Below are 57,038 nucleotides of genomic sequence, written 5' to 3'. Positions count from 1 at the left end.
TGACCACGGCAACGCCGTCGGCGCTCAGGCCATCGAAGATCGAACCCTTCTCGCGAGCCACTTCGTCGAGATCGCCCATACCTTCGAGGTGGGCGCGCTGGGCGTTGGTGACCATGGCCACCGTGGGGGCACCGATATGCGTCAGGTAGGCGATCTCGCCAGGATGGTTCATGCCCATCTCGATCACGGCGGCACGATGCGAGGCGCTCAAGCCGAGCAGCGTGAGCGGCAGCCCGATATCGTTGTTCAGGTTGCCGCGCGTCGATAGCACGGCAGCGCCGAATGCGGCCTTGAGAATGGAGGCAACCATTTCCTTGGTCGTCGTCTTGCCATTTGAACCGGTAACGGCGATGACCGGCAGCTTGAATTGGGCACGCCATGCAGCAGCCAGGCGTCCCAGCGCCAAACGGGTATCGTCAACAACGACAGCAGAAATACCTTCCGGCACCTTGCCGCCATCCGAAACCAGCAGCGCTGCAGCACCACCGGCAACGGCCTGAGCCAGAAAATCGTGGGCATCGAAACGCTCTCCCGCAAGCGCGATGAACAAGGCGCCCTCGGCGATGGCACGGGTATCCGTCGACACGCCCTTGACGGCAGCATCGCTACCGGTCAGACGCCCCTGTACGGCGTTGGCGACTTGCGAGAGCAGCCAGTTCATGCTGCGTCCTCCTGTTTGCTGCGCCGCAGGGCCAAAGCAGCCTCGGCCTGTTCGATATCGGAGAAAGCCAGACGAACGCCTCCCATGTCCTGATAAGGTTCGTGGCCCTTGCCGGCGAGCAGGACCACATCACCGTTGCCGGCTTCGAGAATCGCCCTACGGATGGCCGCGGCACGGTCGACTTCCATATCGGCGTGCACCATGCCGGCGGCGATGTCGTCGAGAATCGATTGCGGCACCTCGCTGCGCGGGTTATCGCTGGTAACCAGCACACGGTCGGCGAGACGCTCGGCCACCGCCCCCATTTGCGGGCGCTTGCCCTTATCGCGGTCGCCACCGCAACCGAAGACCACGCTCAAGCGACCACCCCGCGCCGTAGCCACGTCGCGCAGCGCCGTCAGGGCGTTATCCAGTGCATCCGGCGTATGCGCATAATCCACTGCCACCAAGGGCTCGCCGTTGCCACCGACACGCTCCATCCGCCCCGGCGGAGCCTTGATTTCGGACAAGCGCAGTGCCACCTCCTCGGCCGTCAAACCGGCATCGAACAGCACGCCGGCAATCGCCAGCAGATTCGATACGTTATAACGCCCGACCAGGGCGGTATCGACCATGGCTCTGCCATTCGGCAATACAAGATTGAAACGCTGGCCAAACGGCGTATCGACCAGCTCCTCGGCCCGCACCACGGCATGGAAATCACGGCGCGGTTCACCAATGCAGTAACCCAGAACCCGCATGGCCGACGTTTCGCGCATCAGGCGCAGGCCGAACGCGTCGTCCAGATTGACGATGGCCGTCCGCAGACGTGGCCAATGGAACAGCTTTGCCTTGGCCGCTGCATAGGCATCCATCGTCCCGTGATAATCAAGGTGATCGCGGGTAATGTTCGTGAATACCGCCACATCGACGCGCGCACCGTTCATGCGCCCCTCCTCGATGCCGATGGAGCTGGCTTCCAACGCGCAAGCCGCCGCCTGCTGCTCACGGAACTCAGCCAGGTAGCGCATCAAGGTGGTCGCCTCTGGCGTCGTGAAACCGGTTTCGGCCATGGCATCGGGGAACCCCGCCCCCAACGTGCCGATGATCGCGCAGGGCTTGGGATAGACGCGAGCCAGGCACTGGCTGATCGTCGTCTTGCCGTTGGTGCCGGTAATGGCGATCAGCGACAAGGCTTCGCTGGGGTGACCGTAGACGGCGTGGGCGAGAGGGCCAGCCAGGGAACGCAAGGCGTCATGAGCCAGATGCGGAACGCGCCATGCCGCATCCCAGGAGAAATCGCCACCCGGCTGCCAGATCACGGCAACCGCGCCCTTCTCCAAAGCATCGGCAATGTATCGGCGGCCGTCGGAGAGATCGCCGGGATAGGCAAGGAACAGGTCGCCCGGACGGACCTGGCGGCTGTCGTCAGCCGCGCCGCTCGGAAATACGCCCAAGGATTCGAAGTGGTCGAGAATTTCGCGCGGCGTGCTCACAGCTTTCCCTTTCCCTGCTCGGCGGTCGCCACCTGGATCGGCGCATCCGGAGGGATACCCATGGTACGCAAGGCGCCGCCCATGATCTGTGAAAATGCGGGACCGGCCACATCGCCGCCGTAGTGTCCGCCGGCGCTCGGCTCGTCGATCATCACGGCGACAACTAGGCGCGGATCGCTGATCGGCGCGATGCCGACAAACGAGGCCACGTATTTCTTGGCATAGACGCCGCCTTCGATCTTGTGGGCGGTGCCCGTCTTTCCGCCGACGCGATAGCCCGGGACGCGCGCCTTGGGCGCCGTACCTTCGGGGCCGGCGGCCATTTCGAGCATGGCCCGCAACTCCTTGACCGTTTGCGGCGAAAAGACACGCACGCCCCGCGGCGGCGCGTCTTCGACCTTGAGGAGCGACAAGGGCATCAATTCGCCGTCGCGGGCAAAAACCGTATAGGCCCGTGCCATCTGGATCAGGCTCACGGCGATACCATGCCCGTAGGACATGGTCGCCTGTTCGATCGGGCGCCAGTTCTTCCAGGGACGCAAACGACCGTTCACCTCGCCCGGGAACCCGAGATTCGGCGCCTGACCGAAACCAACACTATCGAACATGTCCCACATTTCCTTGGGCGAGAAACCCAGCGCGATTTTGGCGGTACCGACGTTCGAAGATTTCTGGATCACCTGGGCGACAGTCAGCGCGCCGTGCGGGTGTGCGTCGGAGATGGTCGCCGGACCGATGGTCATCCTGCCCGGGGCGCAGTTGATGACCGTATCGAATCGAACCTTGCCGCGCTCCAGCGCCAGCGCGGCCGTAAACGGCTTCATCACCGACCCCGGTTCGTAGGTATCGGTGATGGCGCGGTTGCGCAACTGCGCGCCGGAGAGCCTTTCCCGGTTATTCGGGTTGTAGGTTGGCCAATTCACCAAGGCAAGCACTTCACCGTTTCGCGCATCGATGACTACAGCGCCGCCCGCCTTGGCACTGTGCTTCTCCACCGCCTCCTTCAGTTGGCTGTAGGCCAGGTACTGGATTTTCGAGTCGAGTGCCAGACGGACATCCTTGCCATCCTGCGGCGGCTTGGTCGCGCCAACGTCCTCGACGATACTACCCCGGCGGTCACGGATCACCGTGCGGCTGCCGGAGCGACCGAGCAGGCTATTCTGGAAGGCGAGCTCGACCCCCTCCAGACCCTTGTCGTCCACACCCGTGAAACCGACGATATGCGCCGTCATGTCGCCAGTCGGATAGAAGCGGCGGTACTCGCGCTCCTGATGGATGCCCGGAAATTTCTGCGCAGCGATGCGCTCGGCCGTTTCCGGCGATACCTGGCGCTTGATGAAGGTGAAGGTTTTTTCGCTGGCGATCTTGCCATCCAGTTCGCGGACGCCCATATCGAGCAGTGCGGCCAACTGGCGTTTCTGTTCGCCGTTCATGGTCCGCGCATCGCCGGGAATCGCCCAGATCGTTTTCATCGGGGTCGACACGGCCAGCATGTCGCCATTCCGATCGACGATCTTGCCGCGCGAGGCCGAAATCTCGATGTCGCGCAGGTAGCGCGAGTCGCCCTTCTGCTGGAGGAAGTCGTTGTGGATCACCTGCAAATAGAAGCCGCGCATCACCAAAGCCAGGAAGGCGCCCATTAGCAGCAGCCCCACCATACGCGAACGCCAGCCCTGCAGGGCCAATTGCAGGACCGGGCTTTCGGTAAAACGATGACCGCGCTGCGGGCGACGACGCACCACCATCAGCGACCGCCCTTCCTGGCAACCTGAGGCTGCACGACACGCCCCAGTGCGTCCGGCGCCACCATGTGCAGGCGCTCACGGGCGATCTTTTCGATACGCGGATGATTCGCCCAAGTCGACATTTCCAGTTGCAACTGGCCGTATTCGATATCCAGCTGACGCGCCCTCTCCTGCTCCGCCTCCAGGGACTGGAACAACTTGCGCGCACGATGCTGGGAGGTCACCGCACCCAGCGCACAAACAACGACGATCAAGAGGAGGATCATATTGAACCGCAGCATCACAGCTTCTCGGCCACGCGCATCACGGCACTGCGCGCCCGCGGATTGGCTTCGATTTCAGCTACCGACGGCTTGATCGCCTTGCCAACCAGGCGCAGTTTCGGCTTCGGCAACTGATCGGCGCGCAAGGGCAGATTCTTGGGCAGGGAATCCGGCGTCGATTGAGCACGCATGAAGTTCTTGACGATGCGATCTTCGAGCGAGTGGAAGGAAATCACGGCCAGCCGCCCGCCCGGCTTCAGCAAGTCGAGCGCCTGCGGCAGGGCTACTTCCAGCTGGCGGAGCTCCTGGTTGATATGAATCCGTAGAGCTTGAAAGCTGCGCGTCGCCGGGTCCTGCCCTGGTTCACGGGTGCGCACGGCCTCGCGTACGAGGGCCGCGAACTGACCTGTTGTGACAATAGGTTGTTCGACCCGAGCAGCCACAACCTTCTTTGCAATCTGGAAAGCAAACCGTTCTTCGCCATAGTTTCTAATGACCTCCGTTATGTCCCTCACCTCGGCCCGCGCCAGCCACTCGGCCGCCGTCTCACCCTGCGTCGTATCCATACGCATATCGAGCGGCGCGTCGTAGCGGAAGCTGAAGCCGCGTTCCCCGTCGTCGATTTGCGGCGACGACACCCCTACATCAAACAAAATTCCATCGACACCAAAAATCCCTGCCTCCTGCGCGGCCTCGGCCAATTCGCCGAAAGCGCGATGCACCAAACGAAAACGGGAATCACCGATGGCCGCCCCCGCAGCAATCGCTTGCGGATCGCGATCGAGTGCCACCAGGCGCCCTAGCTCATTCAGCACGGAAAGAATGCGACGACTGTGGCCGCCGCGACCGAACGTGGCGTCAACGTAGACGCCGTCAGCCTTGATCGCCAGGGACTCTACCGCCTCATCGAGCAGCACCGTGACGTGGGCGCTGCCCTGCGTCACAGCACCAGATCTCCGAAGCCGGGCGGCATGTCGCCCGACAAGGCCTCCGCCGCCAGGTCGTTCTGCTGCTTCCAGCCGGCCTCGCTCCAGATCTCGAAATGCGACCCCATCCCAACCAGATAAACGGTCTTTTCGAACTGGGCGTAATCGCGCAGCTCCGGTGCAATCAGGATACGACCGGCCGAATCCGGCTCCTCGGTACGCGCATTACCGACCAGCACGCGCTTGATCGATGCGGCACGCGGGTCGAGGCTGGACGCTTTGAGGATTTGGTCACGAATCGGCTGCCAAGCAGGCGATGGATAAAGCAGCAGGCAGCGATGCGGGTGCGCCGTCAGAACGAGCGAGCCTTCGCTGGCGGCAAGCAGGGCTTCGCGATGCCTTGCCGGAATGGCAAGTCGCCCCTTCGCATCCAGACTGAGTGCTGCAGCCCCCTCGAACATCCTTCGTCTCGCTCCCCGTTTACCCACTTTTCAACACGTTTACCCACTTTAAAACAACAAACCACCTCCGTCAATAGAAAAACCTCGGATTTTTTCTTATGCAACAAGGACTTAGAAGTGTTTTGACAATCATTTCCGGAAAAATTTTCCCTTAAAAATCAACACGAGAAAATAGACAGTTAAAGTGACTTATCAGGAGTTGATCGGGATCAAAAAGACACCACCACCCAACATGCCGGCGTGGTAAATAGTGGAGCATGGAGATTCCCCGGACGCAGCGCGTCGAGCCCCCGTCACCGCTCAGAGACTATGAATGGAGACCCTATTGCGGCCGTCGTGCTTGGCCTGGTAAAGCGCCTGGTCTGCACAACGCGTCAGCTCATCTGGCGTCTTACCATGATCCGGATAGGCAGAGACACCGAGCGAAATGGTGAAGGTCAGCTGGAAATTCCCATGTGCGATGGACAACTTCTCGACTGCGGCCCGCCAAGCCTCGGCGCGCATCATCGCTGTTTCGAGCGGCATATTGGGAAGCAGGATGAGGAACTCCTCCCCACCGTAACGGCAAGGCACGTCCTCGGCCCGTATGTCGGCCGACAAGGTGGCGGCAAGTGTGCGCAGAACCTCATCGCCCACCTGATGCCCGTAGGTATCGTTGACCCGCTTGAAATAATCGATGTCGAGCATGACCAGAGACAACGGATTGCCTTCGCGCCGTGCCCGCGACACTTCGCGATCCAGGGTTTCGTCGAGATAGCGGCGGTTATAGAGCCCAGTGAGACTATCGCGAACAGCTAATTCCTGAAGGGCAACCTGCAGTCGGCCAATTTCCTCGATACGAGCATGCAGCTGACGGTTGCTTTCCTTGAGCGCATGCTCGGCAGCTTTGCGCTCACTGATATTGCGAGTGATCCCCAAAATCGTTCTCGCCACGCCATCCGCATCCAGTAAATAGCTCGATACCACCTCGGTAGAGATCTGTGCCCCGTCCTTGCAAACCAGTTCAAATTCGCTCACCACCACGCTGGCTGCCCGATCGCCGGAAGCAATGCGGCGCAAGCGAAGATCGATTTCGCGCGCCAGACGTAACGCGGAATCCGGCGTCAGGTGCACATCGAAAGGCTGTCCAACCAGTTCATCCGGCGTAAAGCCGGTCATTCCACCAACCGACGGGCTGACATAGGTGTAGCAACGGGAGGGAATATCAACCGTCCAGATCACGTCGTGACTGTTTTCCGCCAGCATGCGATAGCGTGCTTCGCTTTCGCGCAACTGCCCAGCAGTTTGCGCCTCCCGTCCGCCAGCCTTGAGAACGCGCGTCAAAAGCAAAGCCAAGGCCAGGAATAGTGCCAAACCAGCCAGGCATCCAAACAACCGGGTACGCCGCCATTCGACCAAATAGTCGTCAATCGCCAAGCCGGCGGTTACATACAATGGATAATCGGCAAGTCGTCGATAACTAAAAATCCGCTCAACACCGTCCATCGCTCCATGAAAGCGCATAAGGCCAGAGCGCCCCCCTGCTTCCACCTGCTTCTGCAAGGGGTTGCCTAACAGGGGCTTGTTGACCTGCTCGAACACGAATGGCCGCCGCAAGAGCACTTCACCATTCTCTACCCGGCGCAGCGACACGACACCTCTCTCTCCAACGGCAACGCTTTCAAACCACGACGAGAGATGGGAGAGATCGAGGAGCGCGACAATCACACCGGCCAGATCACCATTCTCGCGACGAACAGCCACCGACACCCCGAGCACCCAATGTCCGATTAAAGGATCGGTATGCACTTCGGAAAAGAAAAGTCCATTTCCCGCACCCCGGGTAAAAACCTTGAAGTAGTCACGCTGGGAAAAACTCTCTCCCGCCACCGCCCCCCTGGCGTCGTAAATCAGGACGCCACTCGCATCAAGCACACGAAAGCCCGCCACTTCGGAAAACTGTCTGGAGTGGAAGCGCAGGGTTCGGGCGACATCGCCCCGAAAAGCCGGCGCCGTACTCGGCGCATAAATCTCCGCCGGCAATGTTGCGGCCAATTGCTCAAGATCGGACTGAACGCGCTGGAGCACCCCCAACAATCGAGCCTCCAGAACGGAAACCACGCCCTGCATCTCGATCTCGGCCTTGCGCTCGACCTGCTGCCGTCCCTCCTGAAGCAGAAACAGCACCAGAGAAGCCACCCCCAACCACGTGAGGATGCAGAAAAGTACCAGCCGGACACTGGATGAGCGATACGCCCGCAGCAAAAGCTGGGCGGCCGCCTCTTTTTCCATCAGGCACGCCCCTCGAGCCGGCTCGACAAGGCCTTGCCACACGTCATTTTAAATGTGTGGCAAACCCGCATGCTTACTTGACCTGATTCAGCTTCTGCTCGATCCGCGCCAAGGGCACAGCCCCCGGAATACGCTCTCCATCGCCAAAGAACAAGGTTGGCGTACCGGATATGTTCAGCTTGCGGCCAAAATCCTGATTTTTGGTAATCGCCGACGTATCGCAATCCTCGCGCCCGGCCGGTGCTTTGCCGTCAATCATCCAGTCATTCCAAGCCTTGGCCCGATCGGATGAGCACCAGATCTGCCGCGACTTGCGAACCGAATCCTCGGAGAGAATGGGCAGCAGGAAGGTATAGATCGTGACATTGTCGAGCTTCTGCATTTCCTTGGCCAAGCGCTTGCAATAACCGCAATTGGGATCCTCGAATGTCGCAAGAACCCGCTTCCCGTCACCGCGAACCTGCTTGATGGCGCGATCCAGCGGCAGGTCGCCGAAACGAATTGCCGTAAGCTTCCGCATGCGCTCGTCGGTCACGTTCTTCATGCTCTTCGCGTCGACAAGCTGGCCGCCGACCACGATGGCGGAAACCTTTTCGTCGGTGTAGAAGATCGTGCCATCCGCATACACCTCGTAAAGCCCCAGATAGCCCGATTTCGCCACGCTATCCACTTTCGTGCCGAGCTTGGCCTCCATGACTTTCCGGATATCCGCTTCATCGGCCACGGCAAACGAAGCGCAGGCCATGGCCAACGTCAGGGAAAAGACCAATTTCAACATGAAAGCTCCTAAATCCCGCCCAACGCATAGCGCGCCAGCGTATTCTTGATAAACGGAAGGCCATTCGTGAGTGTCAGGCCCAAATTTCGCAAAGACCTCATGCCGGGAGCAGAGGCGCGGAACAAGCGGCGCAGGGTATCCGTGGCGGACTGCATCAAGACCGTCTCTTCGCGCCTGACCCGCTGATAGCGCTGCAAGAAGCGCATCTCGCCAATATCCTGCCATGGTTGCGCAGCCGAAAGCAGGGAGGCCAGCGCGCTCGCATCCTGAAAACCGAGATTTATCCCATGCCCCGAAAGCGGATGAATGCCGTGCGCCGCATCACCAACCAAAGCCAGGCGCGGCGCCACCGTCTGCGGAACCCGCATCAAGCGCAAAGGAAAGGCGGCAGGCAACGTCAACAACTGCAAATCTCCGAGAGTTCGCCCCCCCGCCTCGGCAACGCGCTCGCAGAAGCGATTTGACTCAAGGGAACACAACTCGTCAGCATGGGCATCTGGGGTAGACCAGACAATCGACATTCGGTTTCCCGGCAGCGGCAAATAAGCCAATACGCCATCATCCCTGAACCATTGATAGGCGCAGTTCCGATGCGGTTTCTCTATCGCGAAATTTGCAACCACGCCCTTTTCGCCATACGGCGTATTGACCGCCTGCAGCCCGGCTGACTGCCGCACCCATGAATCGCGACCGTCGGCACCAACCAACAAGGGGGCTGCAAGTAGGGTTCCATCGCTCAGTCTCAATACGGCGGCATCATGGCGAAATTCGATTGCCTCGGAGCGAACCGGGCAGAAAAGCGCAAGATTGCCCTGCCGCTTGGCGCTCTCCCAGAACTCGCAGGCCATCAGCGAAGATTCCAGAATACTACCCAGTTCGGGCACACCGGTTTCGTACGCTGAAAACCCTAGCCTTCCGCCACTGTCGCCGAAAATCTCCATCGTCCGAATAGGTGCAATGCGCGCAGTGTCTAGATGGCGCCAGGCACCTATGCGGCTCAAAAAATCGATATTCGTCGGACTAATCGCGTATATGCGGGCATCCCAGCCCTCCACGCGTGTCGGCCGCTGATTCTCCACCAGCGCAATGCGTAACCGGGTATCACGCAGCGCAAGAGCCAAGCTCGCGCCGGCAAGGCCGCCGCCCACAATGATCAAATCGAACTGCTGCATAACGGCGATTATGCCGGTTCAGGAGAATGAGACAAGCGGATCAGGCTGGATTGCTGCCGCCACCGCCGGATTGCGGTTTATTTTGACGCGGACGACGGTTGTTATTGCTGCGTGGCCGATGCTTTTTTTGCTGCTGACCACCGCCGCCCCCAGCTCCTTGCTTGCCATGCTGTGCGTTGCCACGCCCCTGCGTGCCACCACCATGCTGCTCGCTGCCTGAGATACGGTTACCCGGGGCAAGCTGGATTTCCAGCTCGATGATTTCATCCCACTGCTCATCGGTACGGTCGCGCTCGGGAACCGATAGCAACTCGCGAAGGCGACGCCGTGAATCAATCTGCGGAGTTACCGCAGGCTGGTTCTCGGGAGGATTTTCAGGGATATTTTCAGAATTGGAATCGTTCATTGGAAACTAAAAAGCGGAGCTCACCGATGGTGAACCCCGCATTCGAAAAACGCCGAGATTACTTTTTCTTGGCAGCGGTTTTTTTGGCGGCAACAGAAGCCTTGAAAGCCGTACCAGCCGTGAATTTCGGCACTGTGGTAGCGGGAATCTTGAGCGTGGCGCCGGTTTTCGGGTTCTTGCCGGTGCGCGCTGCGCGCTTTGCGGACTTGAAGGTTCCGAAACCCACGAGCGTAACAGATTCGCCCTTGGATACGGTCTTGACCACTGCGCCGATGATGGCGGACAACGCCTTGTCAGCAGCAGCCTTGGTGATACCAGCTTCTTTTGCAGCAACTTCGACCAGCTCGGATTTATTCATCTAAGTGCCTCCTGTTACCTACTAACGTTTAAGAAAACTGGCCGTCTTGACGGCAGCACGGTAAAAGTAGCACACCTTTTTGAATAAGTGTTGTCCCAGTGCGGGTTTATGGCGGTTTCGACGTGAATTTTTGTAATTTGGACACGTCATATCGCCCCTTCGGAAACAAGAACCCCGGCTTGAGACCGGGGCTCCTTTATGCCTTTGCAGTGAAGCTTACTTTTTCTCGGAAGCCTCCTCAGCCGCCTTCGGCTTTTCGCCGTGCGAAATCTCCAGCGCACCTTCGTTTTGCTTGCCAATATGCTGGTCGATCTGTGGCAACTGGTGAGCAATACCCTTGTGGCAATCGATACAGGTCTTGCCTTCGTCAAATGCTTTCGGGTGCATGCGGGCTGGACGATCGCCCTGCTCCATATAGTCCATATAGGAATAGTTGTGGCAGTTGCGGCACTCGCGGGAATCACTGGCCTTCATGCGATCCCATTCATGCTGCGCCAGCTCATGACGCTTCTTGTTGAACTTCTCCGGTGTGTCGATGGTTCCGAGGATCTTGTGCAGAACTTCGTTGGAAGCCTGGATCTTGCGGATCATCTTCGGCCCCCATTCCTTGGGCACGTGGCAATCCGGGCAAGTCGCACGCACGCCGGTCCGGTTGGTGTAGTGAACGGTGTTCTGATATTCGCGGAACACGTTCTCCTCCATTTCGTGGCAGGAGATGCAGAAAGACTCCTTGTTGGTTGCCTCCAGCGCCCAGTTGAAGCCGCCCCAGAAGACAATGCCGGCGACGAAGATCAGCAGGACCGTCACCAAGCCGATGCGCTTGACCCAGGCGGGCATGTATTTTTCGAGACTCATCATTCCCCCTTCTTGGCGGCTGGTGTATAGGTGTTCTCGACCAGCGGCTTGGCGTCGAACTGCGGCACGTGACACTGCATGCAGAAATAGCGGCGCGGCGAGATGTTCTTCAACTTGTTATCCTCGCGATCGAGGTAGTGCGACTTGGCGACCTTGGTGGCACCGGTTTCCTCAGCGCGTTCCTTTGAGTGGCAGTCCATGCACTTGTTGAAGTTCTGGGTAATGTTATAACCCTTAACGCTGTGCGGGATCAGCGGTGGCTGCTTCTGGAAGTTGCGCTGGATATTGGACTGATCTCGCTCTGGCTTGAACATGTTGACCTTCGAGTTACCCTCGATCGTCACACCGCCAATTTCGTTGACCAATTCCTGCGCACTGGCCATGCCGATGCCGCCCAAGGCGATGCCGGCAGCCAGCGCCAGCGTGGTAATCAATTTCATCTTTTCACCTCCGAGTGGCGACCGGCAGATGCCGCCGGTCGCTGTTCGTTATTGTCGTTGCGGATATCAGGCCTTGGTCACCTTGACCGCGCACTTCTTGTAGTCCGTTTCCTTGGAAATCGGGCAAGTCGCATCCAGCGTCAACTTGTTGACCAGACGACCGGCATCGAAGAACGGGATGAAGACCAAGCCACGCGGCGGTTTGTTGCGACCGCGCGTTTCGACCCGCATTGTCACTTCGCCGCGGCGAGAGGCAATCTTGACCTCCATGCCGCGCTGCAGACCGCGGTCGCGGGCGTCGTCGGGGTGCATGAAGACCACTGCATCGGGGAAGGACTTGTAGAGTTCCGGGACGCGACGGGTCATCGAACCGGTATGCCAGTGCTCCAGCACGCGACCGGTGGACAGCCACAGGTTGTACTCGGCATCCGGCATTTCCGGGGGATCCTGATACGGCAGGGCAAAGATGATCGCCTTACCGTCCTTGTGGCCGTAGAACTTGACGCCCTCGCCCTTCTTGACATACGGGTCGTAACCCTCGCGGAAGCGCCACAGGGTTTCCTTGCCCTCGACGACCGGCCAGCGCAGGCCACGAGCCTTGTGGTAGGTGTCGAACGGCGCCAGATCGTGACCATGGCCGCGACCGAAAGCCGCATATTCCTCGAACAGGCCTTTCTGGACATAGAAGCCGAAGTGCTTCGATTCGTCGTTGTCGAAGCCTGCCTGCGTGTCCTTGGCCGGGAACTTGTTGACCGTCCCGTTGGCGAACAGGGCATCGAACAGGGTCTTGCCCTTGAGCTTGGGCGCCTTGGCGAGCAGTTCGGCCGGCCAGACCTCTTCCATCTTGAAGCGCTTGGCGAATTCCATGACCTGCCACAAATCAGAACGGGCTTCGCCCGGCGCCTTGACCTGCTGGCGCCACATTTGGGTGCGGCGCTCGGCATTGCCGTAGGCACCTTCCTTCTCGACCCACATGGCGGTCGGCAGGATGAGGTCGGCCGCCATCGCCGAGACGGTCGGGTAGGGGTCGGAAACGACGATGAAATTGTCCGGATTGCGCCAACCCGGATACAGCTCCTGGTTGATGTTCGGACCAGCCTGCATGTTGTTGTTGCACTGCTGCCAGTAGAAATTGACCTTGCCGTCCTTCAGCGCACGAGCCATGGCCACGGCGTGCAGGCCGATCTTGTCGGGGATGGTCCCGTCCGGCAGTTGCCAGAGTTCCTCGGTATGCTTGCGGTGCTCCGGGTTGGTAACCACCATGTCGGCCGGCAGACGGTGGGCAAAAGTACCCACTTCGCGCGCCGTGCCGCAGGCGGATGGCTGACCGGTCAACGAGAACGGGCTGTTGCCCGGCTCGGAAATCTTGCCGACCAGCAGGTGCACGTTGTAGATCATGTTATTGACCCAGGTGCCGCGCGTGTGCTGGTTGAAGCCCATGGTCCAGAAGGAGACGCACTTGACCTTCGGGTCGGCATAGAGCTCGGCCATGGCGATCAGGTCCTTGGCCGGCACGCCCGAAATCTTGGCGACCTTGTCGGCCGGATAATCCGCGACATACTTCTTGAAGTCGTCGAAGGTCATGTCGTCGGCCTTGCCCGGATTGCCCTTCGGCTTGCCATCTTCACCCGGATAACCGTTGTTGGTGGCCTTCTTTTCCAGATCGTGGTTCGGGCGCAGACCGAAACCGATGTCGGTTTCGCCCTTCTTGAACTTGACGTGCTTACTGACGAAATCCTGGTTCACCTTGCCGGTCGAGATGATGTGGTGGCAGATGAAGTTGAGAATGGCCAGATCGGTATTCGGCTTGAATACCATCGGAATGTCGGCCAACTCGAAGGAACGATGCTCGAAGGTAGACAGCACGCCAACCTTGACGTTCTTGTTGGAGAGCTTGCGGTCGGTGATGCGCGTCCACAGGATCGGATGCATCTCGGCCATGTTCGAGCCCCACAGGAAGAAGGCGTCGCCATGCTCGATGTCATCGTAGCAGCCCATCGGCTCGTCGATGCCGAAAGTGCGCATGAAGCCCGCAACGGCGGAAGCCATGCAGTGACGGGCATTGGGGTCGAGGTTGTTAGAGCGGAAACCAGCCTTCCACAGCTTGGCGGCGGCATAGCCTTCCCACACGGTCCATTGGCCGGAACCGAACATGGCGATACCGTTCGGCCCCTTGGCCTTGAGTGTCGCCTTGCACTTCTCTTCCATGATGTCGAAGGCCTGCTTCCAGGAGATCGGCTTGAAGTCGCCATTCTTGTCGAACTTGCCCTCCTTCATGCGCAGCATTGGCGTCTTCACGCGGTCGGCGCCGTACATGATCTTGGACAGGAAATAGCCCTTGATACAGTTTAGGCCACGGTTGACCGGTGCATCCGGATCGCCCTGGGTGGCCACCACGCGGCCGTCCTGGGTGCCCACCAATACGCCGCAGCCGGTGCCACAGAAGCGGCATGCTGCCTTGTCCCAGCGGATATCGTCCTTGCCCTGCGCCAGCACCGTTCCCGGAGCGGCCATCCCGGCTGCCGACATGGCCGCCGCGGCCGCGTTGGCCTTGATGAAATCGCGTCGATTGAGTTTCACGCCTGTACCTCCTCGGTTTCTACTGATTCGTCGTCGCTGTACTGATAAACCATGGCCACCGATGCGACGCCGGGAACACCATGCAGGGCTACATATTTATTGGCAGCCGATTCCAGATCGTTGTCTTCGAGCACGACGACCATTTTTCCGTCCGGAGATTCGGCATGAATTTCCAGCCCCGAAAGCGCCAGCAATGCTTTGCGCGCCTCCTCCAAACGGGCTGGTGCGATGTGCAGAATGGCACTGGAAATATTCATGTTGAACAAGCTCCTGAAATGCAAACGGCAGCATCCGCTGCCACGGGGCGTAATCTCTCCGAATAGTAGGGCTATTCACTTGATTTGAGTCAATTCCACCCGGACGACAGATTCAAACTAGTACTAACGCCGAAAAAATACTAGTTCTTTAGAACTAAATTATCCAAAAGACCATTGTGCCCCAGACGATTCTCAACCGCTATCACCAGCATTGAAGCAATCAATTGGATCAATGCAAAAGACTTACCTAAGATTCGTCCTGTCCCAAACGTAACAACGTACCCAACCCAAGCAAGGAGAAACGCAATGTCGCTCATCAACACTCAGGTTCAACCGTTCAAGGCCCAGGCTTTCCACAACGGCAAGTTCATCGAAGTCACCGACGCCAGCCTGAAGGGCAAGTGGTCGGTCATGATCTTCATGCCGGCTGCCTTCACCTTCAACTGCCCGACCGAAATCGAGGATGCCGCCAACAACTACGCCGAATTCCAGAAGGCCGGTGCCGAGGTGTACATCGTCACCACCGACACCCACTTCTCGCACAAGGTCTGGCACGAAACCTCGCCGGCCGTCGGCAAGGCCCAGTTCCCGCTGGTCGGCGACCCGACGCATGCCCTGACCAACGCTTTCGGCGTCCACATCCCGGAAGAAGGCCTGGCCCTGCGCGGCACCTTCGTAATCAATCCGGACGGCGTCATCAAGACCGTTGAAATCCACTCCAACGAAATCGCCCGTGACGTGTCCGAAACGCTGCGCAAGCTGAAGGCCGCCCAATACACCGCCAGCCACCCGAACGAAGTGTGCCCGGCCAAGTGGAAAGAAGGCGAAAAGACCCTGGCTCCGTCGCTGGACCTGGTCGGCAAGATCTAAGCCCCAACCGCCAACAGAGAATCATATAAAAGAGAAACCCGCCGTCATCCCGGCGGCGGGATTTCAGCGCAATGCCTCGCTCAGCGGGCCATTGCAGTGAAATTCAGAAAGGGAGATACCCCATGCTCGACGCCAACATCAAGGCCCAGTTGTCGGCCTACCTCGAAAAGCTGCAACGCCCGATCGAACTCGTCGCCTCCTTCGACGACAGCGCCAAGGCCATGGAAATGCGTGACCTGCTGATCGACATCGCCAACCTCTCCGCCAAGGTCAGCCTGCGCGAAAACGGTAACGCCGCCCGCCGCCCCTCCTTCGCCATCGGCCTGCCGGGCGAGGCGCCGCGCATCCATTTTGCCGGCATCCCGATGGGCCATGAATTCACCTCGCTCGTCCTTGCGCTGCTGCAGACCGGCGGCCATCCGCCCAAGGTCGAGCAGTCGGTCATTGACCAGATCAAGGCCTTGCCTGGCGGCTTCGATTTCGAAACCTACATCTCGCTGTCCTGCCATAACTGCCCGGATGTCGTTCAGGCGCTCAACCTGATGGCCGTGCTCAACCCCGGGATTACCAGCACGATGATCGACGGCGCGATGTTCCAGGACGAAGTAAACGCCCGCCAGATCATGGCCGTGCCGACCACCTACCTGAACGGTGCCGAATTCGGCGCCGGGCGCATGCTGATCGAAGAAATCCTCGCCAAGGTCGACACCGGTGCCGCTGCCCGTGCAGCGGAAGAACTCGGCAAGAAGGATGCCTTCGATGTCCTCGTCGTCGGTGGTGGACCTGCTGGTGCGGCGGCGGCCATCTACGCTGCCCGCAAGGGCATCCGGACTGGCATCGTCGCCGAGCGCTTCGGTGGCCAGGTCATGGACACGCTGGGCATCGAGAATTTCATTTCGGTCAGCCACACCGAAGGTCCCAAGCTGGTCGCCGCGCTGGAACAGCACGTCAAGGACTATGAAGTCGACGTCATGAACCTGCAGCGTGCCGCCAAACTTACCCCGGGCGAACTGATCGAGGTGGAACTGGAAAATGGCGCCACGCTGAAGAGCAAGTCCGTCATCCTCGCCACCGGCGCCCGCTGGCGCGAGATGAACGTACCCGGCGAAAAGGAATACAAGGCCAAGGGCGTCTGCTTCTGCCCGCACTGCGACGGCCCGCTGTTCAAGGGCAAGCGCGTCGCCGTCATCGGCGGCGGGAATTCGGGGGTCGAGGCGGCCATTGATTTGGCCGGCATTGTCGCCCACGTCACGCTGCTCGAATTCGCCGATACCCTGCGTGCCGATGCCGTGTTGCAGAGCAAACTCAACAGCCTGCCCAACGTCACGGTCATCAAGTCGGCCCAAACGACCGAAGTGACCGGCGACGGCCAGAAAGTAAACGGCATCACCTACAAGGACCGCGTCAGCGAGGAAGTCCGGCATATCGAACTGGAAGGCATCTTCGTCCAGATCGGCCTGCTGCCCAACACCGACTGGTTGAAGGGCAGCGTCAAGCTGAGCCGTTTCGGCGAAATCGAGATCGACGCCAAGGGCCACACCTCGGTTCCCGGCGTTTTCGCCGCCGGCGACTGCACGACCGTGCCGTACAAGCAGATCATCATCGCCATGGGCGCCGGCGCAACGGCGTCTCTGTCGGCCTTCGATCACCTGATCCGCAGCTCGGCTCCGGCCTGATTTGCCCATCTCTCAAACCACGGCCAGCGACGGCAATCCGTCCCTGGCCGTTTTTCTTTCAGGAACCGCAAATGGACCTACCTAAGCACCAACTCGCCATGACCGTGCTGATGACCCCGGACATGGCCAATTTCTCCGGCAACGTCCACGGCGGCAGCATCCTCAAGCTGCTCGATCAGGTCGCCTACGCCTGCGCCAGTCGCTACGCCAGCCAGTACGTCGTCACGCTGTCGGTCGACCAGGTCATGTTCCGCCAGCCCATCCACGTCGGCGAACTGGTCACCTTCCTTGCCTCGGTGAACTATACCGGCAACACCTCGATGGAAATTGGCGTCAAGGTACTGGCCGAAAGCATCCGCGATCAAGTCGTCCGTCACGCCAACAGCTGTTTCTTCACCATGGTCGCCGTAGACGACAGGGGCCAAACCACAACAGTCCCGCCGCTGGTCGCCCAAACTCAAGACGAAATCCGTCGCTACAAGGCCGCCCAGATTCGCCGTGAGCTGCGCAAGGAATTCGAAACCCGACGGCATGCTCTTTAGCCACCTCGAAAGGCAGCGACGATTAAACAAAACCAACGACCAAACCGGCCGTGTCGGCAGGTGTGTAGCGGACCCACTGCTTACGTGAGTCTTCGTCAACAAATAAAACCCATGTGCATGAAGTTTTCAAAGCCTAGACAAGCGACCAACTGCTGTTAGGTGTTCAGGGTTCGCCGAGTACCGGGAAAGGGCCATCTTGACCCCAGCGGCTGGGAAGCACGGGTAATGACTGGCACTGCGCCCAATTTTCCGTTTCGAGGGATGGCTGGCAGAATAGCCTCCAACAACCTTGTTTCATCTCGCTCCGTAGGTCGCCGCATCAAGCAGCAACGTACAAACATTCCAACATTCAAAACCTTATTCAACTCATGAAGATTGCCGCCTGGAACGTCAATTCCCTAAAAGTCCGCCTGCCGCATCTGCTCGACTGGCTTGCCACCGCCGCGCCCGATGCGCTGTGCCTGCAGGAATTGAAGCTCGAAGACCACAATTTCCCGAAAGCCGAGATCGAGGCGGCCGGCTACCATGCTGCCTTCTCCGGCCAAAAAACGTACAACGGGGTGGCGTTGTTGGCGCGCACGCCGATTCATGACGTGGTCTGCGGCAATCCGCACTTCCCCGACGAACAGAAACGCCTGATCAGCGGCACCGTCGGCGACACCCGGATCGTCTGTGCCTACATGCCCAACGGACAGGCAGTCGGCAGCGACAAGTACGACTACAAGCTACGCTGGCTCGATGCCCTGGCCACCTGGCTGGGCGAGGAAATCGTCAAATACCCGAAACTGGCGCTGTGCGGCGACTACAACATCGCCCCCGACGACCGGGACGTGCACGACCCCAAGCGCTGGTCTGGCGAAATTCTATGCTCCGAACCCGAGCGCGCCGCTTTTCAGCGCTTGATCGGCCTCGGCCTGAGCGACAGTTTCCGGCTGTTCGAGCAGCCGGAAAAAACGTTCTCCTGGTGGGATTATCGTATGCTCGGCTTTCAGAAAAACCTCGGCCTGCGTATCGACCATATCCTGCTCTCGCCCCCCCTGACCGAGAATTGCTCCGCCGCCGGCATCGACCGTGCCCCGCGCAAGCTGGAGCGTCCATCCGATCACGCACCCGTGTGGGCAACGATTGATTGAGAAGCCATGCCAACGACCACTGCCGCCGAACGCCTGCTCGCACTCTATCCAGCCCTCGCGACCTTGCCGGCAGAACGCCTGGCCGCACTGACACACCCCCAGGCCGTCATGCACCTGCCAGCGGGAAGCCAGGTCTTTGCCGAACACCAGCCTTGCCAGGGCTTCCCGCTGCTGCTCGAAGGCAGCATCAAGGTCATCAAGCTGGCGACCAGCGGGCGCGAACTGATGCTCTACCGCGTCGCGCCGGGGGGCTCCTGCATCATCAGTTCCAGCTGCCTGCTGGCGCACACCGACTATAACGCCCGAGGTATCGCCGAAACGCCGCTGACGCTGCTTGCCTTGCCGGTCGGCGAGTTTTCCCGCCTGCTGGTCGAGCATGCGCCATTCCGCGACTTTGTCTTCCACCTATTCACCGACCGCATCGCCGAACTGATGCAATTGGTCGAGGAAGTTGCGTTCGCCCGGCTCGACCAACGCCTGGCCAAGCTGCTCCTGGCGCGTAACGAAAATTCATTGAATGTTACCCATCAGCAGCTTGCCGACGAATTGGGCAGCGTGCGCGAAATCATCAGCCGCTTGCTCAAGGGATTTTCTGCGCAGGGCCTTGTCACGCTCGGCCGCGAACAGTTGAGCATCATCGATCGCCCCGGCCTGCAAAAAATCGCTTCTGTGTGACCGTGGTTACATACGGGACAACTTGGCGGCAATAAAGTGACACCGTCCAAACACAACCTGACGGAGAAAACACCATGGCAAATGTTGGCGGAATCGACAAAACCCTGCGTATCGTTGCCGGCGCCGGCCTGGTCGGTGCCACCGTGGCCGGCCTGTTGCCGGTCTGGGGCTACATCGGCATCGTTCCCCTGGCTACCGGCCTGATCGGCTGGTGCCCGATCTACCCGCTGCTCGGGCTGAACACCTGCCCAACCAAGAAATAACGAGACAGCACAAGGCTTTCCAAGCTTTTTCGCTGAAGGCGGCCGGGTTTAAGCCCGCCGTCTTTTTTGTCCGCTCACTCCACCGCTATTGCTCCCCGCCACAAACGCAGGAACACTATCACCCTCTGGCGAGACGCCAGCCCGGATGCTGGAAATATTGTCCATAAGCCTTGAGGGCATGCAGTACCTGTACCGCACCGTCGTGACGACCTCCCGCCGTCTTCCCCGCCATTGCCTCGACACCTCCCTGCAAATCAGCCATGACCAGGTGCAGCATGGCGTCGGCCCTGGACTCAAGCTTGCAATTCTCGATGGCAAAGGCGAGTTGTCGATTGATGCTTCCCGCCAATGATTGATACTGCGCATCGCTGAATTGCTGGCGATGGATAAGCGGGAGTGCCTTGGCCATCGCTTGGTTGATGCCCGACATCGACTGCCGCAGCGAGGCATCCGTCGCCCATTTCTTACCGGCATTAAGCTGCAGTTGCCGCGGCGCCTCAGTCTCGTGGTCATGACGATGATCGTGTTCCGCCCGCGCAATGCCCTCCAGGCACACCCCCAGCACGGCGACACAAAACAAACGTATCGCTTTCATCGCTTCCTCCCTGAATGGTTTCGTCCAGCCCCTTGGCCGTTAACGAATCCCGAGAAATTTACTCAGGAAACCTTAAAAAGAACTTAAGGAAAACGGATACGAGGAAGGTTCGACTGCACGCGATATCGCTGCCGGATCAACTCAGGAAGTTGGCAATCCTGACGTAGTCTTCGACCGAAATATCCTCGGGACGCCGAGTCGGATCGATACCGAGTGCCGCGAAGCCGGCGTCGTCCAGGGTTCCCTTGAGTGTATTGCGCAACATTTTCCGGCGCTGCGCGAAAGCCTGCAGGACAATTTGTGCCAGCTTTTCCGGCGACTTGGCATTCAGTTCAGCAGCCGGCTTGGGAATCAGACGGACGACGGCAGAATCGACCTTGGGCGCTGGATCGAAGCTCTCCGGCGGCACATCGATCAGCCATTCCATATAAAAACGGTATTGCAACATCACCGATAGGCGTCCGAAATCGGCATCACCCGGTTCGGCAACCATGCGCTCGACAACCTCCTTCTGCAACATGAAATGCATGTCGTAGACATTTCCAGCATAGTCGGCCAGATGGAAAAGCAGCGGCGTCGAGATGTTGTACGGCAGGTTGCCGACCAGATGCAGATTGGAGCCGATACTGGCAAAATCGAAAGCGAGCGCATCCCCCTCATGGATGGTCAGGCGTTCGCGGCTGTGCTGCTTTTTGAGGCGGGCAATCAGGTCACGGTCGATTTCAACCACATGCAGGTGGTCGACGCGCGCCAGCAAGGGCTCGGTAATCGCCCCCAGACCAGGGCCGATCTCGACGACGGTATCGCTGCGTTGTGGATTGATCGCCGACACGATGGCGGAGATGATGCCGCTATCGATCAGAAAGTTCTGGCCGAAGCGTTTGCGGGCGACGTGGCCTTTCATGTTGCGTTCCTTCCGTGTTCTGCTGGGTAATGGGCGTACCGCTTTGCCTGCACCGAGGCTAGGCACGGGCCGCGGCAACCGCCATGCGGGCCGCTTCGGCAACGGACTCGAACAGGCTGCCATGATCGGCCTTGCCCGTACCGGCCAGTTCAAGCGCGGTGCCGTGATCGACCGAGGTACGGATGATCGGCAGGCCAAGCGTGACATTGATGCCGCGACCGAAAGTCGCATATTTGAGCGCTGTCAGCCCCTGGTCATGGTACATCGCGAGCACGGCATCTCCCTGGGCGAGCACCGGCGGCGTAAACATCGTGTCGGCCGGATGCGGCCCGCTGAGCTGCATGCCCTCGGCACGCAGTTTGTCGAGCACCGGCGTGATGACTTCTATTTCCTCCATGCCGAGGTAACCGCCCTCGCCGGCATGTGGGTTGAGGCCGGCCACCAGGATACGGGGCCGGGCCAGGCCGTACTTGCGGCGCATGTCGGCATGCAGGATGCGCAGCGTCTCTTCCAGCACCGACGGTGTGATGGCCGCCGGAACATCCCTGAGCGGCAGGTGGGTGGTAACCAAGGCGACACGTAGCGGGCCATGCGCCGTGCCCCCCGCCAGCATCATCACGACCAGCGGCGTACCGGTCTTCTCGGCCAGGTATTCGGTGTGGCCAGTGAAAGGCACGCCGGCCTGATTGATAACGCCCTTGTGCACCGGGGCTGTCGCCATCGCGGCAAATTCGCCGGAAACGCAGCCGGCCAGTGCCCGGTCAAGCAGATCGAGGACATGACGGGCGTTGGCCGGGTCGAGGCGACCAGCAACAGCAGCTGCCGCCAGCGGCAGATGCAGCACGTCGATCACGCCCGGCTGCGGCGGATTCCCGGCTTGGTAGTCGCGCATGGCAACGTTCCTCCCGAGTTGCCTTGCCCGCTCTTCGAGCAGGCCGCGATCAGCCAGCACGACCGGGTGGGCCGCGCCGCTCCAGTTGGCCAACTGCAGGCACAGTTCCGGCCCGATACCGGCCGGTTCGCCGCTGGTGACGGCTATGCGGGGATGCATCACTTTTCGTCGAGACGATTTTCGACGTAGGTCCGGTCACGCAGCTGACGCAGCCAGTCCTGATAGGCTTCGTCCATTTTGCGTTCACGCAGCGCCTGGCGGGCAACGGTCCGCTGGCGCTCGACCGAGACATCGCGCTCGCGGCGCTCCAAGACCTGGATCAGGTGCATGCCGAAAGGCGACTGGACCACGGGGCTCACCTCGTTAAGCTTCAAGGCATCCATGGCCCGCTCAAACTCCGGAACCGTATCGCCGGGATTAAGCCAGCCCAGGTCTCCCCCCTTGGCTGCCGAACCGTCCTGCGAATAGAGGCGGGCCTGCTCGGCGAAATCGACGCCATTGGCGATCCGTTCGCGGACGACCTCCAGCTTGCGACGCGCCTCGGTCTCGGACACGACTTCGTTCACGCGGATCAGGATATGGCGGGCCTTGCTCTGCTGGACCGAGGCCTGCATGCTGCCGCCCCGCTTGCCAAGCAGCTTGACGACGTGAAAACCGGCCGAGGAGCGCAGCAATTCGCTGACCTCACCCTGCTGGAGGCGCCCCGCCACCTCGGCATACAGGCTGGGCAGACGGCTCAGTGGACGCCAGCCGAGGTCGCCGCCCTGCAGAGCATCCGGCGCATCGGAAAAAGCGGCGGTCAGTTCGGCAAAGTTTTCGCCGGCCCGCGCCCGCTTGAGCGCCTGCTCACCACGCAGGCGCAGCTTTTGCAGCTGTTCCGGGCTGGCCGACTCCGGCGCGCGCAGCAGGATGTGGGCCAGCTGATATTCCTCGTTGTTGCCGGCAGCCGCCTGATTGGCGATGTAATTGTCGATTTCGCCGTCGGAAATGACCAGCTTGCTATCGACCTCGCGTTCGCGCAGGCGAACCGAGATCATTTCATTGCGAATGTCTTCTCGAAAGCTAGCGTACTGGATGCCATCCTTCTCCAGGGCTGCCCGGAATTCCTGAACGGTCATTCGGTTTCCTGCCGCGATACGGCCAATAGCCTGGTCGAGCTGGATATCGTCGACCCGCATGCCCGAATCTTTGGCGTACTGCAGTTGTGCGCGGTCCATGATCAGACGCTCGAGCATCTGGCGCTCCAAGGCATCCTGCGGCGGCAGGGGGGTTCCCTGTTTTTGCAGTTGCTTGAGCGCCGCCGCGAGACGACTGCGCAACTCGACATAAGTAATGACATCGGACCCAACGACGGCAACAATGCGGTCTGCCTCGACCGGTTCTTGTGCCGCGGCAAGCGGAGCCAGGAAAAACAGGCTGCCCAAGCAGGCGATCAGTGCAACAAGGGTACGAACGAATTTGGTCATGGAATTCACTAAGGAGTAAGCAGTCTGCTATCGGTTGGCAGTTCGTTGATCTTGCCATAACCCGGGATGCTGCGCCGGAGCAAACCGATCGGGTTGGAGCCGATACTGCCGAAATCGTTGAGTTCGAGTTGCAGGAATAGCGTCTCGTTGGGTGCGCCGGCAATCGCCGACAGCCGTTGGCCGACCAGGCGGACCGACCAGCAGCTGGCGTTATACTCGACGCCAGCGATGACTTCGAGCGCTCGACTGTCGCGCAGCGAATAGTTGTAACGGCCGACCGCGTACCAATTGGCCGAAATTGGCCATTGGCCAGCGAAATCGACCTGATCGACCGTGGAATTTCCGGTCAGCGCGTCACGCGTGTAGCGATAGCTGGCCGACAGGACCTTGCCGTACTCCGGCTGGAAGCGCGTGCCGGCCGAGAAACGCTCGATGACATTTTCGCGGTAGTTGTACTCGGTCGCGAGGTCGGCGTAGGTCTTGGGAGCAACCAGCCCATTGAAGGCGGCGACGATGTTGGAGAAATCGTCCTGCCGGGTCGTTTCTCCAGAAATCGAGACACGCTGCGGCTTGAAGTAATAGCGCTGCCCCAGCATCGCCTTGAAACGCTCGACACCCGTCTCGCCATCGAGCAATCGGGTAGTCAGACCAGCCGTCAGCTGATTGGCATCGTTGATGCGGTCGTAGCCGCTGTAGCGATTCTCGGAGAATATCTGGGCAAAATTAAAATCTGACAGGCCGGTATCGAACAGCGGAATCTGGCTCTGATCCTTGTACGGGATATTGACGTAGTAGAGCCGCGGCTCCAGCGTCTGGATATAGCTCTTGCCCAACCAGCTACCCTCGCGCTCGAAAACCACCGTCGAATCGAGCGAGAAGGTCGGCAGCGCGCGGCTGAAGGTATTGGGCAGGCCCGATGCCTGTTGGTCCAGCGAATACTTGGTCAGGTGCAGGCCGACCTTGGGCGTGATCTGGAACGCCGGGTGAACGATGGGCAGGGAAAACTGCGGATAGAACACCACCCGGTCACCCTGGACCTTCGTGGCATCGACATGGGTGAAGCGCGAATATTGCCCAACCGCGGCAAAGTCGGTCTTGAGCACGTTCGGCTTGTACGCCAGCAGATTGAGTTGCGGCTCCAGGAAGTACGGGCGGGCAATCGGATTGGTCGGATCGATCTGCAGGGTTTGGTAGCGCAGAACCTGCATATTGGTCTGCAGCCAGGGCGCGGGCGCATAGCCGAGCACGACCTGACGCGGCAACTGGGTCTGCGACGTCTGCAACAGGCGCGAGGTCAGGTCCTGCCAGTAAAAGTCGTCGGAAACGCCGTTCCAGTTGACCACTGCCGAAAGACCGCCGCCCAGGTTGTGCCGATGATCGAAACGATAGGCATAGCGGCTGCGGTTCAACACCTCGTCATTCGGCATGTACTCGAAGCGAGCCTGGCCGTCGTAGTAATAACTGACATAGCGCGCATCTGCCCCGATCTGCACACCACGCTTCGACAGGTAACGCGGCATCAGCGTCACGTCGTAGTTTGGTGCCAGATTGAGGTAGTAAGGAACCGTCAGATCGAGACCGCTACGGGTCGACGTCGAGAAATGCGGGTGCAGGATACCCGATCGCCGCTGGTTGTTCAGCGGGAAAGAGGCCAACGGCGTGTAAAGAATGGGGGCGCCGTGGAACCACAGCGTGGCATCCTTGGCCGTCCCCTTGCCCTCGTCATAATCGAGATGCGTTTCGTCGGTCTTCAGATACCAATCGGCGCTGCCCGGCTTGCACGTCGAATAGGTATTGGTGAACAGCGATATCTGGTTCTCACCCTCAAAATCGATCCGTTCGGCATAACCGTTGGCTTCCGACTGTCGCGGCGGCGGCAACTGCGTCGGCAGCCCGTAGCTGTTGGCGACATTGAGCATCATCGGCGCCCCCGAGGTATTCGCGTTGCTGCTCGCCACTGTGACCACCGTCTGCTGCTGGGCATAGAAACGGCTCGGCAGATCGCGCACGATGCGGTAGGTAGCCTGCTCGGCCGAGCCTATCCGGTCGGACAGGCGCATGCGCAAATGCGGGCCGCTGATTTCCGAGCCATCCTGCAACAGGCGAACCGATCCGGTAGCATCGACCTCATCCTCAAGCGGCCGATAGGTGAGGCGGTCAGCGTAGAGCAGGCTGCCTACCTTGCGCAGTTCGACGTCGCCTTCGGCTTCCGTGACTTCGTCGGCCTGCCCCTCGATCTGATCGGCGACGATGAATAGCGGATAGCTATCGTCCCGCTTAAGCACCGCCGGGGTTTCCGGCACTGGCGCCTTGGGCTCCTGCACCTTCTCCACCGGCGCCTTTTTTTTCTTGAGGATGTCGAACTTGCGCTCCTTGCGCAAATTCAGCGGGACGTCATTGGCCGCCAGCATCAGCGGCTCCCGTGCCTCATCCGAGGCTGAACCGGTGACCTGCAGCGAGGCACGTTCGGTCTCGATGGCCGCATAACCGGTCTGCGTGCCGGAAAACAGGCAGCAAACGAGGACGGCGAGCGGGCGACGGGAAAAACCGGGCATTCAGGCGTTCGAGGAAAAGCGAGGACCGGAACGACCGGAACCCGAGTGTTAAAATCACGTCATTTTACAACGAACCCACACCCGACCGATGTCGCGCGATCAACTTGTTACAGACTGGGTAGCCGAGCGCTTCCCGAACCAATCCGTCCAGATCACCCCGGCTTCGGCCGATGCCAGCTTCCGCCGCTATTTCCGCCTGACCTGGCCGGACGGCAGCACGCGCATCCTGATGGACGCGCCGCCCGACAAGGAGAACTGCAAGCCCTTCATCCACGTCGCCGGCCTGCTCGCCAAAGCCGACCTGGCAGCGCCGCGCATCCTCGACAAGGATCTCGACAACGGTTTCCTGGTCCTCACCGACCTCGGCCGCATCGGTTATCTCGATGCACTGAACGCCGACCTCAGCATGGCCGACATGCTGATCCGGCCGGTGCTCGACGTGCTGGTCAAATGGCAACTCTCGTCCAGCGCCGCCACGCTTCCACCCTACGACGGCACCCTGCTGCGCCGCGAACTCGACCTCTTCCCGGAATGGTTCATCGGCCGCCACCTCGGTATCGAACTCGCCGACGAAGACCGGATCATGCTCGACCGGACCTTCAAGTTCCTGATCAACTCAGCGCTCGGCCAGCCCAAGGTCTTCGTGCACCGCGACTTCATGCCGCGCAACCTGATGGTCGTCGAAAGCGCCGAACGCCTGACGCCCGGCATCATCGATTTCCAGGATGCAGTCATGGGGCCGATCACCTACGACGTCGTCTCGCTCTTCCGCGACGCTTTCATCTCGTGGGATGAAGAGCAGGAAATCGACTGGGTCGTCCGCTACTGGGAAAAGGCCCGCGCCGCCGGCCTGCCGGTACGCGAGGATTTCGGCGCCTTCTGGCGCGAGTACGAACTGATGGGCCTGCAGCGTCACCTCAAGGTGCTCGGCATCTTCTGCCGCCTCAAGTATCGCGACGGCAAGGACAAATACGCCGAAGACCTGCCGCGCTTCGTCAACTACGCCCGCAAGACAGCCAGCCGCTACCTGCAGCTCAAACCGCTGCAGAACCTGCTCGACCGCCTGGAAGGCAATACCGAGCAAATCGGCTACCGCTACAAGTAATGAAGGCGATGATCCTCGCCGCCGGCCGCGGCGAACGCATGCGGCCGCTGACCGACCACACCCCCAAGCCGCTGCTGGTCGCCGGCGGCAAGCCGCTCATCGTCTGGCACCTGGAACGCCTGGCCGCCGCCGGCTTCCGCGAAATCGTCATCAACCACGCCCACCTCGGCACACAGATCGAGCTGGCGCTCGGCGACGGTTCGCGGTGGGGCCTATGCATCGCCTACTCGCCCGAACCGCCGGGTGCGCTGGAGACCGCTGGCGGTATCGCCCAGGCACTGCCCTTGCTCGGTGACGAGCCCTTTCTCGTCGTTAACGGCGATGTCTGGTGCGACGTGGATTTTGCCCATTTTCGCCCCTACACCGCAGTAACGGCCCACCTGCTGCTTGTCGCCAACCCGGCGCACCACGCTGGCGGCGATTTCAGTCTCGATGGCGAACGCGTCGTTTACGCCAACGGTGAGCAAACGCTCACCTACGCTGGCATCGGCATTTTCTCGCCAGCCCTGTTCTGCGACGTGCCGCTCGGCCAACCAATGAAGCTCCGCCCCCTGCTCGACGCCGCCATCGCTGCCGGCACGATGACCGGGGAACGCTTCACCGGCCGCTGGGTCGATGTAGGAACACCGCAACGTCTGGCTGAACTGGACTCCGAACTCCAGAAGCAGAGTCAGTAGTGTTTGATTTTGTCGCGCAGCTTGTACTTGTCGCTGTCTTCTACTGGCCAGGCTGGCTTGTTCTGCGCATTGTGACGTTTGGACGCTATCCGCCTCACAAAGGCTCCAAGCACAACGAAGAGTTCGTTGCAGTCTGCGGGTTGGCCACATTGATCGTTGCATTGGGATTCATCTATTCTTGAGGTGTCATGACCCACGCCCACTTTCTCACCCGCCGCAAACGCCTGCTGAAAACCATCGGCGAAGGGGTCGCCATCGTGCCAACTGCGCCCGAGGTCATCCGCAACCGCGACGCGCACCATCCCTATCGCTTCGACAGCTATTTCTGGTACCTGACCGGCTTCCCCGAGCCGGAAGCGGTCGTCGTTCTGGTTGGCGGCAAGCGGCCGAAGTCCATCCTGTTCTGTCGCGAGAAGCATGAAGAACGCGAGATATGGGACGGCTACCGCTACGGCCCGAAAGCCGCCAAGGCCGCTTTCGGCTTTGATGCCGCCTACCCCATCGAGCAACTCGACAAGAAACTGCCCGAACTGCTGGTCGACCGCGACACCCTCTGGCATGCCATCGGGCACGATGCCGAGTGGGACAGCCGCATCGCCAAGGCCCTGAACGCCGTGCGCGCCCAGACCCGGGCCGGCAAACGGGCGCCGCGAGCCATCCACGACCTGCGCGCCGAACTCGACGCCATGCGCCTGGTCAAGGACAGTACCGAAGCCGCCATCCAGCAGCGCGCCGCCGACATCGCCAGCGCCGGTCACGCTCGTGCCATGCGCGCCTGCCGCCCCGGCATGGCCGAGTACGAACTGGAAGCCGAACTGACCTACGAGTTCCGCAAGCGCGGCGCCGACGCCCATGCCTATACACCCATCGTCGCCTGCGGGAGCAATGCCTGCGTGCTGCACTACGTCGAGAACAACAAGCTGCTCAATGACCATACGCTGGTCCTGATCGACGCCGGCTGCGAAGTCGAGGGCTACGCCGCCGACATCACCCGGACCTTCCCGGTCAACGGCCGCTTCAATGGGGCGCAGAAAGATGTGTACGAAATCGTCCTCGCCGCACAGGATGCCGCCTTCGCCGCCACCGCCCCCGGACGTCATTTCATGGAAGCTCACGATGCCGCCGTGCGTGTGCTGACCGAGGGCCTGGTCGATCTCAAGCTGCTCAAGGGGAGTGTCGATACGCTGATCGAAAAGGGCGATTTCCGCCGTTTCTACATGCACCGTACCGGCCACTGGCTCGGGCTCGATGTGCACGATGCCGGCGAATACAAGGTCGGCGACCAGTGGACCACGCTGCAGCCTGGCATGACCGTCACCGTCGAACCCGGCCTCTACATTCGCCCGGCCGACGACATCCCGCCTGCACTGGCCGGCATCGGCATCCGCATCGAGGACGATGTGCGCGTCACGGAAACGGGCTGCCACATCTACACTAGCGCACCAAAAACAGTGGCCGAGATCGAGGAGGTCATGCGCCGTGACTGATTCCGCCGTCGAAAGCGTCGACATCCTGATCATCGGTGCCGGCCCGGTCGGCATGACGCTGCACCTGGCGCTCGCCGCCGGCGGGCAGACCTCACTGCTGCTCGACCGCCGCCCGCCCGCCGCCCTGCAAGCCGATCCGCGCGCCTTGGCCCTCTCCCACGGCGCACGCGAGTTGTTGGAACAAATCCGGAGCTGGCCGTCGCGCGCCGCGACACCGATCGAAACCATCCATATCTCGCAGAAAGACGGTTTCGGTCGCACCCTGATCGACCGCACCGACTATCGATTGCCGGCACTCGGTTACGTCGTCCGCTACCGTGACCTCGCCACGGCGCTCGCCGGCAACCTGCAAGCCGACAGCCTCTTGCCCGAAGCGGAAATCCTGAACATCGAAGCCGACGCCGACGGCGCCACGGTGTCGCTGCGCCATGGCGGCCAACTGCGCATCCTCCGCTGCAAGCTGCTGGTTCATGCCGAAGGCACGCCGGGCGACGACCCGGCCATCTCGGTCAGCGACTATGGCCAGCATGCGGTGATCTGCGAAGTCCGCCCGACGCCGGGGCACGATAACCGCGCCTGGGAGCGCTTCACCCCCGACGGCCCGCTCGCCCTGCTACCGCTCGGTGACGAATACTCCATCGTATTCACGCTGCCGCCGAGCAAGGCCGATGCCGTCATGGCACTTGACGACGACGCCTTCGTCGCCGCACTGCAGAACCAATTCGGCCGCCGCATGACCTTCGCCAACCCCGGCAAGCGCAGCCGTTTCCCGTTGGCGCTACGGATGCGCGACACCCTGGTCAAGGGCAGCGAAGTCTGGATCGGCAACACGGCCCAGACGTTGCATCCGGTCTCCGGCCAAGGCTTCAACCTCGGCCTGCGCGACGCCTGGCAACTGGCCGAACGGCTGCTCAGGAACAGAGCAACGCCGGCAACGCTGGCCGATTACGCAGCCAGCCGCCACCTCGACCGTCAAGGCGGCGCCTTCTTCACCGACAAGATCGTCAAGGCCTTCTCCAACGACATCGCCCCGCTCAAGCTGGCGCGCGGCCTCGGCCTGCTCGCCCTCGACATCTGTCCGCCGGCCCGCCACTTCGTTGCCAAGCGGATGATCTGGGGCGCCCGCGCCTGGCCTTGATCTGCACCAAGGGCAAGGACGCGACGCCCGATTAAAGTGGCGCCACCCGCCCCCTTCCCAAACGCATGAACAAAACCACCGCCTGGTTCCTCGCCTGCCGTCCCAAAACGCTCACGGTCTCGCTGTCGCCCGTGCTCGTTGGCACGGCCATCGCCTGGCATGACGCGCACGCCGTGCTCTGGCTGCCTCTGCTGGCCGCCGCGCTCGGCGCCGCCTTCATTCAGATCGGCACCAACCTGTTCAACGACGTCGGCGACTTCCTGCGCGGCACCGACACCCCCGGCCGCCTCGGCCCCCGGCGCGCCACCGCCGAAGGCTGGCTGACGCCCGGCATGGTCAAGGGCGGCGCCTGGCTCAGCTTCGCACTCGCCTTCCTATGCGGCATCTATCTGGTGTGGCACGGCGGCTGGCCCATCGTCGCCATCGGCCTTGCCTCGCTGGCCGCCGGCTGGGCCTACACCGGCGGCCCGAAACCTATCGCCTACGGGCCGCTCGGCGAGCTTTTCGTTTTTATCTTCTTTGGCCTGGCGGCTGTCGGCGGCAGCTACTACCTGCAGACGCTGAGCCTGACAGCCATGGCGCTGATCGCCGCGGCGCTGGTAGGCAGCCACGCCGCCGCCGTCATCACCGTCAACAACTACCGCGACCACGATGGCGACAAGGCCCATGGGAAGAATACGCTGGCCGTCCGCCTCGGCCGCCCCGCTACCCGACGCCTCTACGTGCTGGAGATGCTCGCCCCCTACGCCCTGCTGCCGGCACTCAGCGACCTCGGGTGGCCAGCCGCCCTGCCGTTGCTGTCGCTCCCGCTGGCCCTGCGCCTGATCGCCCGCTTCCATCGCGAGCAGCCCGGTCCGGTGTTCAACACGATTCTCGCCGCCACGGCCGGCTTGCAGATGGTCTTCGCCTGCCTGCTCGCCCTGGCCTTCCCGTTGGTGTAAACCACAATCGCGGGGAGCCGCGAGTTGCTATAGAGTGCCTTGCTTTTTCCGGGAGCTGCGCATGCTCGAACGATTTTTCCAGCTGCAGGCCCACGGCACAACGGTCCGCACCGAAGTCATCGCCGGCCTGACCACCTTCCTGACGATGGCCTACATCGTCTTCGTCAACCCGGACATCCTCTCCGCCGCCGGCATGCCGCGCGATGCCGTATTCGTCGCCACCTGCCTCGCCGCCGCCATCGGCACGGCGATCATGGGCCTCTACGCCAACTACCCGGTCGCCCTCGCCCCGGCCATGGGGCTCAACGCCTACTTCGCCTTCACCGTCGTTCAGGGCATGGGCTACACCTGGCAGGCCGCCCTCGGCGCCGTCCTGATTTCCGGCGGACTGTTCATCCTGCTCAGCCTGTTCAAGGTGCGCGAATGGATCGTCAACGCCATTCCGACCTCGCTCAAATATTCGATATCCGCCGGCATCGGCCTCTTTCTCGCCATCATCGGCCTGAAGAATGCCGGCCTGATCACCGCCCACCCGGCCACCCTGCTCACCCTCGGGAATATCCACAGCCCCGGCCCGTTGCTCGCCGCCGCCGGTTTCATGCTGATCGCCGCGCTGGAATACCGCAAGGTTCCGGGCGCCATCATCATCGCCATCCTTGCCGTCACCGGCGCCTCGGTCGCGCTCGGCCTCACCGAGTTCAAGGGCATCGTCGCCGCGCCGCCATCGCTGGCGCCGACCTTCATGCAGCTCGACCTGGCTGGCGCGTTGAATGCCGGCCTGCTCGCCGTGGTGCTGACCTTCTTCATGGTCGAACTCTTCGACGCCTCCGGGACCCTGGTCGGCGTCTGCCACCGGGCCGGCCTGCTCGACAAAGACGGCAAGCTGCCGCGCCTGAAGAAGGCCCTGCTCGCCGACTCGGTCGCCATCAGCGCCGGCGCCGTGCTCGGCACCTCATCGACCACCGCCTACATTGAATCGGCGGCCGGCACTGCCGCCGGGGGGCGAACTGGCCTGACCGCTGTGGTCGTCGCCGTGCTCTTCCTGTGCTGCATCGTCTTCGCACCGCTCGCCGGCACCGTGCCGGCCTATGCCACGGCGCCGGCACTGTGCTATGTCGCCATCCTGATGTCGCGCGGCCTCGCCGAGATCCATTGGGACGACCTGACCGAGGCGACACCTGCCGTCGTCACGGCAATCACCATCCCGTTCACTTTTTCGATCGCGCACGGCATTTCCTTCGGCTTCATTTCCTATGTCGCCATCAAGGTACTCGCCGGTCGTCCTCGCGACGTATCGCCGACCGTAGCCCTGATCGCCGCCGCCTTCATCGCCAAATTCGCCCTGCTCTGAAGTCGACATGAACCGCGCTCCGTTGCCCGACACCGGCTACCTGAAATCCCGCATCCGCACCGTTCCGGACTGGCCCGAGCCAGGGGTGCAGTTTCGCGACATCACCCCACTGCTGCAGGACCCGCGCGCCTTCTGCGTGCTCGTCGACGCCTTTGTGCTGCGCTACATGGAAGAACAGATCGATATCGTCGCCGGCATCGACGCCCGCGGTTTCATCCTGGGCGCCGTCGTGGCCCACCAGTTGAACAAGGGTTTCGTACCGGTACGCAAGAAGGGCAAGCTGCCCTTCTCGACGGTCAGCGAGGAATACGAACTGGAATACGGCAACGCCGCCGTCGAGATCCACACCGATGCGATCAAGGCCGGCGACCGTGTCCTGCTCATCGACGATCTGGTCGCCACCGGCGGCACGATGATGGCTGGCGCCCGGCTGATCCAGCGCCTGGGCGGTGTCATCGTCGAAGCCGCCGCCATCGTCGACCTGCCCGAACTCGGTGGCTCCCGGTTGCTCAAGGCCGCCGGCCTGCCCGTCTTTACCGTTTGCGAATTTGAAGGACACTGAAATGACCGTCGACATCAACGAAATCAAGCGCGCGATGGCCGAGGCCGACTGCCTCGCCACGCCGCAGCAGGTCAATGCCGCCCTCGACCGCATGGCCGCCGCCATCACCGCCGAACTCGCCGACAGTGCGCCGCTGGTCTATACCGTGATGAACGGCGGCTTGGTCGTCGCTGGCCAACTGCTCGCCCGCCTCAACTTTCCTTTGGAAGTAGGCTACCTGCACGCCAGCCGCTACGGCATGCAACTGCAGGGCAACAGTCTGCTCGACTGGCGAGTGCGCCCGGCGCAGGAACTGAAGGGGCGCACGGTTCTGGTCATTGACGACATTCTCGACGAGGGTCATACCCTGAAAGCCATTTGCCAGCACCTGGATGAAGAAGGCGCGGCCCGTGTACTGACCGCCGTGCTGGTGCACAAGGAGCACCAGCGTAAGGCCGAGCCCGGCATGCGCGCCGACTTCACCGGTCTCGACATTCCCGATCGATTCCTGTTTGGCTGCGGCATGGACTACAAGGGCTACTGGCGCAACGCGCCGGGCATCTACGCGCTCAAAGGTCATTAAAAATCAATCGTCAAGCCGGGAGGTCAGGACAAAAATCGATGCGCACCTGACTATTTTTTAGGCGGTGATTGCGCTACAATCCGCCGCTTCCCCAAATTTGCTCCAACGCCCCCGCTCGCCCATGGAATTTGCCGGTTTCACCTTGCGCAACAATCTCTTCGTCGCACCGATGGCGGGCGTCACGGATCGTCCGTTCCGCCAGTTGTGCAAGAAGATGGGCGCCGGACTGGCCGTTTCCGAGATGGTGACATCGAACTCGCTGCTCTACGGCAGCGCCAAGACCCTGCGCCGGGCCAACCACACGGGCGAAGTCGAGCCGATCTCGGTGCAGATCGCCGGCGCCGACCCGAAGATGATGGCTGAAGCCGCCAAGCACAATGTCGATAACGGCGCCCAGATCATCGATATCAACATGGGCTGCCCGGCCAAGAAGGTGTGCAATGTGATGGCCGGATCGGCGCTGATGCAGCACGAGCAACTGGTCGGCGAGATTCTCGACGCCGTCGTTACCGCCGTGCCCAATACGCCGGTAACGCTGAAATTCCGCACCGGCTGGAACATCGCCAACAAGAACGCGCCGAATATCGCGCGCATTGCCGAATCCGCTGGCATCCGCGCCGTCGCCATCCACGGTCGCACACGCTGCCAGCAATACACCGGCGAGGCCGAGTACGACACCATCGCCTATGTGAAGACGCTGGTGAAGATTCCGGTCATCGCCAACGGCGACATCACCACGCCGGAAAAGGCCAAGCACGTCCTCGACGTGACCGGCGCCGACGGCGTCATGATCGGCCGCGCCGCCCAGGGCCGCCCCTGGCTGTTCCGCGAGATCGAACACTATCTGAAGACCGGCGAAAAAATGGCGCCGGCCCCGGTTGCCGAGATTCACGCCATCCTGATGGCGCATCTCGTCGACCTTTACGATTTCTACGGCCTGGACACGGGGGTCAAGGTCGCCAGAAAACACATCTCCTGGTACACCAAAGGCCTGATCGGCTCGGCGGCGTTCCGCAAGGTGATGAATACGCTGCCAACTGTAGAGTTGCAGCACCAAGCGGTGAACGACTTTTTCCTGCGTTATGCGGAAGAGCACGACCACCTGCAATACGAAGAAAACAAAACACAAGAGGAGGCGTTGGCAGCATGAGCCAACATGATCTGGGGAAGTGCGTCGTAACCGCACTGGAACAATACTTTCGGGACCTGGACGGTGAAAAACCGGCCGCCATCTATGACATGGTCCTGAAGAGCGTGGAAAAGCCGATGCTGGAAGTCGTGCTGGCCAAGGCCGGCAGCAACCAGACCGTCGCTGCGGAAATGCTCGGCATCAACCGCAACACGCTGCGCAAGAAACTCACTGAACACCAGTTGCTCTAGTTGCTGGTCATTAGTCGTTAGTCGTTGGCTAACGGCAAAACCTTGCACCTAGCCGCAAACCACTCATTACTAATCACTAGCTACTAACATGTCCATCAAGCAAGCGCTGATTTCCGTCTCCGACAAGACGGGTGTACTCGAATTCGCCCAAGGCCTCGCCGCGCAAGGCGTCAAGCTCCTGTCCACCGGCGGCACCGCCAAGATGCTGCGTGACGCAGGTCTCGCCGTCACCGAAATCGGCGACTACACCGGCTTCCCGGAAATGCTCGATGGCCGCGTCAAGACCCTGCACCCGAAGGTGCACGGCGGAATCCTCGCCCGGCGCGACCTGGCAGAACACATGGCCACCATCGACCAGCACGGCATCCCGATGATCGATCTGGTCTGCGTGAACCTCTACCCGTTTGCCGCCACCATCGCCAAAGCTGGCGTGACGCTGGAAGACGCCATTGAGAACATCGACATCGGCGGCCCGGCCATGGTTCGCTCCTCGGCCAAGAACTACAACGGCGTTGCCATCGTCACCGATCCGGAAGACTACGCCCCGCTGCTCGCCGAAATGCAGGCCAATGGCGGCGCGCTCCAACTCGCTACCCGCTTCAACCTGGCCAAGAAGGCCTTCACCCATACCGCCCGTTACGACAGCATGATCGCCAACTGGCTGACCGGCCTCGACGAAGGCGCCGAAGCCAAGCCGGCCGAGGCCGCGCCAGTCCCGTCGATCTTCCCGGCCAAGCTGCAACTGGCTTTCGACCGCACCGAAATTCTGCGCTACGGCGAGAATTCGCACCAACAAGCCGCTTTCTACCGCGATACCGTCGCCCTGCCGGGCAGCATCGCCGCTTACACGCAGTTGCAGGGCAAGGAACTGTCCTACAACAACATCGCCGACTCCGATGCCGCCTGGGAATGCGTCAAGGCCTTCGAGGCCCCGGCCTGCGTCATCATCAAGCACGCCAACCCGTGCGGCGTCGCCATCGACGGCACCCTGCTCGGTGCCTACGAAAAGGCTTTCAAAACCGATTCGACCTCGGCCTTCGGCGGCATCATCGCCTTCAACGGCGAAGTCGGCATTGACGTCGTTGAAGCCATGAACGCGCGCAAGCACTTCGTCGAAGTGCTGATCGCCCCCTCTTTCACCGCCGAAGCCAAGGCTGCACTGGCCTCGAAGACCAACCTGCGCGTGCTGGTTGTGCCGCTCGGCCGTGACCTGAACAAGCTCGAACTGAAGCGCGTGGGCGGCGGCCTGCTGGTGCAAACCGCTGACGATTTCACCGCCCAGGCGTCCGGCCTGAAGGTTGTCACCAAGGTGCAGCCGACCGCCCAGCAGATCGAAGACCTGCTCTTCGCCGAGCGCGTCGCCAAGTTCGTCAAGTCCAACGCCATCGTCTTCTGCGGCGGCGGCATGACCCTCGGCGTCGGCGCCGGCCAGATGAGCCGCGTCGATTCGACCAAGATCGCCAGCATCAAGGCCACCAATGCCGGCCTGCCGCTCAAGGGCTCGGTCGTCGCCTCCGACGCCTTCTTCCCGTTCCGCGACGGTCTCGATGTGCTGGCCGAAGCCGGTGCCGTCGCCGTCATCCAGCCGGGCGGCTCGATGCGCGACGAGGAAGTCATCGCGGCAGCCGACGAGCATGGCATCGCCATGGTCTTCACCGGCGCCCGCCATTTCCGACACTAAGCCTCTCCCCGCGTCCGCGCGCCTCTCGGGGCGCGGATGCCGCAACGGACAGCACGACAACATTTCAACAAGAGATCAGCCATGAAACTACTGGTAATCGGTTCCGGCGGCCGCGAGCACGCCATGGCCTGGAAGCTGGCCCAGACCCCCGGCCTGCAGAAGGTGTACGTTGCCCCGGGCAACGCCGGCACGGCCCGCGAGCACGAGCTGGAAAACATCAACATCACCGATCCGGAAGCCCTGGCTGATTTTGCCGAGCAGAACAAGATTCACCTCACCCTGGTCGGCCCGGAAGCCCCGCTGGCGGCTGGTGTGGTCAACGTCTTCCGCGCCCGCGGCCTGAAAATCTTCGGCCCGACCAAGGAAGCCGCCCAGCTCGAGTCCTCCAAGGACTTCGCCAAGCGCTTCATGGCCCGCCACAACATCCCGACCGCCGGCTTCGAGACCTTCTCCGATGCTGCCGCGGCCCACGCCTACATCGACCGCCAGGGCGCCCCCATCGTCATCAAGGCCGACGGCCTGGCCGCCGGCAAGGGCGTCGTCGTCGCCATGAACCTCGACGAAGCGCACGCCGCCATCGACGACATGCTGTCCGGCAACAAGCTGGGCGATGCCGGTGCCCGCGTCGTCATCGAGGACTTCCTCGACGGCGAGGAAGCCAGCTTCATCGTCATGGTCGACGGCAAGAACGTGCTCGCCCTGGCCTCCAGCCAGGACCACAAGCGCATCTTCGACGGCGACCAGGGCCCGAACACCGGCGGCATGGGCGCCTACTCCCCGGCTCCGTGCGTCACCCCGGAAGTGCATGCCAAGGCGATGCGCGAAATCATCCTGCCGACGGTGCGCGGCATGGCGGCCGACGGCATCCCCTTCACCGGCTTCCTCTACGCCGGCCTGATGATCGGCAAGGACGGCTCGGTCAAGACGCTGGAATTCAACTGCCGCATGGGCGACCCGGAAACCCAGCCGATCCTGATGCGCCTGAAGTCCGACTTCGTCGACCTGATCGAACACGGTATCGACGGCACGCTCGACCAGATCGAGGCCGAATGGGACCGCCGCATCGCGCTCGGCGTCGTCCTCGCCGCCGCTAACTATCCGGACACCCCGAAGAAGGGTGACGTGATCGGCGGCCTGCCCAAGGCCAACAGCTTCGGCGACGACTGCCACGTCTTCCACGCCGGCACCGCCGACAAGGACGGCCAAGTGACCACCGCCGGCGGCCGCGTGCTGTGCGTCACCGCACTGGGTGAAAACGTCAAGCTGGCTCAGAAGGCCGCCTACGAGGCTGCGGCCCAGATCACGTGGAATGGCATGCAGTACCGCAAGGACATCGGCTACCGGGCCATTTCCCGCTAAGCGATGGCGGGCGAACAAGCGACCGCCGAAGCCGTGAAATACCCGCCACTCGCCGAAAACACCTACATTGGCGCGTTCCTGGTCGGCATAGGCTATTACGCGGCCAAGAATAACCGGGAGGCGCCAGTCAGTGCGCTGCTCCAGCAAACCGGCGCCGATCCATGGACCGGCGACCTGGCGCTGGGCCTGAGCGGACGCAACTATCTGTTCGAGTTCAAGCGCCAGGGCAACACGGAAGGCCTCGACAAGGAGGCGGTAAAAAGCGCCGCGCTGTGGACGACGCTCGCTAGGGACTTGCTCCCCGGCGGACTGCAACGCGACGCCATGCTCGCCATTTCAAAAAGCTGCCACCTGTTTTCCGAATCCGGTATCACCTGGGAAAGAAAGTCCCCGCCACCGTGGAATTTCCAACCTTATCTGCAACGCTTCGCGGCCCCGAACCTTGCCGAGGGCGAGGCAACGGCCCAAACGCAACCTCCCTGCCGACTCGACCGCTTTATCCAGAGCCACCTGTTCGCCAGCGAAAATACCGCCGGGCAGGCCATGAACGGAGCCAGCGGCCCAGACTTCGAGCTTTACCTGAGCTTCCTGCGCACCGCCCTTGCCGGCTCGACCACCCCGATCGGCGGGCTGGTGATCAACATCAACGAGGCCGGCCAAGTCACCCCGGTCATCCTCCCCAACATCGCGGACATTTCCCTGGAAAAAGGCATGCTTCTGTTCAAGGAGCAGCCGCCCTTCACCCCCAACGTCTCCGCACCGAAACCTCGCGTTTAAACACCACACCATGCTTCCTGCAGATCAAATCGCCCGCTACTTCACCGGACTCCAATCGCGCATCGTCGCCGAACTGGAAGCCTTCGACGGCCAGCCCTTCCGTACCGACAGCTGGCAACGCCCGGAAGGCGGCGGTGGCATTTCGCGGCTGATCGAGGAGGGCGACTTCTTCGAGCGCGGCGGCGTCAATTTCTCGCACGTCACCGGGAAATCGTTACCCGCCTCGGCCACCGCCGTGCGTCCCCAACTGGCTGGCCGCTCCTGGGAAGCAATGGGCGTCTCGCTGGTCCTGCATCCGCGCAATCCCTACTGCCCGACGGCGCACATGAACGTGCGCTGCTTCATCGCCAGCAAGGAAGGCGAGGAGCCCGTCTGGTGGTTCGGAGGCGGCATGGACATGACGCCCTATTACGGCCAGCGTGAGGATGTGCAGCATTTCCATCGCACCTGCCGCGATGCGCTCGCTCCGTTCGGGGACGAGGTCTACCCGAAGTACAAGGCGTGGTGCGACGACTACTTCTTCCTCAAGCACCGCAACGAACCGCGCGGCGTCGGCGGCGTCTTCTTCGACGACTTGAACGATGGCGGTTTCGAGCGCTGTTTCAGCCTGACGCAATCCGTCGGCGACGCCTTCACCCAGGCTTACCTGCCGGTGCTGGCCAAGCGCTGTGACACGCCCTACGGCGAGCGCGAGCGCGACTTCCAAGCCTACCGCCGGGGCCGCTACGTCGAATTCAACCTGGTCTGGGACCGTGGCACGCTGTTCGGCCTGCAATCCGGCGGACGCACCGAATCCATCCTGATGTCGCTGCCGCCCATCGTCAAATGGCGCTATGACTGGAAACCGGAAGCCGGGACGCCCGAAGCCGAGCTGTACGAGGTTTTCCTGAAGCCGCAGGATTGGCTGGGCTAGTTACGCGTTGTTAGTTACCGGTCATTAGCAAACAAAGGGGCGCCACGGCGCCCCTTTAACTTTACCGACAGCTCATGACTAATAACTACTTCAGCTTGCCCTTGACCACGCGGACGCGCGTTGGATCCTTGACGCCCATTTTCCCGCCGCCGCCCTCAAGGTTACCGCAGGCGCAAGCAGCCTTGATGTGTGGCACCGAATTGACGATTACCGAGCACTCCAGACATTCGTAATACACGTCGCCACCGGTCGGCAGTGCATTCGGATTGGGAGCCGGCTCGACCGGGTAGAAGTTGTAGATTTTCCGCAGATCGATATTCAGCACTTCCCCTCTCCTCGTTATGGGCACGCCTAGCTTGCGTTGAGCTGTGCGCTGGCCCGGTAGTGTTTGTTGGCCTCGTCAGCCTTGTCGAGTTCGTCAAGCAAGCGTGCCAGCGCGAGATGCGCTTCCTGTGTCGCCCTGACCGACAGCGACGCCTCCAGGTAGCTCTGCGCCTTGCCCCACAGGCGCTGGCGCTGGCACATCCGGCCCAGTGCGAGGAGCAGCACGGCATCGTCCGGATGACGGAGTAGCCAGCCCTCTGCCTTGGCGATGCGTGCTGTCTGGTCGCCGCCCGACAAACGCCCATAGATGGCAGCCAGCTCGGATTGCCAGGTATCGCTACCTGCCTTGTCGAGCGATGCCTCGATCAGCTTCTGGGCCTCGCCCTCGACATGCAGTGCAGTCAGCGCCTTGGCTGCCGCCAGCGACACGCGCCGGCCTCGCTCCTCTTCCGGCAGGCCGCGCAGGTAGACAACCAGTTGCCCCTGATCACCACGGCGCTTGCCGATATTGGCCAGATGCGCCTGGGTACGGATTTCCACGACGACTTCCGGTGGCAGCGCATCGCGCTTGGCCAGTTGGCGCACCAGCTTGAGTACGCCATCCCAGTCGCCACTCCCCTGACGCGCCCGCAACTCCAGGCGCAAGGCTGCGATATGCCGCCCCTGCTTGCCCTGCAGACGCCCCAGGGCATCCAAGGCATCGGAGAAACGGCGTTCCTCGTTGGCCATTTCGGCATCGAGCATCAAGGTCGCCGCCTCGGTGCGCGGATCGTCGGTCTTGGCGTGTTCGAGCCAATATTGCTGCTTTTCCGGCTCGCGCATGCGTTGTGCGGCACGGGCGGCAATCAGTGCCGACAAGCCGGGGGCCGTACCGGCACCGTGGGCTTCGCTGGCCTTTTTCATGGCTTGACCGAAACGCCCCTCGAAGAGCAGGCGCACGGCGTCCTGGAAAACCAACCCGGCCTGATCGCGTTGGCGACGGGCGCGATAGGCGCGAACCCGCTTCGGCAGTCCGAAGGTCGCTGACGTAACGCGCATTGCTGCGTAGAAAGCGGTGAACAGCACCAGCAGCGCGACAATGAACAGGTTCAGCGAAATCTCGACGCGCCACGGCGGGACCACGAGCAGCAGGTAACCATCGTTCAAGCGGGCGCCGAGGGCGACCGCAACAGCCACTCCGAACAGGGTAACGACCCAGAACAGCCCTCTCACCGCTTGTCCCTGCCCTGGCGCAGGCTACGCAATGCGGCCTGGGTTTCGTTCAAATTCGGAAGCTCGACATTGATCTCGGCCGCCGACATCTGGCGCAGCATCGCCTGCTCCGTCGCCACAGCCTTGTCGTTGGTGTCGAAATACTTGCTCAGCCACTCCTGGGCGACCTTCAGCTCGTTGCGGTAGGTCCATTGGTCGCGTGAAAACAAGGCCAAGCGTGCATTGAGCAGGCGCAGCTTGAGGTTCTCGCGCAGGAAATAGCCCTGACCGGGCGCCAGAAGCGCGGGATCCTCGCGGTCGAAACGCTGAATGCGGACCAAGCCCTTCAATTCCTGCCAGACCTCGCCGCCGGTGCGCTGCCACCAGGGAACCACGGGGGCAGACTTCAGGGGCTCCACTTTTTCCACCGGACGCCCATAGGCCGTCAGCGGCAGCTTGTCGATGCCATGGATCAACTGCTCGAGACGCAGGCTGACACCGGGTATATCGACGAACGGCAGCGCATTCAGGCGCTCGAGATCCCTGGCCAGCGCCTTGCGCAACGGCAGATGGGCCGGACGGTCGAGGCGCGCCAGGCGCGAATCGGCCGTCTGCAGCGCGAGCACCGCGACCGGCACATTGCCGGCCAGTTGCAATTGCTGTCCGGCCAGCGTAATCGCCTGCTCGACCTCAAGCAAGGTCGCTTCCTCGCGACCGCGGGCAATGTCCTGGTTCAGCGCTTTGAGTGCCTCGGTCTGTGCCTGGAATTCGGTAAAGCGACCTTCAAAGGCGCCCAATTTGGCCTGCAGGGCCTCAAGCTGCTCACGCGTCTGTTTCTGCGCGCCGCGCTCTTCCTTGTTACCGGTGTCAAAGTCGCTCAACTGGCGGCTGACCTCCTGCTGCAGGTCGGCGAGTTTCTGGCGTGTTTCGAACCATTGCCAGCCGGCCAGGGCCAAGGCAGCGACGGCAACGGCCAAGCTCAATCCGAAACGGCCGGAACGGCGCGTCGGAAGCGGCGAGGGAGCAGGATTCTGAGTGGGGGAAGTATCGTTATCTGGCATCATTTCGGCCAATTATAAGCACGTAAGCCGGCAAGAATGCCGGCATCGGCGGCATCGGTAAGGATAATGTTGCTTAAACCCAAAGCCCGGGCGTTATCGGCGATCCGGCCATGCGGCACAAACAGCGGGGTGCGCTTGAGGAACGCCCGGCCTTCGTCGTCGAGCAGGTCGAATAGATAGCGCATGCCTTCGCTGCTCGACACCGTCAATGCATCGAGACGGCTTTCACGCCATGCCGCCAGCAGCGGCTCCAGGCCTCCGGAAGGTCCGGAGCGGCGATAGCAAGTAACGCAATCGACCGTTGCGCCACGCGCGCGCAGGGTATCCGCCAGCAGTTCGCGGCCGCCGTCGCCACGAAAGATGGCGACACGGCGACCGCCGACCCGTTCGGCAGCCAGTTCGGGCAGTTCGAGCAAGGCTTCCGAATCGAAACGCCGGGTCGGCGCGACGCAGCCCGAAACGCCGTGCGCCGCCAGCGCCTTGACGGTTCCCTGGCCGACGGCTGCCGGCACCAGCGCTGCAGGCCACTGCCCAGAGGCAAGAATTGCCGGCACGGCGTAATCGACCGCATTCGGGCTGATGAAAACGGCCAGTGAATAATCGGCCAGCCGCTGCACCGCATCGACCAATGGCTGCGGATCGCTCGCTGGGGCGATTTCGAGCAGGGGAAAAATCAGCGGCGCACCGCCGGACTCAGCGATGGCCTCGGCCAGCGGCGCTGCCTGTGCCTGCGGCCGGGTCACGACGATGGTTCGGCCAGCCAGCGGACCGCCAGTGTTGTATTGCATGCTATGAAGCGCCGGATAAAACCGATGCAGTTCGGCTCGCGGCAAGGCGCAAGCCGCAGCGATACCCCGTGGTGTCGCGAGAACTTGCAACGCCATCACGGAGGCGACACCGCGGTTTTATGGCCCGAATAGCGCGCAACACGGCACTCAACTCATTTGCAGAGGGCGAGTTTTTCCAGGATGGCGTCGGCGCCCTGGGCGCGCAGCTCGGCAGCCAGCTTGAGGCCCAGCGCTTCATCGTCGGCAGGATTGCCGCGCAACTCGGCGCTGACCATTTCCTTGCCGTCGGCCGTTGCGACAAACCCGCGCAGCCACAGCTGGCCGTTGTCGATCACGGCGTAGCCGCCCAGCGGCACCTGGCAGGAACCGCCAAGGGCGCGCGAGAAGGCGCGTTCGGCCTTGACGCAGTGGGCCGTCTCGGCATCGTTGAGCGGTGCCACGATGCCGGCCATGGCGGCATCGCCATCGACCAGTTCGATACCCAGCGCGCCCTGCCCCGGTGCAGGCAGCGACTGCTCAGGCGTCAGCACGGCCTTGATGCGCTCCTTGAGGCCGAGGCGGATCAGGCCGGCGGCGGCGAGGATGATCGCGTCGTACTCGCCGGCATCCAGCTTGCGCAGGCGGGTATCGAGGTTGCCGCGCAGGCTCTTGATCACCAGCTGCGGATACTTGGCGCGCAGGATGGCCTCGCGGCGCAGGCTGGAGGTACCGACGACGGCGCCGGCCGGCAGTTCGTCGAGGCCGGCGTACTTGTTAGAGACGAAAGCATCGCGCGGATTCTCGCGGGCCGAGATGGCGGCCAGCACGAAGCCCTCCGGCATGACCATCGGCACGTCCTTCATCGAATGCACGGCGAGGTGGGCCTTGCCTTCCTGCATGGCGACTTCGAGTTCCTTGATGAACAGCCCCTTGCCGCCGATTTCGGCGAGCGGACGATCAAGAATCTGGTCACCCTTGGTGGTCATGCCTAGAATGACAACCTCGGCCCCCGGATTGAGTTCGGACAGGCGGCCTTGGACATGAACGGCCTGCCACATGGCAAGACGGGATTCGCGAGAGGCAATGACGATTTTGGAAGGAACGGACATGGTGCGTCACTTGGCAGGGCTGTTGGGAGGGCTGATTCTAGCATGCGCCCCCGCTGCCGCTCTTGATCCATCCGGTGTTCCGCCAGCACGCGACCTGCGCGCCGAGTCAGCTGCGGCGGCCAGGGCCGGCTTGCCGCTGATCGTCATTTTCAGCCGCGACGACTGCAAGTTCTGCACGGCCATCAAGCGCGACTACCTGCAGCCGATGGCCGGCCAGGCACGCAATGGCAACCGCCCGGTCATTCGCGAAATCCGCCAGGACAGCGATGCCGCCCTGACCGGCTTCGGCGGGGAAAAAACCACCCATGCCGACTTCGCCCGCAACGCAAAGATCAAGTTGGTGCCGGTAGTCGCCTTCTACGGACCGGACGGCCGACAACTCGCCGATCCCATCGTCGGTGCCCGCCTGCCCGATTTCTACCAAAGCTATCTCGACGATGGCATCGACAACGCCAGCAAGAAACTGCGGAAATGACCCAAAACATCGAGACCTCTCCCGCCGAAAAATCCGCCGACCAGCGCCCGGAACACCCGGACTTCTGGTGCAAGCGCTTCGGCGCCGGCACCACGCCCTGGGACGCAGGCAAGGTACCCGGTGATTTTTCCGCCTTCGTCGATCGCCAGACAGCACCGCTACGCACGCTCATCCCAGGCTGCGGCAGCGCCTGGGAAGCCGCTCGTCTCGCCGCCCTCCGCTGGCCGGTTACCGCCCTTGACTTCTCTCCGGTAGCCATCGAAACGGCCCGCGACATCCTCGGCAACGCCCCGGTCGATCTGGTGTGCGCCGATTTTTTCCAGTGGCAGGCGCCAAAGCCACTCGACCTGATCTACGAACGCGCCTTCCTCTGCGCCCTGCCGCGCAAGCTGTGGGACGACTGGGGCCGGCGCGTCGCCGAACTGCTGCCGACCGGCGGGCTGCTGGCCGGCTACTTCTTCGTTTGCGACCAGCTCAAGGGGCCGCCTTTCGGCATCCTGCCGGAGCAGCTCGACGCCCTGCTGCAGCCGGCCTTCGAACGTATTGAAGACCGCCCGGTAGCCGACTCGATCCCCGTCTTCGCCGGCCGCGAGCGCTGGCAAGTCTGGCGGCGCAAGGGGTAAGCATGCTTTTCGACAGCCCCGCCACACGCAGCTGACATGCCCGTAACGCCCCGCCGCCTCGGTCGCCGCGTCCGCGCCGAGAGCGTCCGCCCTGAGCGCCCGGCACCACTGGCTGCCTATACGCAGCGGATGAACAGCGTCCTCGACCATATCGACGCCCACCTCGACGAAACGCTGGAGGTTGCACCGCTGGCAGCGGTTGCCCATTTCTCGCCGTACCACTTTCACCGGGTTTTTACGGCCTGGATGGGCGAGACGCTGGGCGACTACGTGCGCCGCCGCCGTCTCGAAATTGCTGCTGTCCGGCTGGCCGGCCAGCAGCAACCGATCCTGCACATTGCACTGAGCGTCGGCTTTGGCTCCGGCGAAGCCTTCGCCCGTGCCTTCAAGACGCACTTCGGGCAAACGCCGAGCGCCTGGCGGGCGACCACGGCCAGCCGCTGGAACACCGAACTGCTGAACGTCCGCCGCCGCAGCAATCCCGATCAGCTCTTGCGCAAGCCGGATCAGGATATAAACGTGGCAGGACATGACAATCCCGAACTCACCAACACGCCCGTTGAGGAGTTCACCATGCAAGTCACCCTCGCCACCCTGCCCCCGGCCCGCGTCGCCTACCTGCGGCATATCGGCCCCTACGGCCCGTCGGTCGCCGCCTTCTGGCAGCAGCAGTTCATGCCCTGGATGCGCGCCAACCAGCTTGAGGGCCGCCCGTGCTACGGCATCGGCCACGACGACCCGGGCATCACCGCCGCCGCAAACTGCCGCTACGATGCCTGCGTCGAGATTCCCGCCGATTTCCACCCGCGCGGCCAGGCCGGCGTCGCCCAGTTGCCCGGCGGACGCTACGCGCTCGCCGCCTACCGCGGCGACGGCCCGGGCATCGGCCGGGCGTGGACCGAGTTCCTGCGCGACTGGCTGCCCGGCAGCGGCCTGCAGATCGACAGCCGCCCGTTCTTCGAGCACTACTCGGTCGACGCCGAGTACGATCCGGCGACCGGGATATTCACCTGCCAGCTCTGCATTCCAGTCAAGCCGCTTTAGAAGCGGTGACAAAATGAAGCGCGGCACGCCTGGCCAAGCGTGCCGACGCAGACAGTTCAACGCGTACGGCAAGTAGGCACAACAACGCCAGAGGGACAAAGACAAGCTTTCGTGTCCGCCTAATTGCGAAGCAGACCACTAGTAGCCAGTCACGCAGGTTCTGCTATGTTCGGCACGCGCCGTATCCCCGCTCGCTTTTTCGCTCATCCTCGCCATGGCTGCGACCATGACTGCGGTTCGCTTCGCGCGACCGGGGCGCGGATGCGTGCCTCGGCATCCACACAAACCTGCGTGACTGACTACCAGCGGCGCCTCAGGCGCCGCCAGCCGATCACCGCGCCGCTGGCGCTGAGCAGGAGGCCCAGCAGGCTGGCCGCAATGAGCAGCACGTCCCAGAGCGGCCGGTTTTCCAGCAGGAAACGCCAGTCCCAGCTGTGCAGGAAGGCGAACAGCACGCGCTGTACCCGGCGGTGGGCATCCAGGCGCTGGACGACGCGCCCGCTGGCCGGGTCGAGGTAGAGCCAGGTTCCTGCCGGATCGGCGAAACGCAGGCGCAACACCGGCAGCGGCCGCTCCAGGTGACCGCCCATGGTGTGCTCGGCACGCGCGAAGTAATGCCAGTCGTATTCGGTTTGCAGCAACTCGTCGACCAGCCGGGCATCGGGCAGCATCGTCCGACCCGCCTCGGCGAGCAGGGGCAGCGGATGCCCGGGCGACACCGTACCGTCGGCTTGCCAGCGGATCAGGCGTTGCCTGCCTTGTGCATCGTACGCAACCGCATACAGCTGCCCGGCCAGCGGCTGCCAGCGCAATTCGACGCTGCGCTGCCCGGCGTCACCGAAGCGGTGCAAGGCAACCGCCGGGGAGAGCCCTGTCAGCTCCTTGGCCAGCAGCGGCGACTGACGCAAGGCCGGCGCACCCGAGTCGAACATGCGCCAGGGATTCATCGAAAACAGGCCGCTGAGTACCCAGGTCAGCACGAACAGGCCACCGACCAGGCCAAGGTAATGGTGCCAGCGCAGCATGGCCGAGCGATAGGGCGTATGCCGGCCGTTGGCGTAGGCGGCCCGTCGCCAGCGCCAAAGCCCGATCAGAATGCCGAACAAGGCGAGCAGCGAACCGGCCAGGCTGCTGTAGATGACGAGATCGCTCCAGGCGAAATCGATGCTGCCGCCGCGCAAGGGATAAATCCAGTGCAGCCAGGCGCCGACCCAGCCCCAGCTGCGCTCGACCGGGCTGACATCGCGGACCACTTCGCCCGACGCGGACGAAACGTAATACAGCCAACCGGCATTGTCGGCCAGACGATGTAGCGGACGATGCCCAGCCAGCGCCTTGGAATGCGTCCACGCATCCTCTGCCAGCACGCCTTCGTAGGCCAGCGTCCGGCCCGGCGCAAAGGGGGCGGCCGAACGTAGCGCCTGCGCCGCGTCGACGCTGGCCAGCGCCTCGCCGCTCCCGGCATCGACCGTCAGGTAACGCTGCCCCGGCAAGGTCGCCACGTAAACGGCCCGCTCGCCGATGCTGGTCAGCCGCAGCGACTGGATGCGGGCGTCCGGGCCAGCCAGCGCGAACACCTCCTCCGGCGGCACCGGGCAGCAGTCCTCGACCAGCCTCGGCAGGGCACGCAGACGCTCGCCCGGGGTCAGCTTGGGATAGCCGACATACATCATGACCACCCCGGAGACGAACCAGAGCGCCATCAGCCAGCACAAGGCGATGCCCAGCCAGCGATGCACCAGGTATACCCAGCGCTTCACCGCCTGCCCGCCATGCAGTCGGGCAGGTGCCTTGCGGCGCGAGGGTGCGCCGAATTAGAACCGGGCATGGATCGACAGGTCGACGGTGCGCGGCGCCCCCAGGTAGGCCATGGCCCCAGTTCCGCTCAGGAACTCGGAATAGATCTTGTCGGTCAGGTTGCGGGCACGCAGGGTCAGCGTCGTGTTCCGGTCCAGCTTGTACGATGCGAAGGCGCCGAACAGGTTATAGCTGCCCTCGCTGATCGTATTGGCGCTGTCGGCGAAGCGGGCGCCCACATGACGCACGTCGCCGCCGACCTGCACGTTGGTCATCGGCGACCAGGTCAGCCACAGGTTGCCGACCTGGCGCGGCGTGTTGGTCGGCTGCTTGCCCGCGCGGGAAACCGCGACGCCGCCCACGTTTTCCGTGAAGTCGTCGTAGCGCGCCTTGACCAGGCCGTAGTTGCCGGCCAGTTGCACGCCCGGTGCCACGCGCCACGATGCGCTCAGCTCGATACCTTGCGAGGTCTGCTGGCCGACCGGCACGGTCACACCCGGCTGGCCCGGATTGGCCACCGCGAAATTGTTGCGCGTGATTTCATAGACGGCGAAGGTCGCCGTTCCCTTGCGTTCATCGAAGAACAACTTGCTGCCGGCCTCGATCTGCTTGCCGGTGGTCAGGTCGAAATCCCGCACCTGGCCGAAACTCGCCGTGCTCAACACGCCGGCCGGCGGATCGGCTGCCGTGCTGTATTGCGCGTAGGCGCTGACGTTCGGCGTGACATCGTAGTTCAGCGCCAGGCGGCCGGTGAGCGGCGTGTAACGGCGCTCGAAATAGGCCGGGTTGCTGGCGCTCGCCGCCTGGTGGTTGGTCACCTCGAGATCGATGCGCTCCTGGCGCAGACCGCTCAATAAAGAGAGGGCAGGCGTCAGGAAGGTGCGATTCTCGACAAAAACGGCCAGCGTCGTCACCTCGTTGGTGCGATTGGGTGTAAAGCCGGGGGTCATGCCGGGCAGGCTGAAGAAACTCTCGGTATTGAAGGCATACGGATCGACGTTGCCGAACGGCCCGGCCACCGAACGCGGGAAGCGTGTCTGCTTGTTGACGCTGTAGTCGACGCCGCCAGCCCAGTTGCTCTTCAGCGAACCGATGGGCTGGTCGAGCGAGAACTCGAGGCGATTGCCGTTGACGCTCTGGTCGTGGCGTTGCAACAGTGCTTCCTTGCGGGCAACCAGGGTGTTGGTGGCATTGAACTCGTAGATTTCAACGTTGCGATAATCGCGCAAGGCATCGTAGTGATAGACGGTGTTGCGCAGGCTGAGCTTGTCCGAGGCGCGGTAATCGATGATCGAGCGCGCCCAGCGCACGGTTTGCTCGTAGATGCCATCGTTCGAGTTGTAGTTCTTGAAGCGCGTCCCCTCGTCGATGGCGATGCGGCCGCCGAGCGGCTTGAGCACCGGCGTTCCCCAGTACGGACGGTCGACCGTTTCCTTCTGGTATTCGAGCGCCAGGGTATGGCTCAGACCGGGCGCCAGGTCGACCAGCCACGAACCGGCCAGTTGCACCGCCTCGCGGTCGGTGTGGTCGCTCCACGCCCCCCCGGTGTTGCGGCTGACGTCCAGGCGCAGCACGTTGCTGTCGCCCAGTTTCCGGTTGAAGCCCGCCGCCATCTGCAGCGCCTTGTAGCTGCCGACGCCGAGGCGCGCCTCGGAAAAGTTGCCGTCGCGACTGGCCAGCTTGGTGACGTAGTTGATCGAGCCGCCGATGGCGCCGGCGCCGAACAGGAAGCTGGACGGACCGCCGATGGCCTCGACACGTTCGTAGATCCAGCTATCGACCGGCCGCGCCGCGATCACGTCGTACTGCACGGTGATGCCGTTGAACAACTGGGTCACGCTCCCCGCAGTGAAGCCTCGGTAGAACACCTGGCCGGGGCTGCCCGGCGCCGAGGACGCGGTGACCCCGGGAATGCCCTTGATGATGTCCTGCGTATTCTCGGCACCCCGCGCCTCGATCAGCTCGCGGTCGATGACCGTCACCGAGGCCGGCGTTTCCTTGACGCTGAGTTCGAGTCGGCTCCCGGTCGTCGATTTCCGTGCCAGGCCGGCCGGGTCGATCCCGACGCTGTCCCGCACCACGACATCGGCCAGGGTCGGCACCTTGCCCTCACCCTCCGCCCAGGCCGATGTCGCAACCAGGGAAAGCAGGGCGAGCGCAAGCGGGCGCATCGCAAAAAGCGGTGGTTCGGCAGTATACATAGCGGCATCCATTGATCTATCCCGTTCGATGAACCCCTGAGCGGGGCCAGGACGCAAATGCTACCGAGGCGAGACCGGCAGGCCGCTTGCGACAGATCAAACAAATGCACCATTTTGGTGCGTCATATTGTCACACCCACGCCTCCATCTTTCAGTGCGCCAAAGCTCGGCGGCAAGCACTTCTGTCGGGAATAGGCGACATCTTTTTTTGCGCCCCCTGTCCCCCGGTTTGTCCCCTCTGTCGTTAAATCGATATCTCCCCTATGGAAACAGCACCATGTCTTTACGCCACATTCTCTCCACGACGCTGCTTGCCCTGGTACTCTGCGCGTCGGCGTCCGCCCAGGTATCCGTCAGCATCGGCCAGCCGGGCTTCTACGGCCGTATCGATATTGGCGGCTATCCCCCGCCGCCCTTGATTTACGCCGAGCCGATGATCATCCGTCCGGCCCGCGTCGACTATCCGCCGCTCTATCTGCGCGTACCGCCCGGTCATGCCAAGAAATGGCACCGTTACTGCGACCGCTACAGCGCCTGTGGTCGACCGGTCTACTTTGTGCAGGATGACTGGTACCGCAACGAATACGCACCGGTCTACCGCGAGCGCCACCCTCACCATGATCGTCGCGAATACCGCCACGGCTACCGGGATGGCTACCGCGACGGCGACCGTGACGACGACCACCGCGGCCGCGGGCGCGGTCATGGCCATGGTCGCGGCCACGACCGTGACTGAGCCGGGAAGAGACTGAACAGCAGGCGGCAAGGCGCTCCGCCACGGCCGCTTGGCGTATCATCGGGCGCTTGTACGACACCAGCGCCCCGAACAATGAAAACCGATACGCCCCAGACCATCCACCTCAAGGACTACACCCCGCCCGCCTTCTGGATCGATACGGTCGATCTCGATTTCGCCATCGAAGCCGGCCACACCACCGTCAGCGCGACGCTGGCGATGCGCCGTAACGCCGAGCGTCCCGGCCTGCCGCTGGTGCTCGACGGCGATGAACTCGAAACCCTGGCCGTGACGGTCGACGGCAACCCCTGGCCGACAACGGAAACGCCGACGACGCTGACCCTCAGCGACCTGCCCGACCGCTTCACGCTGCAAACCGTCGTCCGCATCCAGCCGGACAAGAACACCTGCCTGTCCGGCCTCTACCGCTCCACGGACGGCTATTTCACCCAGTGCGAGGCACAGGGCTTCCGCCGCATCACCTGGTTCCTCGACCGGCCGGACGTGATGGCCATCTACACGGTCACCCTGCACGCCGATAAGGCCACCTTCCCGGTGCTGCTCGCCAACGGCAACCCGGTCGCCGCCGGCGACGAGCCCAATGGCCGGCATTGGGCCAAGTGGGAAGACCCGTTCAAGAAACCCGCCTACCTGTTCGCGCTGGTCGCCGGCAAGCTCGATGTATTGCGCGACCGCTTCCGCACCGCCTCCGGCCGCGACGTACAGCTCGCCATCTACGTCGAGCCGGGCAAGCTCGACCAGTGCCCGCACGCCATGGAAGCGCTGAAGAAATCGATGAAATGGGACGAGGAACGCTTCGGCCTCGAATGCGACCTCGACCATTACATGATCGTCGCCGTTGGCGACTTCAACATGGGCGCCATGGAAAACAAGGGCCTCAACATCTTCAACACCAAGTACGTGCTGGCCCGCCCCGATGTCGCCACCGATGTCGATTTCGAGAACATCGACCGCGTCGTTGCCCACGAGTATTTCCATAACTGGACCGGCAACCGCGTCACCTGCCGTGACTGGTTCCAGCTCTCGCTGAAGGAAGGCCTGACCGTCTTCCGCGACCAGGAATTCGGCGCCGACCTGCACAACCGCCAGACCGCCCGCATCCGGGAAGTACGCGGCCTGCGCGCCGCCCAGTTCCCGGAGGATGCCGGCCCGATGGCGCACCCGATCCGTCCGGCCAGCTTCGTCGAGATCAACAACTTCTACACCGCCACCGTCTATGAAAAAGGCGCCGAGGTCATCCGCATGATCCAGACGCTGATCGGCCGCGACGCTTTCCGCAAGGGCATGGACGAATATTTCCGCCGCCACGACGGCCAGGCCGTGACCTGCGAGGACTTTGTTGCTGCGATGAACGCCGCCAGTGGCTTCGACTTCACACAATTCATGCGCTGGTACAACCAGCCGGGCACGCCGCACGTCGCCGTCGATGGCCACTACGACGCCGAATCGCGAACCTACACGCTGACCTGCACGCAGTCGAATCCGCGCGCATCGGACAATGAGCCCACCCTGATCCCGATCCGCGTCGCCCTCTTCTCGGAGACCGGCGAACAGCTGGCCAACAGCGCGCGCACGCTGCAACTCACGGCCGCCAGCCAATCCTTCGTCTTCAACGACATCGCTGCCGAACCGGTACCGTCGCTGCTGCGCGATTTCTCGGCGCCGGTCTATCTCGATTTCGACTACACGCCGGAGCAATTGGCCCTGCTCCTCGCCCACGAGTCCGACCCGTTCAACGCCTGGGAAGCTGGCCAGCGACTGGCCACGACGCTGATCCTCGACGCCGCACAGGCCATCGCCGCCGGCCATGCCCCAGTCTGGCCCGACACCTTCACCGCCGCCTGCCGCCGCCTGCTGCAGACGCAAGCCCAACGCGGCGTTGCCTTCGTCGCCGAAGCCCTGACCCTGCCCGGCGAAGGCACGCTGGCCGAACTGCTCGACGTGGTCGACCCCGACGCCCTGCATGCCGCCCGCAACGGCCTGCGCCGGCATCTGGCGGAAGAGCTGGAAGGCGAATTTTCCGGACTCTATGCCGCGCTCACCGTCAAGGAAGCCTACGCCCCGAGCAGCGAACAAGCCGGCCGCCGCGCGCTACGCAACCTCTGCCTCGGCTATCTGCTCGAACTCGACACCGATGCCGCCCGCCAGCTCGCCGCCGCGCAGTTCAAGTCGGCCGACAACATGACCGACCAGTTCGCCGCCCTCGCCGCGCTGGCCAACGTCACTGCCGCCGTCTGCCCGCAACGCGATGAGGCGCTCGCCGCCTTCTATGCCCAGTGGAGGGACGAAGCTCTGGTCGTCGACAAGTGGCTGCAAGCGCAATCGACCAGCCGCCGGCCGGACACGCTGGCCACCGTCAAGGCGCTGACGACACACCCGGCCTTCGACGCCGGCAATCCGAACAAGATCTATTCCCTGATCCGCGCCTTCGGCGCCAATCTCGTCCGCTTCAACGCCGCCGACGGCAGCGGCTACGCCTTCATGGCCGACCGCATCATCGACCTGCACGACAAGAACCCGCAAGTTGCCTCGCGCCTGGCACGCTGTTTCGATCGCTGGAAGAAATTCGACGGCCAACGCCAAGACCATGCCCGCGCCGCGCTGGAGCGGGTGCGCGACCACCAAGGCCTGTCGCGCGACGTGCTCGAAGTGGTCACCCGGGCACTGGACTGACTCGCCGAAGCCCCGGATCATCCTGCATGCTCCCGGTGCCTCGGCAACGGACTGCTATCCCGAGGGCGCCGGCCGACATTGCACATCGGAGGAACTTCACGCCGAGGATGCGGGCCTCGCCGAGCGCCTTCGAGATGCGCCCTCCGGGCACGCGCCGCATGCCGAGCAGCACACTCAGGCACGCTCAGGCGCCCTGGCGCGGACCGCATCGAGGAAATCGCGCCCCCAGCGTCCGATGTCGTTGTGTGCGACGATCTCGTAGAGACCGCGCAGACGCGCCGAACGCTCTTCGGTATCCATGACCAGTGCCTGCTGCAAGCGCTCGCGCAGATCTTTCGGGTCGTGCGGATTGGTCAACACCGCACCATGCAGTTCCGCTGCCGCCCCGGCGAATTCCGAAAGAACCAGCACCCCCTCTCCGGTAATCGCCCCCTGGGTGGCAACGTATTCCTTGCATACCAGATTGAGTCCATCGCGCAGTGGCGTAATCCAGCAGATGTCGGCTTCGGCATACCACGCCACGACCTCTTCGAACGGCAAGGGCCGGAAGAAGAAGCGGATCGGCGACCAGCCTACTTCGCTGAACTGCCCGTTGACCCGGCCTACCGCCTGCTCGATCTGCTGCTGCAGTTCGTCGTAAACCGTCATTTCCTTGGCCGCCGGAACACAGACCACGACCAGCGAGACCTTGCCGCGCAAGGCCGGCGTCCGTTCGAGCAGATCGCCGAAGGCACGGATTTTCTCCAGCGTACCCTTGGTGTAGTCGAGACGCTCGACCGACAGGACCAGTTGCTTGCCGGCGAATTCGTCGCGGATCGCCTGGCGCCTGCCCGCCGTCTTGGCATGCTCGAGTGACTGGGATATCCGCCCGAGATCGAGACCGACCGGGTGCGCGCCGAGACCGATGCGCCGCCCGTGCACCTCGATCTGCGTCGTCATGCTTTCCAGGCCGACGGCGCAACCGTAGCTCAGGAAGCGGGGCGCGCAGCCCTTGCGCTCGACGATCTCGATCGGCACGACGCCGCGTGCCACGTCGACGAAGTTCTCGGCCTGGCGGGGAATGTGGAAGCCGATGTAGTCGCACTGCAGCAGGCTGCCGACGATTTCCCTGCGCCAGGGCAGGACGTTGAAGGCATCGGCTGACGGGAAATACGTGTGGTGGAAAAAGGCGATCCGCAGGTCCGGGCGCAATTCGCGCAGGACCGCCGGCACCATCCACAGGTTGTAGTCATGCAACCAGACCGTGGCCCCCTCGGCCGCCTCGGCGGCAACCCGCTCGGCGAACTTTCGATTGACCGACAGGAATATCGTCCAATCCTCCTCGCGAAAGACTGCTCGTTCCCAGAAAGTATGCAAGGTTGGCCAGAACGCTTCCTTGGAAAAGCGCTTGTAGAAGATATCCACCTCTTCCTTGGCCAGGGCTACCCGCACCGCGACCAACCCCGGATAGCGCTGCGCATCCACTGTCGAATGCACCTCGAAGGGCGGATCGCTGCCCTCGTCGTGAATACTCCAGGCCACCCAGGAACCTCGCTGACCGGCGGCAAAGAAGGAAAGCAGACTGGGAATGATGCCATTCGGCGATTTCGGGCGACGCTGGACGATGCGCCCCTTGATCCGCTGCTCCTCATAGGGCAGGCGATGATAGACCATGACCAGGTCGGCCGCGCCGCAGACGCTGGCCGCCGTGCCGATTTCCAGGTATTCGGGGGCGAGCAATCCGAAGTGCACGATGGCCTGCAGAATACCGCCGCAACCGGCCTCCTCGGCATGCAAGACATGTTCGAGCTCGGCCGTGGCGCCGAGCAGGGCCGGCTCCGAATCGCCGACGCAGACCCCCTGGAACCCAGCCTCGTACATGGACAGATCATTCAAGGTATCGCCAGCCACCAGAACCTCGTCGCGCGGCACGCCGAGCAGGTCGACCAGTGCCGCCAAGGTACTGCCTTTACTGACCCCCTTGGGCAGGATATCCAGGTAGCGGCTGTCGGAATACAGGACATCGCAATCCAGCGCGGCAGCCGCCTCCGCCAAAGCCGGTGTCAGCGCATCGTGGCGGCAGAAATACGAACATCGGCGCTGCTGCGGAACATTCTGCCGCTCCAGTTCGGCAAAGGGCAGCATCGCCTCGGCCACCACCCGCTCGCCGGGCCAGCGCCTATCCATATCCGCCTGCAGAGGTTGCACCGGCTGCAAGGTGCCGCCTTCGACAACGGTCCCGCCGACGTCGCAGATGATGTAGTCGGGAACCGGCACCGCCGGATCGGAGAGGATGGGCATGACCGCTTCCAGGCCACGCCCGGTGACGAAGACAAGCCTGATGTCCTGGCTGCCTGAAATCAGTTGATAAAGATTCTGGCGATGCTCCGCCAGCCCGCCGAGAAAGGTTCCGTCGAGATCGGTTGCCAACAGCATGGAGAACTCCCTGACATCGTTCAAAGGCGACGCCTGCCGCCATGGATGCCTGATCAGGAGGCGACTATGGCCTCACATATAAATTGATAATCAATGCAAATTACCACGCGAACTACGGATAATACCAATTTATATCATTGATTTTCAATATTGTTTTTTGTTAATCTGAATTAACAAGACGAAATATTCATTTAATTTCAATGAAAGTAGGAATGAGGCCAATGGAAATTGATACTGCAGCCATCCAAAACTTCGCCCAACGATTCACCCCACTCTTCCGCATCGCCCTGATTCTGATGCTCACACTCCTCGCCCAGCACCTGATCAACCGTTTCGCCCCTCGCTTCCGCGAAGCGATCGCCAGCCGCCAGGAGTCGACCGCCGGGGCACAGCGCGTCCGCACCCTGTCGCGCGTCCTGCGCTACGCCCTGACCGTGGCCCTGACAGTT

At 62.4% G+C, this 57,038-nt stretch carries 55 protein-coding genes (2 of these 55 running past the window's edge); 27 read left to right on the top strand and 28 right to left on the bottom strand.

What is annotated here, in order from left to right:
* The 15 genes from AB6Q56_RS22190 to AB6Q56_RS22120 all read right to left on the bottom strand — a co-directional run.
* Positions 1-661, bottom strand: partial view of a UDP-N-acetylmuramoyl-tripeptide--D-alanyl-D-alanine ligase gene (locus AB6Q56_RS22190; RefSeq protein ID WP_434515170.1) — the start only. 698 nt of this gene lie to the left of the window's left edge; 661 of the gene's 1,359 nt are visible here — the first part of the coding sequence; its start codon is at positions 659-661; its stop codon lies off the left edge, out of view.
* Entirely contained in the window at positions 658-2,136 is a 1,479-nt protein-coding gene (locus AB6Q56_RS22185; protein WP_434515169.1) for a UDP-N-acetylmuramoyl-L-alanyl-D-glutamate--2,6-diaminopimelate ligase, read from the bottom strand. Before AB6Q56_RS22185 ends, AB6Q56_RS22190 begins: the two co-directional genes overlap by 4 nt.
* A complete protein-coding gene (locus AB6Q56_RS22180) occupies positions 2,133-3,881 on the bottom strand; it encodes a peptidoglycan D,D-transpeptidase FtsI family protein (RefSeq protein WP_434515168.1) in 1,749 nt (582 codons plus the stop codon). Before AB6Q56_RS22180 ends, AB6Q56_RS22185 begins: the two co-directional genes overlap by 4 nt.
* Positions 3,881-4,162, bottom strand: coding sequence for a cell division protein FtsL (ftsL, locus tag AB6Q56_RS22175; RefSeq protein ID WP_434515167.1), 282 nt, complete (start codon positions 4,160-4,162; stop codon positions 3,881-3,883). Before ftsL ends, AB6Q56_RS22180 begins: the two co-directional genes overlap by 1 nt.
* Positions 4,162-5,088, bottom strand: a complete 927-nt coding sequence (rsmH, locus tag AB6Q56_RS22170; protein ID WP_434515166.1) for a 16S rRNA (cytosine(1402)-N(4))-methyltransferase RsmH — start codon at positions 5,086-5,088, stop codon at positions 4,162-4,164. The genes ftsL and rsmH overlap by 1 nt, the downstream gene beginning before the upstream one ends.
* Positions 5,085-5,531, bottom strand: a complete 447-nt coding sequence (gene mraZ, locus AB6Q56_RS22165) for a division/cell wall cluster transcriptional repressor MraZ (protein ID WP_434515165.1) — start codon at positions 5,529-5,531, stop codon at positions 5,085-5,087. The genes rsmH and mraZ overlap by 4 nt, the downstream gene beginning before the upstream one ends.
* 300 nt (positions 5,532-5,831) lie before the next feature.
* Positions 5,832-7,802 (bottom strand): diguanylate cyclase, encoded by a 1,971-nt coding sequence (locus AB6Q56_RS22160; RefSeq protein ID WP_434515164.1) that lies wholly within the window; start codon positions 7,800-7,802, stop codon positions 5,832-5,834.
* A 73-nt stretch (positions 7,803-7,875) separates the two neighbouring features.
* Positions 7,876-8,580 carry a DsbC family protein gene (locus tag AB6Q56_RS22155; protein WP_434515163.1) on the bottom strand — a complete coding sequence of 235 codons (705 nt, stop codon included), beginning with the start codon at positions 8,578-8,580 and terminating at the stop codon, positions 7,876-7,878.
* An 8-nt stretch (positions 8,581-8,588) separates the two neighbouring features.
* Entirely contained in the window at positions 8,589-9,752 is a 1,164-nt protein-coding gene (locus tag AB6Q56_RS22150; protein ID WP_434515162.1) for a UbiH/UbiF family hydroxylase, read from the bottom strand.
* A 40-nt stretch (positions 9,753-9,792) separates the two neighbouring features.
* The gene (locus tag AB6Q56_RS22145) at positions 9,793-10,158 is read right to left on the bottom strand and encodes a hypothetical protein (protein ID WP_434515161.1); all 366 of its coding nucleotides are present in this window, start codon (positions 10,156-10,158) and stop codon (positions 9,793-9,795) included.
* Between the two features lie 58 nt (positions 10,159-10,216).
* Complete coding sequence (locus AB6Q56_RS22140) at positions 10,217-10,516, bottom strand: HU family DNA-binding protein (RefSeq protein ID WP_150427142.1); 300 nt, start codon at positions 10,514-10,516, stop codon at positions 10,217-10,219.
* 216 nt (positions 10,517-10,732) lie between these two features.
* Complete coding sequence (locus AB6Q56_RS22135; protein ID WP_434515160.1) at positions 10,733-11,374, bottom strand: NapC/NirT family cytochrome c; 642 nt, start codon at positions 11,372-11,374, stop codon at positions 10,733-10,735.
* Positions 11,371-11,811, bottom strand: a complete 441-nt coding sequence (locus AB6Q56_RS22130) for a nitrate reductase cytochrome c-type subunit (RefSeq protein WP_434515159.1) — start codon at positions 11,809-11,811, stop codon at positions 11,371-11,373. The genes AB6Q56_RS22135 and AB6Q56_RS22130 overlap by 4 nt, the downstream gene beginning before the upstream one ends.
* 66 nt (positions 11,812-11,877) lie before the next feature.
* The gene (gene napA / locus AB6Q56_RS22125) at positions 11,878-14,391 is read right to left on the bottom strand and encodes a nitrate reductase catalytic subunit NapA (RefSeq protein ID WP_434515158.1); all 2,514 of its coding nucleotides are present in this window, start codon (positions 14,389-14,391) and stop codon (positions 11,878-11,880) included.
* A complete protein-coding gene (locus AB6Q56_RS22120; protein ID WP_434517191.1) occupies positions 14,388-14,648 on the bottom strand; it encodes a chaperone NapD in 261 nt (86 codons plus the stop codon). The genes napA and AB6Q56_RS22120 overlap by 4 nt, the downstream gene beginning before the upstream one ends.
* A 306-nt stretch (positions 14,649-14,954) precedes the next feature.
* On the opposite strand from AB6Q56_RS22120, the gene ahpC reads away from it, so the two are divergent.
* The 6 genes from ahpC to AB6Q56_RS22090 all read left to right on the top strand — a co-directional run bounded on the left by ahpC (position 14,955) and on the right by AB6Q56_RS22090 (position 19,807).
* On the top strand, positions 14,955-15,518 hold the full coding sequence (ahpC, locus tag AB6Q56_RS22115; RefSeq protein ID WP_150427138.1) for an alkyl hydroperoxide reductase subunit C: 564 nt from the start codon (positions 14,955-14,957) through the stop codon (positions 15,516-15,518).
* Between the two features lie 122 nt (positions 15,519-15,640).
* Entirely contained in the window at positions 15,641-17,194 is a 1,554-nt protein-coding gene (gene ahpF, locus AB6Q56_RS22110) for an alkyl hydroperoxide reductase subunit F (protein ID WP_434515157.1), read from the top strand.
* A 71-nt stretch (positions 17,195-17,265) separates the two neighbouring features.
* Positions 17,266-17,736, top strand: coding sequence for an acyl-CoA thioesterase (locus AB6Q56_RS22105; protein ID WP_434515156.1), 471 nt, complete (start codon positions 17,266-17,268; stop codon positions 17,734-17,736).
* A 368-nt stretch (positions 17,737-18,104) separates the two neighbouring features.
* On the top strand, positions 18,105-18,869 hold the full coding sequence (gene xth / locus AB6Q56_RS22100) for an exodeoxyribonuclease III (RefSeq protein WP_434515155.1): 765 nt from the start codon (positions 18,105-18,107) through the stop codon (positions 18,867-18,869).
* A 6-nt stretch (positions 18,870-18,875) separates the two neighbouring features.
* Positions 18,876-19,544: a Crp/Fnr family transcriptional regulator gene (locus AB6Q56_RS22095; RefSeq protein ID WP_434515154.1), complete on the top strand. Its 669-nt coding sequence runs from the start codon at positions 18,876-18,878 to the stop codon at positions 19,542-19,544.
* A 74-nt stretch (positions 19,545-19,618) separates the two neighbouring features.
* The gene (locus AB6Q56_RS22090; protein ID WP_434515153.1) at positions 19,619-19,807 is read left to right on the top strand and encodes a YgaP family membrane protein; all 189 of its coding nucleotides are present in this window, start codon (positions 19,619-19,621) and stop codon (positions 19,805-19,807) included.
* Between the two features lie 118 nt (positions 19,808-19,925).
* Here AB6Q56_RS22090 and AB6Q56_RS22085 read toward each other — a convergent pair whose 3' ends face one another.
* The 5 genes from AB6Q56_RS22085 to AB6Q56_RS22065 all read right to left on the bottom strand — a co-directional run bounded on the left by AB6Q56_RS22085 (position 19,926) and on the right by AB6Q56_RS22065 (position 26,219).
* Positions 19,926-20,402, bottom strand: coding sequence for a hypothetical protein (locus AB6Q56_RS22085; protein ID WP_434515152.1), 477 nt, complete (start codon positions 20,400-20,402; stop codon positions 19,926-19,928).
* A 136-nt stretch (positions 20,403-20,538) separates the two neighbouring features.
* Positions 20,539-21,306, bottom strand: coding sequence for a 16S rRNA (adenine(1518)-N(6)/adenine(1519)-N(6))-dimethyltransferase RsmA (gene rsmA / locus AB6Q56_RS22080; RefSeq protein WP_434515151.1), 768 nt, complete (start codon positions 21,304-21,306; stop codon positions 20,539-20,541).
* 58 nt (positions 21,307-21,364) lie between these two features.
* Positions 21,365-22,357 carry a 4-hydroxythreonine-4-phosphate dehydrogenase PdxA gene (gene pdxA / locus AB6Q56_RS22075; RefSeq protein WP_434515150.1) on the bottom strand — a complete coding sequence of 331 codons (993 nt, stop codon included), beginning with the start codon at positions 22,355-22,357 and terminating at the stop codon, positions 21,365-21,367.
* On the bottom strand, positions 22,357-23,664 hold the full coding sequence (locus tag AB6Q56_RS22070; protein ID WP_434515149.1) for a peptidylprolyl isomerase: 1,308 nt from the start codon (positions 23,662-23,664) through the stop codon (positions 22,357-22,359). Before AB6Q56_RS22070 ends, pdxA begins: the two co-directional genes overlap by 1 nt.
* Positions 23,665-23,672: 8 nt before the next feature.
* Positions 23,673-26,219: an LPS-assembly protein LptD gene (locus AB6Q56_RS22065; RefSeq protein WP_434515148.1), complete on the bottom strand. Its 2,547-nt coding sequence runs from the start codon at positions 26,217-26,219 to the stop codon at positions 23,673-23,675.
* Between the two features lie 88 nt (positions 26,220-26,307).
* On the opposite strand from AB6Q56_RS22065, the gene AB6Q56_RS22060 reads away from it, so the two are divergent.
* The 15 genes from AB6Q56_RS22060 (at position 26,308) to hemF (ending at position 40,152) form a co-directional block, all read left to right on the top strand.
* The gene (locus AB6Q56_RS22060) at positions 26,308-27,324 is read left to right on the top strand and encodes an aminoglycoside phosphotransferase family protein (protein WP_434515147.1); all 1,017 of its coding nucleotides are present in this window, start codon (positions 26,308-26,310) and stop codon (positions 27,322-27,324) included.
* Complete coding sequence (gene murU / locus AB6Q56_RS22055) at positions 27,324-28,001, top strand: N-acetylmuramate alpha-1-phosphate uridylyltransferase MurU (protein WP_434515146.1); 678 nt, start codon at positions 27,324-27,326, stop codon at positions 27,999-28,001. The genes AB6Q56_RS22060 and murU overlap by 1 nt, the downstream gene beginning before the upstream one ends.
* Complete coding sequence (locus tag AB6Q56_RS22050) at positions 28,001-28,183, top strand: hypothetical protein (protein ID WP_434515145.1); 183 nt, start codon at positions 28,001-28,003, stop codon at positions 28,181-28,183. The genes murU and AB6Q56_RS22050 overlap by 1 nt, the downstream gene beginning before the upstream one ends.
* A gap of 6 nt (positions 28,184-28,189) precedes the next feature.
* A complete protein-coding gene (locus AB6Q56_RS22045) occupies positions 28,190-29,488 on the top strand; it encodes an aminopeptidase P N-terminal domain-containing protein (protein ID WP_434515144.1) in 1,299 nt (432 codons plus the stop codon).
* Complete coding sequence (locus AB6Q56_RS22040) at positions 29,481-30,626, top strand: FAD-dependent monooxygenase (RefSeq protein WP_434515143.1); 1,146 nt, start codon at positions 29,481-29,483, stop codon at positions 30,624-30,626. The genes AB6Q56_RS22045 and AB6Q56_RS22040 overlap by 8 nt, the downstream gene beginning before the upstream one ends.
* 65 nt (positions 30,627-30,691) lie before the next feature.
* A complete protein-coding gene (locus AB6Q56_RS22035) occupies positions 30,692-31,567 on the top strand; it encodes a 1,4-dihydroxy-2-naphthoate polyprenyltransferase (RefSeq protein ID WP_434515142.1) in 876 nt (291 codons plus the stop codon).
* A gap of 61 nt (positions 31,568-31,628) precedes the next feature.
* The gene (locus AB6Q56_RS22030; RefSeq protein ID WP_434515141.1) at positions 31,629-32,918 is read left to right on the top strand and encodes an NCS2 family permease; all 1,290 of its coding nucleotides are present in this window, start codon (positions 31,629-31,631) and stop codon (positions 32,916-32,918) included.
* Positions 32,919-32,925: 7 nt separating this feature from the next.
* Positions 32,926-33,480 (top strand): adenine phosphoribosyltransferase, encoded by a 555-nt coding sequence (locus tag AB6Q56_RS22025; RefSeq protein WP_434515140.1) that lies wholly within the window; start codon positions 32,926-32,928, stop codon positions 33,478-33,480.
* Between the two features lies 1 nt (position 33,481).
* Positions 33,482-34,042, top strand: a complete 561-nt coding sequence (locus AB6Q56_RS22020) for a hypoxanthine-guanine phosphoribosyltransferase (RefSeq protein WP_434515139.1) — start codon at positions 33,482-33,484, stop codon at positions 34,040-34,042.
* A gap of 121 nt (positions 34,043-34,163) precedes the next feature.
* Positions 34,164-35,192 (top strand): tRNA dihydrouridine synthase DusB, encoded by a 1,029-nt coding sequence (dusB, locus tag AB6Q56_RS22015; protein WP_434515138.1) that lies wholly within the window; start codon positions 34,164-34,166, stop codon positions 35,190-35,192.
* Entirely contained in the window at positions 35,189-35,422 is a 234-nt protein-coding gene (locus AB6Q56_RS22010) for a Fis family transcriptional regulator (RefSeq protein ID WP_434515137.1), read from the top strand. The genes dusB and AB6Q56_RS22010 overlap by 4 nt, the downstream gene beginning before the upstream one ends.
* Before the next feature lie 88 nt (positions 35,423-35,510).
* Positions 35,511-37,103, top strand: a complete 1,593-nt coding sequence (purH, locus tag AB6Q56_RS22005) for a bifunctional phosphoribosylaminoimidazolecarboxamide formyltransferase/IMP cyclohydrolase (RefSeq protein WP_434515136.1) — start codon at positions 35,511-35,513, stop codon at positions 37,101-37,103.
* An 81-nt stretch (positions 37,104-37,184) separates the two neighbouring features.
* Positions 37,185-38,462, top strand: a complete 1,278-nt coding sequence (gene purD / locus AB6Q56_RS22000) for a phosphoribosylamine--glycine ligase (protein WP_434515135.1) — start codon at positions 37,185-37,187, stop codon at positions 38,460-38,462.
* Between the two features lie 3 nt (positions 38,463-38,465).
* Positions 38,466-39,239: a hypothetical protein gene (locus AB6Q56_RS21995; RefSeq protein ID WP_434515134.1), complete on the top strand. Its 774-nt coding sequence runs from the start codon at positions 38,466-38,468 to the stop codon at positions 39,237-39,239.
* Between the two features lie 10 nt (positions 39,240-39,249).
* A complete protein-coding gene (gene hemF / locus AB6Q56_RS21990; protein ID WP_434515133.1) occupies positions 39,250-40,152 on the top strand; it encodes an oxygen-dependent coproporphyrinogen oxidase in 903 nt (300 codons plus the stop codon).
* 85 nt (positions 40,153-40,237) lie between these two features.
* Here the strand turns inward: hemF and AB6Q56_RS21985 are convergent, their stop codons facing one another.
* From AB6Q56_RS21985 to hemC, 5 genes are all read right to left on the bottom strand, one after another.
* Entirely contained in the window at positions 40,238-40,477 is a 240-nt protein-coding gene (locus AB6Q56_RS21985; protein ID WP_434515132.1) for a hypothetical protein, read from the bottom strand.
* Positions 40,478-40,503: 26 nt separating this feature from the next.
* Positions 40,504-41,688, bottom strand: coding sequence for a heme biosynthesis protein HemY (locus AB6Q56_RS21980; protein WP_434515131.1), 1,185 nt, complete (start codon positions 41,686-41,688; stop codon positions 40,504-40,506).
* Positions 41,685-42,644 carry a uroporphyrinogen-III C-methyltransferase gene (locus AB6Q56_RS21975; RefSeq protein WP_434515130.1) on the bottom strand — a complete coding sequence of 320 codons (960 nt, stop codon included), beginning with the start codon at positions 42,642-42,644 and terminating at the stop codon, positions 41,685-41,687. Before AB6Q56_RS21975 ends, AB6Q56_RS21980 begins: the two co-directional genes overlap by 4 nt.
* Positions 42,645-42,727: 83 nt before the next feature.
* Positions 42,728-43,516: a uroporphyrinogen-III synthase gene (locus AB6Q56_RS21970; RefSeq protein ID WP_434515129.1), complete on the bottom strand. Its 789-nt coding sequence runs from the start codon at positions 43,514-43,516 to the stop codon at positions 42,728-42,730.
* Positions 43,517-43,668: 152 nt separating this feature from the next.
* Positions 43,669-44,604 carry a hydroxymethylbilane synthase gene (hemC, locus tag AB6Q56_RS21965; RefSeq protein WP_434515128.1) on the bottom strand — a complete coding sequence of 312 codons (936 nt, stop codon included), beginning with the start codon at positions 44,602-44,604 and terminating at the stop codon, positions 43,669-43,671.
* Here hemC and AB6Q56_RS21960 point away from each other — a divergent pair.
* Genes AB6Q56_RS21960 through AB6Q56_RS21950 form a run of 3 tightly spaced genes read left to right on the top strand, consistent with a single transcriptional unit; the run spans position 44,603 to position 46,746 of the window.
* Positions 44,603-45,079, top strand: a complete 477-nt coding sequence (locus AB6Q56_RS21960; protein ID WP_434515127.1) for a thioredoxin fold domain-containing protein — start codon at positions 44,603-44,605, stop codon at positions 45,077-45,079. The two genes, hemC and AB6Q56_RS21960, sit on opposite strands and share 2 nt — an antisense overlap.
* On the top strand, positions 45,076-45,702 hold the full coding sequence (locus tag AB6Q56_RS21955; RefSeq protein WP_434515126.1) for a methyltransferase domain-containing protein: 627 nt from the start codon (positions 45,076-45,078) through the stop codon (positions 45,700-45,702). The genes AB6Q56_RS21960 and AB6Q56_RS21955 overlap by 4 nt, the downstream gene beginning before the upstream one ends.
* A 36-nt stretch (positions 45,703-45,738) precedes the next feature.
* The gene (locus AB6Q56_RS21950; RefSeq protein WP_434515125.1) at positions 45,739-46,746 is read left to right on the top strand and encodes an AraC family transcriptional regulator; all 1,008 of its coding nucleotides are present in this window, start codon (positions 45,739-45,741) and stop codon (positions 46,744-46,746) included.
* 299 nt (positions 46,747-47,045) lie between these two features.
* Here the strand turns inward: AB6Q56_RS21950 and AB6Q56_RS21945 are convergent, their stop codons facing one another.
* Together AB6Q56_RS21945 and AB6Q56_RS21940 are read right to left on the bottom strand one after the other, a co-directional pair.
* Positions 47,046-48,506: a PepSY domain-containing protein gene (locus AB6Q56_RS21945; protein ID WP_434515124.1), complete on the bottom strand. Its 1,461-nt coding sequence runs from the start codon at positions 48,504-48,506 to the stop codon at positions 47,046-47,048.
* 54 nt (positions 48,507-48,560) lie between these two features.
* Complete coding sequence (locus AB6Q56_RS21940) at positions 48,561-50,744, bottom strand: TonB-dependent receptor (RefSeq protein WP_434515123.1); 2,184 nt, start codon at positions 50,742-50,744, stop codon at positions 48,561-48,563.
* A 277-nt stretch (positions 50,745-51,021) separates the two neighbouring features.
* Between AB6Q56_RS21940 and AB6Q56_RS21935 the strand changes: the two genes are divergently transcribed.
* Complete coding sequence (locus AB6Q56_RS21935) at positions 51,022-51,480, top strand: hypothetical protein (protein WP_434515122.1); 459 nt, start codon at positions 51,022-51,024, stop codon at positions 51,478-51,480.
* 93 nt (positions 51,481-51,573) lie between these two features.
* Positions 51,574-54,174 carry an aminopeptidase N gene (gene pepN, locus AB6Q56_RS21930; RefSeq protein WP_434515121.1) on the top strand — a complete coding sequence of 867 codons (2,601 nt, stop codon included), beginning with the start codon at positions 51,574-51,576 and terminating at the stop codon, positions 54,172-54,174.
* A 174-nt stretch (positions 54,175-54,348) separates the two neighbouring features.
* On the opposite strand, the gene ggpS is transcribed toward pepN, so the two are convergent.
* Positions 54,349-56,589, bottom strand: a complete 2,241-nt coding sequence (gene ggpS, locus AB6Q56_RS21925) for a glucosylglycerol-phosphate synthase (protein WP_434515120.1) — start codon at positions 56,587-56,589, stop codon at positions 54,349-54,351.
* 221 nt (positions 56,590-56,810) lie between these two features.
* Here ggpS and AB6Q56_RS21920 point away from each other — a divergent pair, with 221 nt between their 5' ends.
* Positions 56,811-57,038, top strand: the beginning of a protein-coding gene (locus AB6Q56_RS21920) for a mechanosensitive ion channel family protein (RefSeq protein WP_434515119.1). 618 nt of this gene lie beyond the right edge of the window; the window shows 228 of its 846 coding nt (coding positions 1-228); the start codon lies at positions 56,811-56,813; its stop codon lies beyond the right edge, outside the window.

Source organism: Dechloromonas sp. ARDL1 (genome assembly GCF_051122455.1).
Lineage (GTDB): Bacteria > Pseudomonadota > Gammaproteobacteria > Burkholderiales > Rhodocyclaceae > Azonexus.
This window is presented reverse-complemented; position numbering and strand designations above follow the sequence as displayed.

Bases quoted from the DNA above. Each gene is read 5' to 3' on its own strand.
- AB6Q56_RS21960 (WP_434515127.1), top strand. From the start codon at position 44,603: ATGGTGCGTCACTTGGCAGGGCTGTTGGGAGGGCTGATTCTAGCATGC.
- AB6Q56_RS21950 (WP_434515125.1), top strand. From the start codon at position 45,739: ATGCCCGTAACGCCCCGCCGCCTCGGTCGCCGCGTCCGCGCCGAGAGC.
- dusB (WP_434515138.1), top strand. From the start codon at position 34,164: ATGGAATTTGCCGGTTTCACCTTGCGCAACAATCTCTTCGTCGCACCG.
- AB6Q56_RS22010 (WP_434515137.1), top strand. From the start codon at position 35,189: ATGAGCCAACATGATCTGGGGAAGTGCGTCGTAACCGCACTGGAACAA.
- pdxA (WP_434515150.1), bottom strand. From the start codon at position 22,357: ATGCATCCCCGCATAGCCGTCACCAGCGGCGAACCGGCCGGTATCGGG.
- AB6Q56_RS21940 (WP_434515123.1), bottom strand. From the start codon at position 50,744: ATGTATACTGCCGAACCACCGCTTTTTGCGATGCGCCCGCTTGCGCTC.
- AB6Q56_RS22025 (WP_434515140.1), top strand. From the start codon at position 32,926: ATGAACCGCGCTCCGTTGCCCGACACCGGCTACCTGAAATCCCGCATC.
- AB6Q56_RS22140 (WP_150427142.1), bottom strand. From the start codon at position 10,516: ATGAATAAATCCGAGCTGGTCGAAGTTGCTGCAAAAGAAGCTGGTATC.
- AB6Q56_RS22130 (WP_434515159.1), bottom strand. From the start codon at position 11,811: ATGAAATTGATTACCACGCTGGCGCTGGCTGCCGGCATCGCCTTGGGC.
- rsmA (WP_434515151.1), bottom strand. From the start codon at position 21,306: ATGAAAGGCCACGTCGCCCGCAAACGCTTCGGCCAGAACTTTCTGATC.
- AB6Q56_RS22135 (WP_434515160.1), bottom strand. From the start codon at position 11,374: ATGATGAGTCTCGAAAAATACATGCCCGCCTGGGTCAAGCGCATCGGC.
- AB6Q56_RS22145 (WP_434515161.1), bottom strand. From the start codon at position 10,158: ATGAACGATTCCAATTCTGAAAATATCCCTGAAAATCCTCCCGAGAAC.
- AB6Q56_RS22180 (WP_434515168.1), bottom strand. From the start codon at position 3,881: ATGGTGGTGCGTCGTCGCCCGCAGCGCGGTCATCGTTTTACCGAAAGC.
- murU (WP_434515146.1), top strand. From the start codon at position 27,324: ATGAAGGCGATGATCCTCGCCGCCGGCCGCGGCGAACGCATGCGGCCG.
- mraZ (WP_434515165.1), bottom strand. From the start codon at position 5,531: ATGTTCGAGGGGGCTGCAGCACTCAGTCTGGATGCGAAGGGGCGACTT.
- ahpF (WP_434515157.1), top strand. From the start codon at position 15,641: ATGCTCGACGCCAACATCAAGGCCCAGTTGTCGGCCTACCTCGAAAAG.
- AB6Q56_RS22045 (WP_434515144.1), top strand. From the start codon at position 28,190: ATGACCCACGCCCACTTTCTCACCCGCCGCAAACGCCTGCTGAAAACC.
- AB6Q56_RS22070 (WP_434515149.1), bottom strand. From the start codon at position 23,664: ATGACCAAATTCGTTCGTACCCTTGTTGCACTGATCGCCTGCTTGGGC.
- pepN (WP_434515121.1), top strand. From the start codon at position 51,574: ATGAAAACCGATACGCCCCAGACCATCCACCTCAAGGACTACACCCCG.
- AB6Q56_RS22105 (WP_434515156.1), top strand. From the start codon at position 17,266: ATGGACCTACCTAAGCACCAACTCGCCATGACCGTGCTGATGACCCCG.
- ggpS (WP_434515120.1), bottom strand. From the start codon at position 56,589: ATGCTGTTGGCAACCGATCTCGACGGAACCTTTCTCGGCGGGCTGGCG.
- AB6Q56_RS21935 (WP_434515122.1), top strand. From the start codon at position 51,022: ATGTCTTTACGCCACATTCTCTCCACGACGCTGCTTGCCCTGGTACTC.
- AB6Q56_RS21995 (WP_434515134.1), top strand. From the start codon at position 38,466: ATGGCGGGCGAACAAGCGACCGCCGAAGCCGTGAAATACCCGCCACTC.
- purH (WP_434515136.1), top strand. From the start codon at position 35,511: ATGTCCATCAAGCAAGCGCTGATTTCCGTCTCCGACAAGACGGGTGTA.
- AB6Q56_RS22030 (WP_434515141.1), top strand. From the start codon at position 31,629: ATGCTCGAACGATTTTTCCAGCTGCAGGCCCACGGCACAACGGTCCGC.
- purD (WP_434515135.1), top strand. From the start codon at position 37,185: ATGAAACTACTGGTAATCGGTTCCGGCGGCCGCGAGCACGCCATGGCC.
- AB6Q56_RS22120 (WP_434517191.1), bottom strand. From the start codon at position 14,648: ATGAATATTTCCAGTGCCATTCTGCACATCGCACCAGCCCGTTTGGAG.
- hemC (WP_434515128.1), bottom strand. From the start codon at position 44,604: ATGTCCGTTCCTTCCAAAATCGTCATTGCCTCTCGCGAATCCCGTCTT.
- AB6Q56_RS21955 (WP_434515126.1), top strand. From the start codon at position 45,076: ATGACCCAAAACATCGAGACCTCTCCCGCCGAAAAATCCGCCGACCAG.
- AB6Q56_RS22060 (WP_434515147.1), top strand. From the start codon at position 26,308: ATGTCGCGCGATCAACTTGTTACAGACTGGGTAGCCGAGCGCTTCCCG.
- ahpC (WP_150427138.1), top strand. From the start codon at position 14,955: ATGTCGCTCATCAACACTCAGGTTCAACCGTTCAAGGCCCAGGCTTTC.
- AB6Q56_RS22150 (WP_434515162.1), bottom strand. From the start codon at position 9,752: ATGCAGCAGTTCGATTTGATCATTGTGGGCGGCGGCCTTGCCGGCGCG.
- AB6Q56_RS22155 (WP_434515163.1), bottom strand. From the start codon at position 8,580: ATGTTGAAATTGGTCTTTTCCCTGACGTTGGCCATGGCCTGCGCTTCG.
- AB6Q56_RS22090 (WP_434515153.1), top strand. From the start codon at position 19,619: ATGGCAAATGTTGGCGGAATCGACAAAACCCTGCGTATCGTTGCCGGC.
- AB6Q56_RS22160 (WP_434515164.1), bottom strand. From the start codon at position 7,802: ATGGAAAAAGAGGCGGCCGCCCAGCTTTTGCTGCGGGCGTATCGCTCA.
- AB6Q56_RS22035 (WP_434515142.1), top strand. From the start codon at position 30,692: ATGAACAAAACCACCGCCTGGTTCCTCGCCTGCCGTCCCAAAACGCTC.
- xth (WP_434515155.1), top strand. From the start codon at position 18,105: ATGAAGATTGCCGCCTGGAACGTCAATTCCCTAAAAGTCCGCCTGCCG.
- hemF (WP_434515133.1), top strand. From the start codon at position 39,250: ATGCTTCCTGCAGATCAAATCGCCCGCTACTTCACCGGACTCCAATCG.
- AB6Q56_RS21970 (WP_434515129.1), bottom strand. From the start codon at position 43,516: ATGCAATACAACACTGGCGGTCCGCTGGCTGGCCGAACCATCGTCGTG.
- AB6Q56_RS22085 (WP_434515152.1), bottom strand. From the start codon at position 20,402: ATGAAAGCGATACGTTTGTTTTGTGTCGCCGTGCTGGGGGTGTGCCTG.
- AB6Q56_RS22065 (WP_434515148.1), bottom strand. From the start codon at position 26,219: ATGCCCGGTTTTTCCCGTCGCCCGCTCGCCGTCCTCGTTTGCTGCCTG.
- ftsL (WP_434515167.1), bottom strand. From the start codon at position 4,162: ATGCTGCGGTTCAATATGATCCTCCTCTTGATCGTCGTTGTTTGTGCG.
- AB6Q56_RS22020 (WP_434515139.1), top strand. From the start codon at position 33,482: ATGACCGTCGACATCAACGAAATCAAGCGCGCGATGGCCGAGGCCGAC.
- AB6Q56_RS22095 (WP_434515154.1), top strand. From the start codon at position 18,876: ATGCCAACGACCACTGCCGCCGAACGCCTGCTCGCACTCTATCCAGCC.